Source organism: Flavobacterium sp., from assembly GCF_013823965.1.
Taxonomy (GTDB): Bacteria; Bacteroidota; Bacteroidia; order Flavobacteriales; family Flavobacteriaceae; genus Flavobacterium.
Window position 1 is genome coordinate 1 of record NZ_PNNA01000055.1, and the last position, 57,671, is coordinate 57,671.

A 57,671-nucleotide genomic window follows, 5' to 3' on the forward strand; every position below is an offset into this window, starting at 1 on the left:
CTTGGATTTATTTGCAAAGTCAAGTAAGCCATTTTGGCAACAACTTCTAAAACTTTACTGTTATAAACTGCTTTTGCAGCGTTTTTTCCCCAAGTAAATGGCCCGTGATTTCCTATGAGAATCATTTCGACTTCTTCGTAAGAAAGATTTTTTTCTTTGAAGCATTCCAAAATTTGAATTCCAGTATTGTGTTCGTAATTTCCTTCGATAAGTGCGTCACTCATTGGAGCAGCACAAGGAATATCAGCTGTTAAATGATCTGCATGAGTGGTTCCAAAAATTGGAATATCCAATTGAGATTGAGCCCAAGACACGGAATAAGTGGCGTGAGTGTGTGCCACTCCACCAATTTTTGGCCAGTTTTTATACAAAAAAGCATGGGTTTTCGTGTCTGATGAAGGACGCATGGTTCCTTCAATGATATTGTTGTCGAAATCCAGGATAACAATATCTTCTGGTTTCAAATCTTCGTAAGGAACACCGCTTGGTTTTATGGCAAAAACACCTTTTTCCCTGTCAACAGCGCTGACGTTTCCAAAAGTGTACACGACTAAATCCAAGGCATTTAATTGCATGTTCGCTTCGTAGCATTCTTGTTTTAAATCTTTGTATATGGAACTCATAATGTTCTTTTTATTGTTTTTGCAAAAGGCTTAATTGGTCATACGCTTTCATCAATCTCTCATATTCGGCAACCTTGTCTTTTTCGGGAAAATATTCACTTTCGAAATCACTTCCCATTTTTTTACTGGCTTCAATCACGTTTGGATAAATTCCGGCTGCAACGGCTGCATAAACTGCCGCACCAAGTGCCGGAGCCTGGTCTGAAGAGGCAACTTTAATGGGTTTATTCAAAACATTGGCCAAAGTTTGCATAATAAATGGCGACTTTCTAGCCACACCGCCAATTCCGATTACGCTGTTTATTTTTACGCCTTCTTCTTCAAAACGATCCACAATTTTCTTGGAACCAAAACAGATTGCATTGATTAATGCTTTAAAAATATGTGGTGCTTTTGTTCCCAAAGACAAATTAGAAATCGCGCTTTTCAATCCTTGGTCGGCATCTGGGGTTCTTCTTCCATTGATCCAATCCAAAGCCGTTGGAATACTTTCAGACAGCGGAATTTGCTCTGCTTGTTCGGTTATTTTTTTGATGAAATTAGCGTTGATTTCTGCTGTTAATTTTTCTTTTTGGTCATCGGATAAAATAGCCGACTTTAAAACCAAATTATCCAAAGGCCAAGAAAGTGTATCTTTAAACCAAGCCAACAAATCGCCAAAAGCAGACTGACCCGCCTCTAAACCAATATAACCCGGAATTACCGAACCATCTACTTGTCCGCAAATTCCCCGAACGGTATTTGTGCCTATAACTTCTTTTGAAGACACGATGATGTCACAGGTGGAAGTTCCCATAACCCTCACTAAAGTATGTTCGTCAATTTTGGCGCCAACTGCACCGGAATGCGCGTCAAAAGTTCCCACTGCAATCACGGTATCGGTGGTAAGTCCCAGTCTGGTAGCCCATTCTTGGCTTAAATTTCCGGCCACAATATCGGATGTGAATGTTTCGTTATACAATTTTCCGCGAAGTTGGGCCAAATACGGATCCAGTTTTTCTAAAAATGCTGAAGGTGGCAATCCGTTCCAGTCATCGTGCCACATCGCTTTATGACCAGCTGCACAACGACTTCTTTTGAACGATTTTAAATCTTTGTTGTCGATAAGCAAATACGTCATCAAATCACAATGTTCCATCCAAGTGTAAGTGGCGTTTTTAACGGATTCATCCTCACGAGCCACGTGCAATATTTTGGCCCAAAACCATTCTGATGAATAAATTCCGCCTTCATATTTAGTGAAATTTTCTCCGCCCCAATTCGCTGCAAGTTCGTTTATTTCATTGGCTTCTTTTATGGCAGTGTGATCTTTCCAAAGAACCATCATTGCATTTGGATTATTTTCAAAACCCTTTGTCAAGGCAAGTGGCGTCCCATCTTCGGTAACGGGCACGGGCGATGAACCGGTTGTGTCGATGCAAATCCCTTTTATTTGTATTGGAGCCACATTACTGCTGGCAACAACTGTTTTTATGGTTGTTTCCAATCCTTCAATATGATCCAACGGATGCTGGCGAAACTTATTTATGGAGGCATCACAAAACTCATTGTTTTTCCATCTTTTGTAATGGCAGACATCTGAAGCCAGCTCATGTCCATTTTCGGTGTCTATCAAAACGGCACGAACAGAGTCTGATCCGTAGTCTAATCCTATAACATAATTTTTCATTCCAAAATCATTTTAATATAATTACAAATATAGTATATTTATTTTATAAGTGTACATAAAACACTTAATTTAATTTGCTCAAGTCATTTTTGTCAAAATCCCAATAACTCGGAAGGATTTTGATTCAAAATGAGTATTTTTTTGAATTACAAACTGTTTGCAAATTCGCATTAGCAGATTCCTAGAGTTTTACATTTATCTTGCGTAAATGTCACTTTTGAAACCAACTTCTCTTTTATTCAAATTCAAATTTTGGTTTTCCCGTTTCGTCAAATTTAACGGCCATGACTCTTGCGTGTCTGTTGGGGTCATACAGGGGATCTCCAATTATTTCTTCATAATCCCTGGCGTGATAAATGCTCAATGGCGTAATGCCGTCCTCTGCAACCGTGAAACTGTTGTGTCCTGGTCCAAATATTTCCCTTTTATAGTCAGTTTCCAATACGGGAAATCTGGATTTTTTCCAAGAGTTTCTGTCCAGCAAATCGGAGTTTTGATCCGCCTCCATCATACCCATACAATAACATGCTCCCGTGGCACTTGCAGAAAACGTGATATAGATTTTTTCGTTATTTTTTAGGACTGCGGGTCCTTCATTTACCCAGAAATCAATTCTTTCCCAATCATAATCCGGAGTGGTAAGCATGAATTGAGCCGTTTTTAGCTTGATTGGAGATTCCATTTCGGCCAAATACAAATTGGAAGCCGCAAATTGACCTCCTGTTTTTTCGGCCCAACAGAAATATCTTTTTCCATTATTTTCAAAAACGGTACCGTCTAGGGAAAAATCGATAAATGTTTTGAAATCACCATCTGCCGCTTGCATTTGGCCGAGTTCAATCCATTCGTCTTTCAATGGATTTTGTCCTTTGCATTCCAGTACATAGGGTCTTAATTTCCAGATGTCGTCGGCTTCGCTGGCGGCAAAATAAACATACCATATTCCGTCCAAATAATGTATTTCAGGAGCCCAAACATGCTGGCTCATTGGCCCTGAATCGTGTTTTTTCCAAACATTGAATGTTTCGGCTTCTTGTAGTTCATTTAGTGATTTGGCTCTTCTTAGTTCAATCGAATCGTAGGAAGGCACGGAACCCGTAAAATAATAATACCCATCGGTGTGCTTGTAAACAAACGGGTCGGCTCGTTGTTCGACAATAAGAGAATTTTTTCTAGTTATGTCCATTTTTATATATTCAATTTCTTTTTAATCGTTTCATAATATTCGTCGGTTATTTTGTAACGAAACATCATCCCTCCCATAATTACGTGGAATACGCCCGGAATAATTGTCAACATCAGGGCAAGTCCAACCAAGGCAGTTTCATTTTGAACTCCGTCCGGATTGTATTCAAAAAAGTCCAACAAATAACCCACTGCGGCTCCAGCTACACCCATTCCTGCTTTTTGTGCAAATGAAATGCCTCCAAAAGAGAGTCCAGAAACACGTTTACCGGTTTCGGCATGACCGTAATCCACGGCTTCCGAGATGGCAGACCAAAATACGGGTGCATGCAAATCGACAACAAAGGACAGTATGAAATAAATCACGTAGGCCAAAACCATGTCGCCGGGTTTAACGGCAAAATACATCACTAAACTTATGGCACCTACTGCAAGTTGTGTCCATTTGAACAGTTTTACTTTACAGTAATGTTTGGTAATGTAGGTCGAAACAGGCATCGCCAATATTGCTGCAGTTACACCCGTTGCCATAAAGGTAGATTGCACACTGGCATCGCCTCCAAGGAAATATTTGGCATAGAAAATCGCTACCGATCCGCGAATGACATAACCTACCGTGCCAAAGAAACAAACACCGAATAAAAGTGTCCATTGACCATTTTGGAAAAGCAATTTCAATTGCTCTGATACCGGTTTTTTATCCACTTCGTGTTCCACTCGCTCTTTGGTTGTAAAAAAGCAGAATAAAAACAACAGCGTTCCCAGAAGTGCCATGATACCCATCGCCAACTGGTATCCTCTGGCCAAATCATTTTTACCCAAATTCTCGGCCAAAATTGGTACCACGATAGAAACCAGAAACGCAGCTATTTTCGCAAAGAAAAGTCGATATCCGTTTGCTGTTAGACGTTCCTTTGAGTCGCTTGTCAATACGCCAATTAATGAAATATAAGGGATTGTAACCGATGTAAACATCAGGTTTACAAAAATATAGGTAACATAAGCATAAATCAATTTACCTGTATAATCGAATTCGGGTGTTGTAAATGTCAAGAAAACAGAGAGCCCAAAAGGCACCGACAAGAAAAGGAAATAAGGTCTGTAACGTCCCCACTTTGTGGTAAATTTGTCGGTTATCAGTCCCATTAATGGATCGGCAATGGCATCTATAAATCGTACCAAAAGAAATAATAATGCCATATCTTTTGGTTTTAAACCAAAAATGTCTGTGTAAAAAAACGTGATGATAAGAAACATCGAAGAGATTACGACATTCACTGCTGCATCGCCTGATCCATACCCGATTTTTTCGAGGATGCTTAATTTTTGATTGTTGGATTTCATAAACTATTTGTAAATTTTAAAAAGGTGGACAGGTTGGTGACAATCACTTCTGCCATTAAATGGGTTTGATTATTTTATTTTCTTGAATCCAAACTATCTATTAATACTTTAAAAAAAAAGTATTGGTTTGAATGGTATTTTTAATTCTTTTAAAAGTACATGATTAATTTTAAGGCTAATCCATTGGTTGAACAGTGGGCCAAGAATCTATCCATGTAATTTCTTTGACGATTAGTTTTGGCAATGCTTTATCGCTGGCATCATAGCCGTGCATGAATGTATAATCTTTGCCATCAAAAGTAAACACGCTATTGTGCCCAACTCCATACCAGTTTTTGTTTCCTTCAATCACCAATGAGCCACCGCCTTCATTAAGTTCTACACCGTTTTTATCAACATAAGGTCCAGTTACGGATTTAGAGCGTCCTACCATTAATTTATAAGTACTTTTTTCACCTCGACAGCAATAATCCCAAGAGTTAAATTGATAATAATAATCTCCTTTTCTAAAGATAAAAGGCCCTTCTATGGCTCCGTTACCTGCCTCTGCTTCTTCTGTATCACCTTTTCTGTCTCGACTTGCAATGGCTGTCCATTCCTCCGGTTTTGCCACTTCTTTTAGGTTAACATTCAACTTTACCATTTTTAATCCACTCCAAAATGAGCCAAATGCCAAGTATGGTGTTCCCTTTTCATCAAAAATTAAATTGGGGTCAATGGCATTCCATAAATCCCTGTTGGGTACTGATTGAATGACAATGCCTTGGTCTGCCCATTTGTAATTTGCATCTGTCGGATTTAGGGTAGCGTTGGTAACCAATCCAATGGCAGAAGTATTTTTGCCAAAAGCTGAAACGGAATAATATAAATAGTAAATTCCGTTGTGAAAAGTAATATCTGGAGCCCAAATATGTCCGTTGAAACCTGGCGCAACAGTTGAAGCCCATTCTGGTGCTTTTGCAAAAACAGGAGCAGCCTGAGTCCAGTTTTTTAAATCTTTGGACGTAAAACTTGTAATTCCGGGTCCAGTACAAAATAGATAATAGGTATCTCCTTGTTTGGCAACTACAGGATCGTGTGTTATTGGTCTTTTTTGAGCCAAAGAAAAACAAGTAATCAATAGTGTCAGAAAAAAGAAAGTGGATTGTATGTATCTAGAAATATTCATATTGTTGTTTTTATTTTTGAATTCCTTCAGTTGTCATAATTACTCTTTTCATTGTGCCGTCTTCGTTGTAATGCAGTCTATCCACACAAACCGATCTTCTGAAACTGCCTCCATTGGGTTGAATGCTTCCATTGTGATAAATAAAATAGGGTACTCCCTTGAATTCAATTATGGATTGATGATTGGTGTTTGAGTTTCCTGCAATTTCATTCAAAATGCCTTTGAATTCCCATGGTCCATTGATGGATTTGCTCATGGCATAGGCAATTTTTTCCGGAAATTGGTACGCATACGATAGGTAATACCAATTCTTGTGTTTGTGAATCCAAGGAGCTTCAGTAAAATTAGGCAAGTCAATAGTTTGAATTGGACCATCAAGCTCCACCATATTTTCTTTTAGTTTGGCGTAATGGCAAACGGTGTTACCCCAAAATAAATAGGCTTGTCCATCATCATCAATCATTACGGTTGGGTCGATATCATCCCAATCGATTTTGGTTTCCTTGGTCATGTCATTGGTTATGATTGCTTTTCCAAGTGCATCTTTAAATGGTCCTATTGGACTGTCGGAAACGGCAACACCAATGGCTTTTCCGTCAATGGTTCCGTGCGAAACGGTAAGATACCAATAAAATTTTCCGTTACGCTCAATGACTTGAGCTGCCCAAGCATCGGATTTTGCCCAACTGAAATCCGTCACTTTAAGCGGTACGGGATGTTCTTGCCAATTTACCATGTCCGAGGACGAATAGACCAGCCACTCATTCATTTTATAAAAATTGAAATCGTTTGGCGCTTCATCGTGACCTGCGTAGAGATAAACTTTGTCTTTATAAACCAAAGCCGCTGGATCACCCGTGTATTTGTCTTTAATTATAGGATTGTTGATTTGCAGGGTTTGACTTGCATTTCCAACATTGGCGGAAGCCGAAATTTCATCTGGCTTCATGGTTTTGCAAGAAGAAACAAATACAAAAAGTGACGCGAATATGAGTATGTTTTTCATTTTATTTAAATTCTTTATAGTTCCTTTTGAACATTTATTTTATCCAAATGCTCCTCCTATAGACAAACAGGAAGAGCATTTTTTTTCTAACTAATCAAATATTAAAAAGAATTTATTAATTTATTTTTTTTGCCCAAACTGGTTGACCGCTCGAGGTGAATCCAGAATAGGTTATAGTAACTTTTCTAGGCGAAGCTTCCCAATCCCAAGAATCACTTACTTTACATTTGTTGCCATTTACGGTAAGGGTTTGATTGGTACTGTCATAAGACCAGGTTCCTGTAACGCCACCGCTTACTTTTTTATCAGCCGTCAAGTATATGGTAACCGATTTTTGAATGGTTTTGTACTGATAATTCATCGTGATTTGTTCCCATGAACCTATGAACGAAGCTTCGGTAATAGTTGTTTTTGGCACTGCTGCATAACGTTCGGGAGAGACTACCGGCCATCCATCTTCTGTCCATTGAATGGCGCGAACGTGTCCCATCATTAAAGCATTGGAAGCATTAATTCCCGGTACGTTTTCTGGTAAACGGGCTTGTGAAGCATAAAACCATTCTTTGGTATCTGGATTTTGAAATACGGAACAATGGGAAAATCCAACCCATCCCGTGTGACTATTAAACGAATAAGGATGCGTAAGCATTGGCCAAGCATCGGCTCCATTGGTGATATTGGCTCCATTGATGCCTAGATATGGTCCTGTGATGCTTTTAGAACGGGCAACACGAGTGTTGTAAGCTACCGATAATTCGTCATAAGCCAAGAAAAGATAGTAATACTGGGTATCTGGATTGTAAATAATCTCTGGGCCTTCAGAAGCTTGCCAACGACTGGTGGCGCTTCGAGATGCAATGCGCGTTCCGTAATCGCTCAACGTTTTTAATTGGTCTGGTTTTCCCGTGGCAGGATTCAATTTCAAGGCTGCAATTCCTGAGTGCCAAGAACCATAAATTAAATAATGTTCTCCTTCTGGCGTAACGGTAAAAGTAGGGTCGATAGCATTGAATTTAAAATAAGCATTTTCCCAATTTCTGGTTCCCGTAAAAGAATACGGTTTTAATCCATCCGGTTCTGAACAAACCACCATTCCCTTGTCTACCCATACATTGGTGGCCAAATCATCAGATTCTGCCAATCCAATAAAAGCTCTTTCTGACCAAGAATAAGTAAAATCTGTACCCGTAATTGGTTCATCTACCACAATGCAATAATACATTCGGTATTTGCTGCCCACTTTTTTGATATATGGCGCCCAATAACCGTATCTAGGGTTTGCAATTGCTGGCAAAGCTGGAACCATACGGGCTCTTTTATTGTTCAAGGAATCTTTTACCCATGCTGGAGCCGTAGTCATTGATGCTCCCATATATTCCCAATTCACAAGATCTTTAGACCTTCTGTAATGAAAATGTCCGTGTCCATCGTGTGCGTTTCCATAAGAAGCATCGGTTTGGTACATATAATAATAATCGCCACATTTTTCAACGGATGGATCGTGTACGTTAGCCAAATTCCATTGCGAATTAGAACCCCAAGCAGCGATGGATGTATAATTATCCAGATAGGTTGGCCCCGCAAATGTCGGAGTTGGCGTTGGAGTTGGCGTTGGAGTTGGCGTCGGCGTTGGTGTAGGAGAAGGATCTTCACCGGAACAACTACTAATGGTAACCGATACCAGAAAAGTTGTCGCCATCAAAACCACAGCTGAAAAGAATGTTGCTTTTTTCATTTTTATCTATTTACTTGGCTTCTAGAACCACTACAGAAAATGCAGGAATAGTTATTTCTAATTTTCCTTTTTTAATTTCAAATCCTTTGAATACGGCAGGTTGAATTTTTGTTGGATTATCAAATGTATTGTGGTCTTGCAATGTTTTTGAAGCGATTATGGTTCCGGAAACATTTTTAATACCCAGTTCTTTTATGTCAATTTCGATCTTGTTTTCTTTTTTGGAGTCAATATTTACTAATGAAATATGAGTTAAACCTTTAGCATCTTTTGAAGCCGAAATATTTATGGCAGGTAAATTTTTGCCATTGAGTGTATATGAAGGTGACTCAAATGAAAGGGGTATTAATGTGGCATCTTGATGCACGTTATACATTTTCATTACGTGATAAGTTGGTGTCAACAACATTTTTGTTTTATCGGTAAGAATTACCGCTTGTAATACATTGACGCATTGGGCCAAATTGGCCATACGAACTCTATCTGCATGATTGTTGAAAATATTTAAGGTAGTTCCTGCCAAGACAGCATCTCTCATCGTGTTTTGTTGGTATAAAAAGCCAGGATTACTGCCTTTTTCAACTTCGTACCAACCGCCCCATTCATCTACTACCAAGGCTACTTTTTTATTTGGATCATACTTGTCCATAATGGCGGAATGTTTTGTGACCAATTCCTCCATTTTTAATGCTTCTGTCATGGTCCTGAAATAAATGTCTTCGGTAAAATCGACACCATCTCCTTTTTTGTTCCAATCAATTACGGAATAATGATGCAAAGCCACACCACCCAGCATATTTCCCGGGATATTTTTCATCAAGGTTTCCGTCCAGTTATAATCACCGCTATTTGCTCCAGAAGCCACACGCATCAAACCTCCGGTGTTGGTCCAATCAGACATAAAGGTAGCGTATTTTCGGTATTCGCCAGCATAGTAATCGGCTGTCATGTTACCGCCACAACCCCAAGCTTCGTTTCCAACGCCCCAAATTTTTACTTTCCATGGTTCTTTTCTACCATTTTTAATACGTAAATCACTCATTGGACTTTTTCCTTCAAAATTTACGTATTGCACCCAGTCTGCCAATTCTTGTACTGTTCCGCTGCCTATGTTTCCGGCCAAATAAGGTTCTGTACCCAATACTTCACACAGGTTTAAGAAATCGTGCGTTCCAAAACTATTGTCTTCGGTAACGCCTCCCCACCATTGGTTTACAATTGTTGGTCGCTCTTCTTTTGGACCAATACCATCTTTCCAATGATATGTGTCCGCAAAACAACCACCCGGCCATCTCAAATTTGGAATTTTCAATTCTTTAAGCGCTCCAATAATATCGTTGCGTACCCCATTTGTGTTAGGTATTTTTGAAGTGTCACCCACAAAAAAACCACCATAAATGGAGCGGCCTAAATGCTCGGCAAAATGTCCGTAGATGTTTTTATTTATTATTGTTGCACTTTGGTCTTTTTTTACGGCAACTACCGTAGTCGCTTTTTGCGAAAAAACACTTTGGCCACAAAATATATAAACTGATAGTATTAATAATGCTTTTTTCATGTTGTGTTTAAGTTATAGCATCATAAGGTAAGCTTTTATCGCTTACCAAATGATACTAACAATTCTAATTAATTCTATTACTAATTCAACCAAATTTTATATTAATAACCACTATTTTGAATTGTGCCTGGATTGTTGTCCATTTCTAATTGTGGGATTGGGAAGAATTCTCTTCCTGCTGTATAAGAGTTAAATTCAACATCTCTTGATTTTAACCATGCCAATTTTGCAGGATCTTGCAACCATCCCCATCTGCGAATATCATCAAAACGGTGTCCTTCCAATGGGAATTCCAAAAATCTTTCGTGTCCAATTTGTTCTCTCATTTGAGCTTGTGTCAAACCTGGTTTTGCTGTGGCTAAATTAGGCAAACCAACTCTGTCTCTTACTTTTTGAATGTAAGTGTAAGCGCCCGGTGTATCTCCTGTTTCGTTTAAACATTCTGCATACATCAACAATACATCAGCATAACGCAACAAACGCTCGTTTATTCCTGAACGCCAGTCAAATTCATTAGCATAAGCTCCGTCAGAATTTTGGTATTTTCTGCAAAATAAATCATTCAAATCTCCTGCGTTACCTGCATAAAATGTGGCGAAATCTTTTCCGTAAAGTTGCATTCCTCCGGGTTTGTTATAAAACATCGTGGCATCTAAACGTGGATCTACTGTATTTGCCACCGTTTTTTCTTCTTGGAATTCATTGAACAAAGCCCAAGTAGGTTGCACGTCTGTCCATCCAAAAGCTCTTGGTCCATAAGTGATGGCTCTTGCTGATGTTTTTCCCCAACCTGAAGCGGGAGCTCCACCCCAACCTAAGTCAACACCACCGGCACTTCTGCTGAATTGCACTTCGAATAATGATTCCGAATTGTTTTCGTTCGTGTCTGTAAAGTTGTCACGATAATTAGACACCAAAGAGTAAACTCCCAAATCGATTACTTGTTTGAATGTAATTTTTGCATTTGGAAAATCTCTGGTAAACAAATATGCTTTTCCTAAATATCCTAGAGCTGCTCCTTTTGTGGCGCGTCCTTTATCATTAATGTCAGTGTGGGAAACAGGAAGCAATTCAGCTGCAGCTTTGAAATCTGCAATAACTTGAGCCCAACCTTCGGCTTCTGTTTTTTGTGGATAGAAAGCGGCGATTTGTGTAGGCAACGGTACGTTTTTAAACATGTTTACTGCATGAAACAAATACAATCCTCTTAAAAAGCGAGCTTCTCCCAAGATTCTGTTTTTTAGTGCGGCATCAGTAAATGTAATGTCCGGCACGTTTTCAAGTACTTGATTGGCACGGTAAATACCTTGATAATAGGTTTCGTATGCCCAACCATAAATGGCGGCATCGGATACATTTGAATTAAAACGACCCACATTGTACATAGCGCCCCAAGGACTATTACTACGTGTATCATCTCCTTTTAAGTCCAACAATAACGGAGTGCTTCGCATATAAGTCCCGTCAGTAAGTAAACTTCCATAGACTGCGTTTACACCTTCTATGGCGTCTTGTTCAGTTTTCCAAAAGGAATCCACAGCATCATTGTTTGGGTCAACTTGAACTAAATCTTCGTCGTTAACACAACTTGTTGTTATGATAGCCAGTGAAAAGAAACCAGCTAAATAATTATATATTTTATATTTCATCTTGATTCGATTTTTATGGTTTGCTAATTTTAAAAATTTACTTCAAGTCCTAAAGAAACAGTTCTAGGATTTGGAAATGAGCCTCCATCATATCCTCTGGAGAATAATCCGTCGTTGCTGTTGAAATCTGGATCTGTACCGATGTATTTGGTAATAGTCCAAAGGTTTTGTCCATTAACAAACACTTTTGCTTTTTGGATAACACTATTTGTTGGCACTGGAATTTCATATCCAATTTCCAGAGTTTGCAATTTTAAGTAGTTACCGCTTTCAATAAAACGATTAGAGTCTCTTCCGTTGCCATTAGGGTCACCAATGATTGGACGAGGCACGTCAGTATTAGTGTTGGTAGGTGTCCAGTAATTTAGCATATCAGTATGGTGATTACCGTATTGACCTGACATTAAGTTGCGATAGATGCTGTTGAACACTTTGTTTCCTCCGGCACCTTGCCAAAACATTGAGAAATCCCAGTTTTTGTATGAAGCGCTAAAGTTGAGACCATAATTGTATTTAGGTATGGTGTTTCCTTGATAGGTTCTGTCCAAATCGCTAATCATGCCGTCACCGTTGATGTCTTTGAATCTAATATCTCCCACTCCTGCATTGGTTTGGGTTGGAGCTGCAGCAATTTCGGCAGCATTTTGAAAAATTCCGTCTGTTACATAAGCATAAATTTCACCCATCGATCTTCCTACTTCTGTTTTTGAAGCTGCACCGTAGATTGGATTTCCGTTAAGACCAATTTGTTTTACTTCGTTTTTCAAAGTACCTAAATTAGCAGAAATGCTGTACTTGAATTCGTTTTTATTGTTGTTGTAGGTTGTAGAAAATTCAAATCCAGTGTTTTTCATTGCTCCTGCATTTGTTCTGATACTTGCAGGGAAAGCACCTGTAGAAAATGGTAATGGAACATCAACTAATAAATTAGTGGAATTTTTTATAAAATACTCCGCTGTAAATTGCAAGTCATTGTCAAACAATCCCAATTCAACTGCGACATCGCTTGTTTTTACATCCTCCCATTTCACATTTGGGTCTAAAGAAGCAACTACGGTTGTACCTGGAGCCAAGGCATTGTTGAAATCGTATCCGGCAAAACTGTTGATGGTTGTGGCGAAGAAATATGGTGCAATTGTATTGTTCCCTAATTTACCATAACTAGCTCTCAATTTTACATTGCTTACCCATCCTGGCAAATGAATGAATTTTTCGTTGCTCAATTTCCAGGCACCCGAGAATGAGTAGTTGTTTGCAGCATTGTTTATTTCGCTAAAACGAGATGTTTTGTCTTGTCTAAAATTAGCTTGCAACAAATAACGATCATCGTATGAATAATTGATACGGCTTATGTATGATTTACCAGTTATGGTCGAATTGCCTTCTCCTGTACTGGTGTCATCAGCATATTGCAACATACTAATTTCACCATAATCATAGCCCACGCCTCTTGACCAGTGATTGTAAGAATCGCTGCGCTCTTGAACCAAACCAGCCAAAACATCAAATTTATGTTTGTCGATATCCAATGAGTAAGTCAAAATGTTGTTGAAGATGGTTTTGTCTATGCTTCCAGTTGACACGTCTAAAGAGGCTTCTTCTTTGGTTGTAATATAATACCATCCCAGATCACTTTGAGGAACGTATTTTCTGTTTTCATAATCCAAACGGTCAAAGCTGGCATCGATTTTATATTTCAAACCTTTTACAATTTCGATTTCTCCCCAGATATCGCCAATAAAACGATTTCTTTGTCCGTTGTTTTCGATTAAATTGTTGAATCCAATAACGTTAAGAGATATGGCTCTTTGTGTCAAGTTAGTTGTACCACCGTAACCTCCTAATCTATTGGCATCATAAACCGGCATTGTAGGTACTGCACCAATTAAAGCCCCAATGGCAGTTTCTCCCACATAACTATTGAAGTTTTCTTTGTCAGATTGTGTATATCCTAATTTTGCACCGTATTTGAAAATTCCTTTTTTACCATTCAAATTCATGTTCATGGACAATCTTTCATAATCCTGAGGAGATTTGATATAACTAGTGTTATTGAAATAGTCCAAATTCATGTTGTAGGCCATGGTTTCGGCACCGCCATTAAAGGACAAGGAATGATTTTTGACAATTCCAGTTTCATACGCCTCATCTTGCCAATTAGTATCTACATTAGTAATGTAACTGCTGCTTGTTGGGTCATTACCCGGAGCAATTGTTAAACCGGCATTTTTTTCGGCAGCACTCGTAATGGTTTGATACCCCACTCTATCAGTTACATCCCATTTTTTAGCCACGTTTTGAAAACCAACAAGCGATTTGTATTTTACGTCAAGTTTGCCTAATTTTCCTTTTTTGGTAGTAATAATTACAACCCCGTTGGCACCACGAACACCATAAATGGCTGCGGATGAAGCATCTTTCAATACTTGCATAGACTCAACGTCACCTGGTGCAAAATCAAATGGATCTTCTACAATCATTCCGTCAATTACAAAAAGAGGAGCGCCACCACCAAAAGAGTTGTTTCCCCTGATTTTGATGTTTACAAAACCTCCTGGTTCTCCAGAAGACTGTACTGTAACACCAGCTGCTTGGCCTTGAATCATTTTGGCAATATCATAGGATATTGCTTTTTTGGCTGATTCCATGTTTACGACACTTACAGCTCCTGAAAGGTCTGATTTCTTTTGTGTTCCGTATCCAATTACAACTACTTCGTCTAGTTTATTAACATCTTCCTTTAAACTTACTTTAATATTATTTTGGTTGGCCACAGTAACTTGTTGATTGGCAAAACCTATGTAAGAGAAAACTAAAACAGCATCAGGAGAGGCTTGGATTGAAAATTTTCCTTCAAAGTCTGTATTTGCCGTTTTTGAAGTTCCTTTGACTACAATGTTTACCCCTGGCAATGGTAATGCATCTGTTGCAGAAACAACTACTCCCGTGATAATTTTTTCGTTCTGGGCTGATACGCTAAATGTAGCCATTAGCATAACTACTAAAGCCAATAGCCATTCTCTTTTTGGCAATAAAAAATTGCTGTAAAGAAATAATCGATGGTTTGTTCTCATTCTTGTTTTGTTTTGGTTAATTAATAAGTGTGTATTTTACATTTGTAAATATAATTAAAAATAAAGCACAATTAAAAATTAATTTGATAAAAAACCCAATAAAAAAAAACGCATAAACCCAAAAACCATTCAAAAAATGTGTTTTAAGCACTTGTATTTGGTAAAAAAACGTTTTCGTAAATTACAAGCTTCTGATTTACAATGTTTTAAAAAATTAATAAACAAAATACACACTAAAATGTTAAAATTACACTTATTTTATTTTATGAAAGAATAATATTATAAAAATTTAAAGTCCAATGACTAAAACCTAATTAAAATATCAAAAATGTCTGACAGATTAAATTAAATATTGAAGGTTGCCTGCTTCTCTTTTGACAAAAAAAGAGGAGATTTTCATTTTTGGCTCTATGAATCTAACAATGGAAAAAGAGTGAGGATTAAAAAAAAAGTATTTGTCAAAATAAAATCAAGGGGAAAATGTGGAACAAATAAAAAGATTACTACTCCCAATTTCGAAATTTAACTACTTGAATTGTAACAAAATCGTCTTTTCGGGGTACAATAATAACCAAATGTGAAGCATTATAATAATGAGTGTAAATACTACATTAATAAATTATGAAACTCTTGTGGAAGTTCCTATATTTACACCAAATAAATTAATTTAGAATGTTAAATAGTTATAGTACTGCAGATAAAGTTTTATTGGCTGTAGATTGCATAATTTTTGGTTTTGACAACGAAGGTTTAAAAATACTTTTAATAAAAAGGGATTTTGAGCCTGAAAAAGGCAAATTATCATTGATTGGAGGATTCCTTAAAAAAGAAGAAGTACTGAATAGTGCTGCCATCAGAATATTAAATAGCTATACTGGTCTTCAGGATATATATATGGAACAACTTTACGCTTTCAGTGAAGTGGATCGTGACCCGGTTGAAAGAACCATATCTGTTGCGTATTATGCCTTGATTAATATTGAAAACCACAACGAAGATTTAATCCAGAATTACCAAGCTAAATGGTATAGCGTTTCCAGTGTGCCTAAATTAATTTTTGACCACGACAAAATGGTTGTACATGCCATCAGAAGATTGCGATACAGAACTTCCATAAAACCAATTGGATTTGAACTTTTGCCCGAAAAATTCACAATGTTGCAATTACAAAAATTATACGAATCAATTTTAAGCAAAGAATTGGACAAGAGAAATTTTATCAGCAAGATTAATTCTTTGGATATTCTTATAAAATTAGACGAGAAAGACATGATGTCTTCCAGAAAAGGTTCCTATCTTTATAGGTTTGATAAAGATAAATATGAAGAAAAATTATTGAATAATTTTGTGTTGAATTTGTAACAGCCTATTCACCATTCAACATTTATTACACAAGAAGTAATTCAATTTAACTCTTGAATTCTTGTACAAGCTGCTGATGATATTTATGTGTTTCCTGCATCAACCAAGTATTTGAAACACGAATCAATCCCTGCATTCGATTTATTTTTTCCATTCAGACTTCATTAAATAGGCAATATAAAGTCCAAGTCGATTGTATTCAAATAATTACAAAAAAACTATAAGTAATTTGTGCACTTTTCCATAAAGGTGCCTTTTGCCTCTCTATTTTGGGACGGGATAACCATAAAAAAAGGAAGCCTCATAAAATTTGAGACTTCCTTTTTTAATAAATCATGATTTCAGAATCCAATAGAATACCAACTCCTTAACTGTAAAATTTATTTAAAGCAGTTTGACTTGGCACAAAATTCAATGTTGATTAATCGCACGTTTACCAGAACTTGGCGTACAAAGCAAAAATGATCAACAAGGTGATTACAATCATTACTGTGGTTTGAGGTTTGATTTTAAACATTTCAGTGTCCAATTCGAATGCTTTTGGATTCACTTTTGGTCCAGCAAAACTGACTCCAATCATCAACAACATCGTAAAGAAAAATGACAATCCCATACAAATATGGAATGGTATTTCGAATCCACCTTTTCCGTTAGGCCAAGCCGTGTACAATAAAGTTTCGTTTCCTAATATTGCTGGCGCAAATTCATTAAAGAAAACCGACAATACAAAACCGGCAATCACACCAACAATTGCAGCTGTTCCAGTAGTTCTTTTCCAGAACATCCCAAGGATAAACATGGCAAATACACCTGGACTAATAAAACCAGTATATTTTTGGATATAAGTAAATCCTCCTACACCACCAATTCCAAGTAAATCATTCCAAGTAAACAGAACGGCAAGAAGCATCGCTGCAAAAACGGCATATCTTCCGATGTTTACCTGAGCTCTGTCGGTAGCTCCTTTTTGAATGTATTTTTTGTGTACGTCAAGCGTATAAATTGTCGAAATACTGTTTACTTTTCCCGCCAAGGAAGCTACAATGGCTGCGGTCAATGCCGCCACGGACAATCCTTTTAAACCTGTTGGCAAGAAAGTCAATACAGCTGAATAAGCTCCGTCTTTTCCTCCTACCAATTGCGGTAAATGTCCATTTTCGTATAAAACAAAAGCTGCAATACCTGGCAACATTACGATAACAGGCATTAATAATTTCAAGAATCCTGCAAACAAAATACCGGTTCTGGCCGTTTGCAAATCAGCACCCAAAGCTCTTTGGGTAATGTATTGGTTACAACCCCAATAGTTCAAATTGATGATCCAAATACCTGCCAAATAAGACAACATTCCAGGGAAAGTAAGGTATTTGTTAATCTCCAATTGCGACGAATCTGCTGTAGGTCTTGGAATAATCATTTTGAAATGTTCCGGTGCTTTTTCCATCAATACTTTGAAACCGGCGATGGCATCCTGGCCAACACCAAAATATTGTCCAACAGTTGTCAAAGCGATATAAGTGGTAACCAAACCTCCAATAATTAAAACCGCAACCTGGATAACGTCTGTATAAGCCACCACTTTCATTCCTCCAAGAGAAATTAGCAACGCAAAAACAGCCAAACCAATCATAATAACGTGAAGGTATTCACCACCAGCTAAACCGTTAATGGCAACAGCTCCCAAATATAAAATAGAAGTCAAGTTCACGAAAACATATAAAAACAACCAAAAAACAGCCATAATCAAAGCCGTAGATTCATTGTATCTTGTTTTCAAAAACTGTGGCATCGTGTAAATCTTGTTTTTCAAATAAACAGGAATAAACCAAATGGCAATAATAATCAAAGTAATGGCAGCAACCCATTCGTAAGCCGCTACGGCAACTCCCAAAAAGAATCCTTCACCACTCATTCCTATAAATTGCTCAGCCGAAATATTGGAAGCAATCAATGAAGCGCCAATAGCCCACCAAGTTAGGGTTCCCTCGGCCAAAAAATAGGCTTTAGCGTCGTGTTCGTTTTTTTCTCGTTTTCGATAAATAATATATCCATACACGGATACCACTATAAAATAGATGATAAATACTGCATAATCTGCAAAAGCAAGGTTCTGGCCCATAGGTAATTTGGTTATTTAGGAATTAATATAAAATGAATAATTATGTTTTGTTTTTATCGATTATTTAAGCCTCTATTAGTTACACAAAAAAATGAAGTGAAACTATGCAATTTCATTATAGGACTCGACATTAAATGTGATATGTGTTTTTATTTTTTATTTTTTTTATGAATTATGAAAGCCAAATGTAAAATAAAAATATTTATTTACATCATTTACAAATGTGTTTTTTACATTTATTATTTTGTTGCAAGTTAAATCGTAAAAAAAGAATCCAAAAACATGTCCATTTATGGCTGGTTTACATAAAATATACTTATTCCTTATTTAGGCTTGATAACAAAACCATAAGTATATTCTTTGTCTTTCAGCAAATAAGATTCGTGCGGCAGCGCTCCCCAACTGTTGTCGCCACCAACGCCTCTTTGGGCTAAATCTACGCAAACCACTACTTCATTGCGCGGCGTAATATCATTGGTATGTCGGTATTTTTTGGTCAAACCTGGATCAAAATCTTCAGGATAATTATTTAAAACGCTTACTCCCAAGGGCTGTAATCCTTCAATTTCAATTCCATTGCCCTGCTTATTTGTAAGCGACAACCAGCGAACATCTGTCTTATAACCGTTTTCTTGTGGTCGCGAATAAGGAACGTATTGACTCTCTACCTTACTATGATAAATTCCTTTCAGTGAAGAGGTATTCCTATCTTGATAATTTTCCCACGGACCTCTTCCGTAATAACTGAAATTGTCCAAATCTTTTTTCAGGCTGAACAGCATCCCTAAGCGAGGCATTTCAGACAAAGCAATTTCTCCTGCTTTGAATGAATTCAACAAAGTCAAACTTCCATCAGAACCTAAGGTATAACTAATCGTATAGGTCGAAGCGACATCTTTCAGGTAAAGATTAGCCACTACGGTTGTCTTTCCTGATTCCTCTTTCACGGCAATAGATATTAGAGAAGTATTATATCTTCCCACGGTTCTCCAAACATTACTTATCAAGTGCATGTTGTTTCCAAAATCATTATCAGTTGGTGCTCGCCAAAAATTAGGAACCGGCATCAAATTAAAATAACTTTCGCCCTTGGCTTTATATTGTTGCATCAAACCAGTTCTTTTACTGATTGACACTTCAACGCCAGCTGCCGTGAGTGTTATAAAATCTTTCGTTTCACCAACTATAGGTTTTGCACCAGAATCGCTAGATTTTACAAAATAGTTACTTTCTCCAATAGAAAATTGTTCTCTGGCAACTTCAAAATTTTGAGGCAAAACTTCGTTACCCTCTTTGGTATAAGCAAAAATATTCAGTAAATATTCTACACCATTTTCAGTAGACAATTTTGGCAATTCAAGCTGAACTTGTTTTTTGGATTGTGGAGCAAGGCTCAAATTAATAGTGCCAGATTTAACAACCAATCCATTTTTTAAAACTTCGTATTTGAAAAGATATTTATCCAAATTGGTATAGCCAAATCCATTTTCTACCTGAATGAGTCCTTTTCTTAAATCAACAGCTGAAAATAAAATATCCTGATACACTTTTTTTACTTCAAAAGCCCCTGGATGAGGCGTGCGATCGGGCCAAACCAATCCATTATGACAGAAATTTTCATCATTGGTATAATTTTGACTTCCCATATCGCCTCCGTAAGACCAATATTTTCGGCCTACTTCATCGGTCATTTCAAATCCTTGATCTACCCAATCCCAGATGAACCCACCTTGCATATTGGGACTGCTGCGAATAATATCCCAATATTCTTGAAAATTACCATTGCTGTTTCCCATCGCGTGTGAGTATTCACACATAATAAACGGACGTTTTACATCCTTGCGTTTGGCATAATCCTTCATATAATTAATACCGGGATACATCGGGCAAACCACATCGGTATTTTCTGTTTCACCTGCTTGCTCAAATTGAACCAAACGCGAATTATCCCTCTTTTTTATCCATTTATAAGCCTCTTGAAAAACGGGGCCATTGCCACATTCATTTCCCAAAGACCATAAAATAACTGAAGGTTGGTTTTTGTCACGCTCCACCAAGCTATAAATTCGATCCAAATGAGCCGCTTCCCATTCCGGAAGATAAGCAGGATGTTTCGTTTTGTCGAACCCACCTTGTAATTCTGCTCCCATTCCGTGGGATTCTATATTGGCTTCATCCACAAGGAACAAGCCATATTTGTTGCACAGTTTTACCCACATCAAATTGTTTGGATAATGACTACAGCGTACGGCATTGATGTTCAGCTGCTTCATTGTTTTGATGTCTTTCAACATCGTTTCCACATCTTGGTAATGGCCAGTTTTAGGATTGTGTTCGTGAATATTGACACCGTGAACCATAATTCGGATTCCGTTAACCAACAATTGTCCGTTTTTCAATTCTACTTTTCTAAAACCAATTGGAGTAGAAACCGTTTCAATGAACTTTCCGTTTTCATCTTTTAGTTTGAGCAATAAAATATATAAATAAGGTGTTTCATTACTCCATAATTTAGGTGCGGCAACATTTTGTTTAAACGCAACCGATTGGTCAGCATTGGCTCCTAAACTGATTTTTAAAGTTTTCGTAAAAATTTCTTTGCCGGTAGCATCCACTAATTTAGCTTCTATCGTTTGGTTGTTTTTCGAAACCGTGTTCAGGTTTTTGAGTTTAACATCAACCGACAAACTTCCGTTTTTATAGAAAGCATCAAGATCAGGACGTGCAAAAAAATCGGCAATACGCACATTTTCGGTGCTATAAAGATAAACAGCTCTGTCAATACCTGACAATCGCCAAAAATCCTGATCTTCCAAGTAAGAACCATCGCTCCAACGATACACCTCAACGGCAACCCTGTTTTTACCAGCTTTTACATACTTGGTAATATCAAATTCTGTTGGACTTTTTGTATTTTCACTATAGCCCACTTTTTCTCCGTTAATCCAAATGTACATCGCCGAAGTTCCTGCTTCAAAATGGAGATAAACGCGACGCCCATTCCAATTCTGAGGTAATTCGAAAGTACGTAAATAGGAACCCACAGGATTATCGGCGTGGTCAATAAATGGCGGATTTTTAACAAAAGGATACGTTATGTTCGTGTAAATAGGAATTCCATAGCCTTGCAGCTCCCAGTTGGAAGGCACCGAAATTTCTTTCCAATTGGTGGTATTAAAATCTGTTTTAAAAAAATCTTTTGGTCTTTCATCGGGGGTAGGTGACCAATTAAATTTCCAATTTCCATCCAAAGTCAAAAACCAAGGCGACCGAGTATAATCATCTGCAATGGCAGACGCATCGTCGGCATAAGGTAAAAATGCTGCTCTAGCAGATTCTCTATTAATTTGAAATATTGCCGGATTTTCCCAATCGTTAGTTTTTGATTTTTCTTGGGCTTTAATAATCCCCATAGAAAATACAGAAAAAAAACTAGCTAAAATAACTACTATCTTCATTTACAGCTTGTTTTTGTAATGAACATCCGATTGCGCCCTCAAGACTTCCGCACTTTTTTCGGGCGTGATGTCTCTTTGGGATTCGCCCATCATTTCGTAACCCACCATAAATTTTTTCACGGTAGCCGAACGCAACAACGGCGGATAAAAATGCATGTGAAAATGCCATTCCGGATGCGATTCCCCATCGGTTGGCGATTGATGGATTCCTGAAGAATATGGGAACGAAGTTTCAAAAACATTGTCATATTTTGTCGTCAATTGTTTTAATGTCAACGCAAAATCACTCACCTCGGCTTCCGTGAAATCGGTAATTTTGTTCACGTTTCTTTTGCTGACAATCATTGTTTCGAATGGCCAAATCGCCCAAAAAGGTACCAAGGCCACAAAATGCTCGTTTTCGACAACAATACGTTCTTGCAATTTTAATTCTTGCTGCACGTAATCTTGCAAAAGCGTTCTATTGTGCTTGTCATAATAAGCTTTCAGGTTGGTTTGAGTTTTCTCCACTTCTGTTGGCAATGACGATTGCGCCCAAATTTGCCCGTGTGGATGCGGATTGCTGCATCCCATCACACTTCCTTTATTTTCGAAAATTTGCACGTGATTGATGTAATTCACGTTGCCTAAATCCGTGTATTCTTTTTGCCAAGTATGCACGATGTTTTCAATTCCGGCAACTTCCATTTGTGGCAAAGTCAAATCGTGTCTTGGCGAAAAGCAAACCACTCTTGAAATTCCTCTTTCGGGTTTTGCCTTGAAAAAAGTGTCTTTTATATCCTCTTCAAAAGCAATTTCTTCCTGTTTCAAAGCGGCAAAATCATTTTCGAAAACAAAAGCGTTTTCATAAGGTGGATTTTTTTCTCCATTGGCACGAACATTTCCTGGACACAAATAACAAGTCGGGTCATATTCCGGCAAAGCATTGGAAGCCACGGTCTCGTTTTGTCCTTGCCACGGACGTTTGGCACGATGGGGTGAAACCAAAACCCATTCGTTGATTAACGGATTGTAACGTCTGTGCGGATCTTCGTTGATATCAAAATTTTTCATTTTTTAAGCGGTATAAAGTGATGTTCCATTTGATATTTTAACATCATAAATTTTTAATTCTATTCCAAAAGTTTCCTTGTAAAGAGCAGAAAGTGATTTTTTGATTCGGTCTTCATTCCCTTTTTTGATTAGGTTGATGGTGCAACCACCAAAACCGCCTCCCATCATTCGAGAACCAACCACGGCTTCGTCCTTTTTGAGCGTATCCACAATCATATCCAATTCGGCGCAACTTACTTCGTAATCCTGCGACAAACCTTCATGTGTTTCGAACATCAATTTACCCAAAGTAGCAATATCACCATTATCCAAAGCTTCGCAGGCCAATATCACGCGTTTGATTTCTTTCACCGCAAAAAGGCTTCGCTTGAACACTTCCTTGCTCATTTTGTCTTTCAAACTCATCACTTGGTTTTCGGTGCAATCCCTAAAACTGGTAATTTTTGGATAATTTTTCATGATCGTGGCGATTCCTTCCTCGCATTGCTGTCTTCTTTCGTTATAAGCCGAAGTCATCAAGGAATGTTTCACGTTCGAATCGAACAAAATCAAGGAATATCCGCTGAAATTGGCATTATGGTATTCATATTCCAATGTTCGGCAATCAATTTTAATCACTTTGTCTTCTTTTCCCATCACGCTCGAAAACTGGTCCATGATACCACAATTGATGCCCACCCAATGTTCGGCACTTTGTCCCATCAAGGCTATATCGACCGGTTTAATATTCAAGTCGAAAAGTTCCTTGATGCCAAACAAAAATCCACACTCCAAGGCCGCCGATGAAGACAAACCGGAACCTACGGGAATATTGCTGCTAAAAACACAATTGAAACCTTCGAATGCAAATCCTTTTAGTTTCAATTGGTTGATAACGCCACGAAGATAATTGGTCCAAACATTGTCCGTGAGCTGGATTTCGGCATTCAAATCGATTTCAAATGCATCATCAAGGTCAATGGCAATAATTTTTGAAGTATTGGTATGGTTCTTTTCGAATGCAAAACAAATAATTTTGTCGATTGCGGCCGGCAAAACATAACCATCGTTGTAATCGACATGTTCGCCAATAATGTTTATTCTTCCAGGAGAAAGCACTATTTTTTGAGGTTTAGAGCCAAAAGATTCCTGAAAAAAGCCCGTCGTTTTATGTATTAAAATATCATTCATCATTTTGAAATTATGTTGTTCCATTACTTATTTGGATGTTGCGGTCATTGTATTGTTTTACAATTAATTTTTAAACGCATCCAAAGCCGGCGAAGGTTTTCCATCGGATTGCCAAGCATTCAATTGGTAACCACTCCAACTTTTTTCACCTTGCGGTTCCCAATAAATGACACCAAGACCTTTGTTGTTTGGCACCGCTTTTACCGCTTTAATAACCGCCACAAGCATGTCTTTGGTGTTTTGTACCAAAGTGTAATCGCCGCCAACTTCCACTACCATCACTTCCTTGTTGTATCTTGAAGCCATATCTTTTAGATTGTTTTCCAAATCACCAATCGTGGTTATGTAATCGCTTTTTATCCAATACGGATAATAAGAAAGTCCAATCACGTCATATTTGACATTGTTTGCTTTGGCATTGTCAAAAAACCACCTGAACTTGGCATTATTGTTTCCTTCATCAACATGCACGATGACTTTTATGGCAGGAGTTACGGCCTTTGTAGCTTGATATCCTTTATTTAATAGTTGTGCCAATTGGGTCCAATTCGAAGTGCTTCCCTCCGGCCACAACATTCCACCAGGAATTTCGTTGCCCACTTGCACCCATTCTGGAGTTACTCCGGCCAATTTTAATGCGGTCAAAACATCATAAGTATGTTTGTAAACGTCATTTAACAACTCTGGAAAAGTATGATTTGCCCAAGCAGCCGGTTTGGCTTGTTTTCCGGGATCAGCCCAAGTATCACTGTAGTGAAAGTCAATCATGATACGCATTCCCATTTTTTGGGCACGAACAGCCATCTCCACCGTTTCGGCTGGGCTGCAATGTCCACTTGCCTTGTCATTTGATGGATTTACCCAAACTCGAAGACGAATGGTATTCATTCCCCTGTCTTTTAGCAGTTGCAAACAATCTTTTTGGGTTCCGTCAGCATCGTAAAATTTATATCCCGTAGCTTCCATTTGCGGCAACCAACCCACGTCAGCTCCTTTTGAAAAGACAAAATTTGTTGGTATTGATGGCGCTTTCTCAGGGATTTGCGCTTTGGTACACGAAGAAAAAATCAATGACAAAAAAAGTGTCAATGGCAAGATGAATAATTTTTTTGTTTTTTTCATGGGATAAAATAAACTAGTTTATTATTTCCAAAAATATAAAAAAAGGGAATATTAGCATACCAGTACCTACCAGTTTTTTGTATCTTGCCAAAAATTTGATACTCATGAAAGTAATCACCATTGAAAACAATATTGGAATTCCAAAATACAAACAGATAATTTTATCCATTGAGAAGGCCATTGAGCATGAAAAATTAAAAAAAGACGAACGATTACCTTCCATCAATAAAATTTGTTTGGAATTTTCTTTGTCCCGGGACACTGTTTTGCAAGCCTATGAAGAGTTGAAAAAAAGAGGAATAATCTATGCTATTCTTGGAAAAGGATACTATATAAAAAGTACGGAAGTCCGAATAAAACAACGCATATTTTTACTTTTTGAAGAGCTGAATATTTTCAAGGAAGACCTCTATAATTCTTTTATGGAAAACATTGGAAAAGGCGTCCAAGTGGATATTTTCTTTCATCATTTTAATCTCCAAGTGTTTCAAAAACTAATCAATGACAGCAATGGCAATTATACCAAATATATTATTATGCCCGCCAATTTAGTTGGAGCGGCGTCAATTATAAAAACCCTACCAGTAAATGAAGTTTATATTTTAGATCAAACAAATCCTGAACTGAAAACCTTTCCAGCAGTTTATCAAAATCATAAAAAAGACATCTCCGAGAACTTATTTAAAGGAAAATCTAAATTAAGCAAATACAAAAAATTAATAATGATTTTTCCTGGATTCAGGGAACCATTGGGCATGAAAGTTGGATTTGAAAATTTCTGCAAAGAATTCTCGTTCGACCACGAAGTCATCACTGAGTTCAAAAACAGGGAAATACAAAAAGGGGAAGTCTATGTTATTCCCAATGATCGGGATTTAGTCCAAGTGATTGAACAAGCGAAGTACCAAAACCTAAAACTAGGCAGTGATTTTGGCATCATTTCTTATAACGAAACCCCATTAAAAAAAGTGGTAGAAAACGGAATTACCACGATTTCAACTGATTTTAAAGCAATGGGAGAAATTCTGGCCCAAATGATTTTAGGTGGAAAAAAAGAACAAATAGAAAATAAATGCGCCTTAATTATGCGCAATTCTTTGTAAAATGCTGCCCTATTCATTTCTATCATAACAAATTAAAAATAAAAGTATTTGTTTTGAAAAAAATCTCTACATTTGTAAATGTATTTTTTACACTTATTATTTGTCTTTTTTTTCAAATCACAAATAAACTAGCGTTTAGAAAACAAATATCTAATTTAAACGCGTAGTCATAAAAAATCACATAATTTACCCAAACTTAAATCCGTTGATAAATAACAATACTAACATATATTACAATTTAATAGCATAATTAATTTTTACACTTTAAACATGAATAAAAAAATTGACAATTTAGCCGCAGACAACATCAGGGCTTTGGCCATTTCGATGGTAGAAAAAGCAAATTCTGGACATCCTGGAGGCGCCATGGGAGGTGCTGATTTTATGCACATTCTTTATACGGAATATTTAAACTTTGACCCAACAGAAATGGATTGGCCTTTCAGGGATCGTTTCTTTATGGATGCCGGTCACTTGTCTGCCTTGATGTACGCCCAATACAATTTGTTGGGAAATTACAAAAAAGAAGATTTACAAAATTTCAGGCAATGGGGTTCCATCACTCCGGGACACCCTGAAGTCGATGTTCTTAGAGGAATTGAAAATACTTCTGGACCATTGGGACAAGGACACGCCATGGGAGTTGGAGCAGCCATTGCCGCCAAGTTTTTGGATGCTAGATTCACTGGTCTTTTCACCCATAAAATATACGGTTTCATAACCGATGGAGGTGTTCAAGAGGAAATCTCGCAAGGAGTTGGTAGAATTGCAGGACATTTGGGCTTGAACAATTTTATCATGTTTTATGATTCCAATGATGTACAACTTTCGTCCATGACAGACGAGGTTACTTCTGAAAACACGGCAGCGAAATATGAAGCTTGGGGATGGAAAGTCATCACTATTGATGGACACGACCACGAAAAAATCCGAAAAGCATTAGATGATGCCAATGCAGAAACAGAAAAACCTACCTTGATTATCGGAAAAACCATTATGGGCAAAGGTTGTGTTTTGGCCAATGGCGAAATGTATGAAGGCGAATGTGAATTGCACGGAAAACCAATTGGCGACACCAAAGCTGATTTCAACAAAACCTTGATAAATTTGGGTGCCAATCCAGAAAGTTCTTTTGATATTTTCGAAGAAGTTCAAGCACATTATGCAACAGTATTGACTCACAAAACAGAAGCTGCTGCAAAGAAAAAAAATCATATCGCCACTTGGAAAAAAGAAAATCCAGCTTTAGCCCAAAAAATGGATTCCTTCTTGTCTGGCGTACTTCCTGACTTGGATTTAAGCCAAGTGGTTCAAAAAGCTAATGTCGCCACAAGAGAAGCTTCTTCGGCAGTTTTGGGTTATTTGGCAGAAAATCTGGAAAACGTAATCGTTTCTTCGGCAGATTTATCAAACAGTGACAAAACGGATGGTTTCTTGAAAAAATCTTCCGTTTTGCAAAAAAATGATTTCAGCGGAGCCTTCTTGCAAGCCGGCGTTGCCGAATTGACAATGACGGCCATCGCAAACGGAATCGCCCTTCACGGAGGTGTAGTTCCAGTAGTGGCCACTTTCTTCGTTTTTTCAGATTATATGAAACCAGCAATTCGTTTGGCTGCCATTCAAGAATTGCCTGTAAAATATGTATTGACTCACGATTCATTTAGAGTGGGCGAAGACGGACCAACCCACCAACCGATTGAGCAAGAAGCCCAAATGCGTTTGATGGAAAAAATCAAAAACCACAAAGGACATCAAAGTTTATTGGCACTTCGTCCTGCCGATGCCATCGAAACTTCAGTAGCTTGGGATATGGCGTTGAAAAACACCACTACTCCAACTGCCTTGATTCTTTCGAGACAAAACATCAAGGACATTCCTGCAACCGGAACTTCAAGATACCAAGACGCAACAGCCGCCAAAAAAGGTGGTTATTTAGTAAAATCGACTCCAAATGCCGACATTACTTTATTTGCAAATGGTTCCGAAGTTTCGACACTTTTGGATGCTGCCGTGATTTTGGAAAAAGAAAACAACCTAAAAGTAAACGTGGCTTCCATCATCTCTGAAGGATTGTTCAAACAACAATCAAAAGAGTACCAAGAAAGCATTATTCCTAAAGGGAAATTGGTTTTCGGTCTAACTGCCGGACTTCCAGTAAACTTGGAAGGATTGATTGGCGATAGCGGAAAAGTGATTGGTTTGGATCATTTTGGTTATTCGGCGCCGGCAAGTGTTTTGGATCAAAAATTTGGATTTACAAGCGAAAATGTTTGTGAAGAAATCCTGAAATATAGTAAAAAAAGTAAATAAACATTAAATAAATAAAACATGAAATTTTTTATTGACACAGCTAATTTAAAAGACATAAAAGAAGCCAATGACCTAGGAATCCTGGACGGCGTAACCACCAATCCATCGCTTATGGCAAAGGAAGGAATCACGGGTGCGGAAAATATTATAGCACATTACGTAAAAATATGTGATTTGGTAGACGGTGACGTAAGTGCCGAAGTAATTTCGACAGACTTGGCAGGAATGATTGCCGAAGGGGAAAAATTAGCCGCTTTGCATCCGCAAATCGTGGTAAAAATTCCAATGATCAAAGAAGGAATAAAAGCCATAAAATACTTTTCGGATAAAGGAATAAGAACCAATTGTACTTTGGTATTTTCGGCAGGTCAAGCGCTTTTGGCCGCAAAAGCCGGAGCTACTTATGTTTCGCCTTTCATCGGAAGACTAGATGATATTTCCACGGATGGAATGGCTTTGATTGAAGAAATCAGATTGATTTATGACAATTATGGTTACGAAACACAGATTTTGGCTGCTTCAGTGCGTCACGTGATGCACATCATAAATTGTGCAAAAATAGGCGCCGATGTCATCACAGGTCCTTTGAGCGCTATAGAAGGTTTATTGAAACATCCTCTTACAGATATAGGATTGGCTACATTTTTAGCTGATTATCAAAAAGGAAACAGCTAAAACTTTTCTTAAATCACTTTTAAAATCGCTTTCAAAATAAAACTTGGAAGCGATTTTTTTGTTATAAACATAAAACCCTAAAACCTTTTGATTAAAGTTTTAGGGTTTCTTGCTTTCCAAAACCTGATGGCTTTGCTTTATTTTTTTATTTTATTTATTTCTAGTTCTCTAATATAATTTACTAATTTCCAACGTTGATCATCCGTCAACAACTCTTCATAGGATGCCATTGGAGCTTTTCCGTTTGTTATCTTCCAAAAAATATTGCCATCAGTTTGGTTTATGACTTTTAGCGCCAGAAAATTGGCGGGTTTTTTCACTAAGCTCAGTCCAGCTTGACCATTTCCTTTACCTTTTAAACCGTGACATAAAACACACATTTGATTGTAAATTTCCTTTCCTTCAGCAGTTGCACGTGCATTACCAACAAATGGATTTTTTACGCTGTCTGAATGCGCTGGGGCTATCCAATTATTATTTTCTTGGGCAGTGATTTGGTGACTGGCAAAAAACATTAAAACCATAACAACTATTAATGAACTATTCTTTTTCATAAGACTAATATTTAAGTTTAGCTTAGTAAAGTTACTATAGTTTTTTTGAAATAATTATGATTTTTATCACAAATTTGATGGAAATTCAAATTAATTCAACAATTTCGTGTAAAAACGAAAAGACATGGTTTGCTCCTACTTTCAAAGTAGGGTTAAATTGTTGCCATTATTGACAAACTCGTTGAATTCGCTGCCAAGCCTTTTTAATAGTCACAACCATCAAATCTTTTTTTAACAATTTCCGAAGTCCCTTTTTGCCTTCATTATTTAAAAAAATAAATAATTTACATCTCCTCATGGGTATTATGATGTTTTGTTGTTCCAGAATGTGAAGCAAAAACAAAAAAGAGGACTTCCAGTTTTGGTTGTCCTCTTTTTATGGTTTGATAAAAATCAATACTATTGAAAACCAGTATCTGTTTTCAAGAAATTTCAATTACAAAATATAATCCGTATTGATGAAATTTGATTCTTTGCTATTCAACAATTCCTGCAAAATGGCATTGTTGTACTCATTGTCTTTTGAAGCTACAAATGTTCTAATGGAGAAAGAACGAAGCGCATCAAAAATACTCAAAGTTCCCACGGCCGAATCTTTTCGCCCCGTGAAAGGATACAAATCCGGCCCTCTTTGACAAGAGCTATTCAAATTCACCCGGCAAACCAGGTTGACCAAAGTATCTATTAACGGAGCAATAGTTTTAATGTCTTTCCCGAATAAACTTACTTGTTGTCCATAGTTAGACTCGGCCATATCATTCAAAGGTTCTTGAATATCCTTGAAAGTCAAAATGGGCACAACAGGACCAAATTGCTCTTCGTGATACACCCTCATTTCTTTATTTATTGGAAACAAAACCGCCGGAAATATATAGTTGTCCGAATGTTCTCCTCCTTTTGCGTTAATCACTTTGGCTCCTTTGCTGGTCGCATCGTCAATCAATTCCTGAATGTAAGCAGGCTTTTCTTTCTCTGGCAATGGCGTGAGCACGACCGATTTGTCCCAAGGATTTCCAAAAACAAGCGCATCAACTTTAGCAGCAAATCGTTTGTTGAATTCAGCAGCCACTGATTCATGCACGTATAAGATTTTCAAAGCCGTGCAACGCTGTCCGTTAAAGGACAAAGTTCCCGCGATGCATTCTTGGATGGCCAAATCTAAATCGGCATCCGGTAATATGATGGCTGGATTTTTGGCTTCCAAACCTAAAATTAAGCGCAATCTGTTTTTATTTGGATGTTGGTCTTGCAAAGCAATCGCTGATTTACTGTTGCCAATCAAGGCCAAAATGTCAACTTTTCCTGATTTCATAATTGGTGAAGCCACTTCACGACCTCTTCCGTAAATTACGTTGATAACTCCTTTTGGAAAACTGCTTCTAAAAGCTTCCAATAAAGGGGAAATTAATAAAACACCGTGTTTTGCCGGTTTAAAAATCACGGTATTTCCCATAATCAATGCTGGAATAAGCAAGGAAAAAGTTTCATTCAATGGATAATTGTAAGGCCCAAGGCACAAAACAACCCCAAGTGGTCCACGACGTATCATTGCATTGACGCCTTGACTTTTGGTAAAATGGGCACTGTTTCTATCCAATTGTTTGTAATGCTCAATGGTATCATAAATATATTCTACCGTTCTATCGAATTCTTTTTCAGAATCGCCCAATGATTTTCCGATTTCCCACATCAAAAATTTAACCACTTCGTTTCGGGTCGTTTTCATTTGTGTAACGAAATTCTCCATACACTTGATGCGATCCACCACCTTCATGGTGGGCCACAACCCTTGTCCATTATTATAGGCTGCTGAAGCAGCTTCCAAGGCTTTCAATGCGTCGGTTTCTCCCATAAAAGGAATTGATCCCAATAAAGTAGGCTCATAATTTTCTGTGGAGGAAATAGTGGAATAAACCGGTGTTGTTTCACCTGTCCATTTTTTTAATTCGCCATCAACCAAATAAGTATCTTGAATAAGTAATGAGCTAATTTGAAATTCTTGAGGTATTGTATTCATTATAATTGTATTATGTTTTAATTTAAAACGTGATTAAAAAAGAAGCTTTGCCTCTTCTAAATTTAAGGGGAAACAATCTCTCCTTCCCATTGCAAAAATCCTCCCAACAAATTGTAGGTGTTCTCAAAACCCAATTCATTCATGACTTCACATGCTTTTGCACTTCTGGCTCCAGAGCGACAATACACATAATAATTTTTTGATTTGTCCAAGGCTTCCAACTTCTCGATAAAAGCTTGTCCTTCGTATATGTCAATGTTTATGGAATTAGGAATTATTCCTTCATTGCACTCGGCTTCGGTTCTTACATCCAGTAATACTGAATTTTCGTCGGCTTCAAATTGAGAAACCCAATCTTCTTGTGTTAAATTCATGGTATTGTTTTTGGTAAAAATACAATGTTTTTAAGAAACAATAATCAACAGATTTGTTAATTGGATAATATTTTAAAGAAATCGTTTTCGTGTAACCGTAAAACAGGCTAAATTATTAATTATTCAAATAAATCGTAAAAAATACCTTTAAACAACAACAACAATACCTTTATATTATTTTATATTCAGATTTTATGCTAATTCACATACCCTGCCATTCCTTCAAATCAGGCTGCTTTTATATGATTTTCGCAAAAATTGAATTCAAATTACTGCTTTTACAACACCAAAACAAACTTCATTTTGGCCAAAAAACACAACCTCAAAATTATTTTTAACAAAACATTAACGCAACATTTGTACATACAAATAAAAAACATACTACATTTGTACCAACAAATAACACATATACAAATATGAAAATTGAAGAAGTGTTAAAATCAACTGTGCCGATGGATATTTCCAAAAAAATTATCCTGAATATTTTGTACACACAAAATGTTCTCACGGAAAGTTTTAATGAAATATTGAAACCTCATGAAATATCGGGTGAACAATATAATGTGCTTCGCATACTAAGAGGTCAAAAGGGAAATCCTGCAAATATGTGCGTAATTCAAGAACGTATGTTGGCCAAAACCAGCAACACCACAAGATTAGTGGACAAATTGTTGTTGAAAGAACTGGTAACTCGAGAAGTTTGCCCTGAAAACAGACGCAAAATAGAGGTTTCCATTACTCAAAAAGGGCTAGACGTCTTGAAAGAGCTAGATCCAAAAGTAGCTGAACACGAGGAGTCGTTTTCAAACAATTTAAATGCCGACGAAATAATATTATTAAATCAATTGTTGGAAAAATACAGAAATCAATAAATTAAACATCAAACATAACATGAGTACTTTTTTAGAAAATCAAAATTGGAGATATGCAACAAAGAAATTTGATGCTAGCAAAAAAATCTCGACGGAGGATTTAAACACCTTGAAAGAAGCCATCAGATTGAGTTCTTCTTCTTATGGATTGCAACCTTATAAAGTTATTATAGTCGAAAATCCTGAATTAAGAGCAAAAATCCAACCAGCGGCTTGGGGACAATCACAAATTGTTGACGCTTCACATCTTATCGTTTTTGCCAACAGAACAACAATTAACGACACCGAAATAGATTCTTTTTTTGACAAAATTAGCAAAACGAGAGAAATCCCTTTAGAAGCGTTATCAGGTTACCAAGGCTTCATGAAAGGTAAAATCAACGAATTATCAGAAGATGCCCAAAATATTTGGAATTCAAAACAAACATATTTGGCACTTGGAAACTTGCTAAATGCCGCAGCAGAATTGAAAATCGACGTGACTCCCATGGAAGGTTTTGTTCCTGCCCAAGTAAATGAAATACTGGGACTAAACGAATTGGGATTAAATGCAAGTTTAATAGCAACCGTGGGATACAGACACGAAGAAGACGCCACCCAATACCAGAAAAAAGTTAGAAAATCAAACGAAGAATTATTTATAACACTTTAATTATTAATTATTTACAAACAAATTTAACACATGAAAAATTTAAAATCAATCGCATTAGCATTAGTAGTAGTTTTGACTACAGCAACAGTATCGGCCCAAACAAAAAAAATTGACGCAGCCGCAAGCACCATCGAATGGGTAGGGAAAAAAGTAACGGGTCAACACAATGGAACAGTAAATTTCAAAGACGGAGCATTAGTTTTTAAAGGAGCTAAACTAAAAGGAGGAAGTTTTACTGTAAACATGACTTCATTGACAGCCACTGACCTTTCAGGAGAATACCAAGGAAAATTAAACGGTCACTTAAAAGCGGACGACTTCTTTGGAACTGATAAATTCCCGACAGCTACTTTAGTTTTCAAAAAAATCGGAGCTAAATCAGCCAACGTTTACACTGTAACTGCTGATTTAACTATCAAAGGAATCACTAAACCAGTTACTTTTGACATTACAGTAAACGGAAACACTGCTACTACGGCTTTCAACGTGGACCGTACTAAATATGATATCAAATACAACTCTAAATCATTCTTCGAAAGCATTGGAGACAAAGCTATCTATGACGAATTTGAATTGAAAGTAGCTTTGAAATTCTAATTTCAACAAAAATAAATTTTTACAAACCCTGACAAGAAGTTGTTGGGGTTTTGTTTTTTTAACAAAATCATAAAAAAAAGTGTTTTTCATTTATTCTATTTGAATAATCAAATAGGATTTATATATTTGTGGAATGAAAACGATTTTAAAAAATACTTGGTGGTGGAACAATTTACGTCAATCGTCGTGAACAAAGCACCTGTAGTATAAACTATAAATATAAAAGGCTTGTCATCACGACAAGCCTTTTTTTTATTCCCAGCTCGAAAAGAAATTAAAAATATGAAGACATTTAAATTACAAACCAATTACAAGCAAATTCTTGCCGACACGATTACTCCGGTAAGCGTGTATTTTAAAATTCGCGACAAATATCCAAACAGCCTCCTTTTGGAAAGTAGCGACTACCACGGCAACGACAACAGTTTTTCCTACATCTGTTGCAACCCGATTGCTTCCATAAAAATCGAAAACGAAACCATCTATAAAACCTTTCCCGACGAAAGCACGGAAATCATTCCAATAGAAGACACAACTGACATCCCTCAAATAATCCAAGAATTCTCAGGGCAGTTCCAATCCGAGAAAAATGATTTCAAATTCATCAACAACGGATTATTTGGTTACATTTCTTATGATGCCGTTCGTTATTTCGAAAAAGTAAGCATAGCCAAAAAAGACGAAGAAACCACCATTCCTGATATCTATTATGCGGTTTACCAAAACATCATTGCCATCAACCATTTCAAAAACGAAGCCTATATTTTCTGCCACAGCGTAGATGGAAAAAACAACATTTCGGAAATCGAACAATTGTTGCAATCCCGAAACATAGCTTCTTATAAATTTTCTAAAGACGGAGAAGGAAAATCCAACCTGACCGACGAAGAATTCAAACACAATGTGGCCTTGGCAAAAAAACATTGTCATAGAGGCGATGTGTTTCAATTAGTATTGTCTCGAAGATTTTCTCAAAAATTTAAAGGTGACGAATTCAATGTTTACAGGGCTTTGAGAAGCATCAACCCCTCTCCTTACCTATTCTTTTTTGATTATGGCGATTTCAAGATATTTGGTTCTTCACCCGAAGCCCAAATTATCGTCAAAAACCGCAAAGCCGAAATTCATCCCATCGCTGGAACGTTCAGACGAACTGGCGACGACGAAAAAGATGCCGTTTTGGCCAAGAACTTATCCGAAGACAAAAAAGAAAACAGCGAACACGTGATGTTGGTCGACTTGGCTCGAAATGACTTGAGTCGTCACGGACACGCTGTGCAAGTGGAAAAATACCGGGAAGTACAATTTTTCTCCCACGTCATTCATTTGGTTTCCAAAGTGACGGGGCATTTACACGAAAAAGCAACAACAATGCAAGTCGTTGCCGACACTTTTCCGGCTGGAACTCTAAGCGGAGCGCCGAAACACAGGGCAATGCAATTAATCGAAGATTACGAAAAAACAAATCGCAATTTCTACGGAGGTGCCATTGGTTTTATGGATTTTGAAGGCAACTTCAATCACGCCATCATGATCCGAACATTTCTGAGCAAAAACCATCAATTACATTCTCAAGCCGGAGCCGGAATTGTTGCCGATTCAAGCGAAGAAAGCGAAATGCAGGAAGTGTACAATAAATTATTGGCGCTGAATAAAGCGTTGGACTTGGCAGAAACAATTTAAAAAAAGTAATCAGTTGTCATCTCGAGCGCAGTCGAGAGACAGTTTTTAGTGTTCAGTTTCAACTGCTAAAAATTTTAAATAATAATTAAAAACCCTATTTACCCCAATAGGTTCTCCCCTCCTTTGGAGGGGTTGGGGGAGGAAAAATGAAAAAAATACTAGTCATAGACAATTACGACAGCTTCACGTACAACTTGGTGCATTATCTGGAAGATTTGGATTGCGAAGTTACCGTTTACCGAAACGATGAATTTGATATTGACGAAATCTCAAGTTTCGACAAAATATTGCTTTCTCCGGGACCAGGAATTCCGGATGAAGCAGGTTTATTGAAAGCAGTGATTGCAAAATATGCCCCAACCAAAAGCATTCTTGGCGTTTGCTTGGGTCAGCAAGCCATCGGGGAAGTTTTTGGAGGAACACTTTCCAATTTGGACAAAGTGTATCACGGCGTTTCCTCAATGGTAAGAACATCCGTTGACGACGAACTTCTATTTGAAGGTTTAGGAAACGAATTCGAAGTGGGACGCTACCATTCTTGGGTTGTGGACGTCAATTTACCCGATGTTTTGGAAGCCACTTCATTCGATGAAAACGGACAAGTGATGTCGTTGCGCCACAAAACATTTGATGTTCGAGGCGTACAATTTCATCCTGAAAGCGTGTTGACGCCAAACGGAAAGAAGATTTTGGAAAACTGGCTTAAAAATTAGTACTCAGTGTTCAGTTTTTAGTAATCAGTACACACAATCAAAAAGTTTAGTGAACTCTGTGCCTTCTCAGTGCCCTTTGTGGTTAAAAAAAATGAAAATAATCAAAATCCATCTTATCTCTTGTCTTTTTATTTTTAGCTTCCTTTCTTGCAATCAAAAGAAGGAGCAAAAAGTAGAAGCAAAAACCTTTGCCCAGACCGAAATTAAATTGGACTTATTGGAATTGCAGGCAAAAAACAAACTGGGGAAAGACACTGTTGTATCAATCACAAATGATCCTGTTTATCATAAAGCAAAGAAATACAATGCCGTAAACGCATCGCTTTTGATCAAAAATGAAATTGATTTAACCAAAATTGACCCAAAAAACACCAAAATCGTATTCGAATGTATCGATGGTTATAAACCGGAAATGCCATTGGAATTGTTTTTAAAAGCAAATCCTTATCTCGCATTCGAAGATGTTGAGGCTCCAAAAGGCAAAAAATGGGAACCAATTATCAAGGATGGAAATGAAATGAATGCCGAACCATTTTATATCGTTTTTCCTTCGGTTTCAGAGAAAGACAGTCGATATAAATGGCCTTATAATTTGGTAAAAATCTATCTGGATCCGCTGGACAAATCAACATTGGAATTGTTTCCGCTAAAAAACAGAAAATTAGAATCGGGATATGTTTTATTCAAAAACCATTGCCTAACCTGCCATTCCATCAACGGAATTGGTGGAACTATGGGACCGGAATTAAATTATCCGAAAAGTGTCACCGAGTATTGGAAAGAAAAAGAACTGGTCGATTATATCGTGAATCCAGCTTCTTTTAGAAACAAGGTAAAAATGCCGACACTAGGAATCACGAAACAACAATCCCAACAAATTGTGGATTATTTAAAATACATGTCTGAAAATAAAAAGAAAATATAAATGAAAACCATTTTAAACAGGCTTATCAACCACGAAATGCTTTCGAAAGAAGAAGCCAAAAATGTATTGGTCAATATCTCCAACGGAAGTTACAATCCTAGCCAAATCGCTTCTTTTCTTACCGTTTACATGATGAGAAGCATCAGCATTGATGAACTTTCGGGTTTTCGCGAAGCTTTGTTGGAATTGTGCATCCAGGTAGATTTAGCTGCCTACAACACCATCGATTTATGCGGAACGGGAGGCGACGGAAAAGACACATTCAACATATCCACATTGGCCTCATTTGTTTCGGCAGGAGCGGGAATCAAAGTGGCAAAACACGGTAATTATGGTGTTTCCTCCATTTCGGGTTCGAGCAATGTAATGGAAAAAATGGGCGTAAAATTCAGCAACGACAATGATTTTTTAGAAAAATGTATCGATCAGGCCGGCATATGTGTTTTGCACGCGCCTTTGTTCCATCCGGCAATGAAAAATGTGGGACCCATTCGAAAAGAATTGGGAGCAAGAACCTTTTTTAACATGTTGGGACCAATGATCAATCCATCGTTTCCCAAAAACCAATTGGTAGGCGTTTACAACCTGGAACTGGCCAGAATGTATGCTTATTTGTATCAAAATACCGACATCAATTTTACCATTCTACATGCATTGGACGGTTATGATGAAATATCTTTGACGGGACCAACCAAAACCATCACGGGCCAAATGGAAGCTGTGCTGAAACCGGAAGATTTTGGAGTCAAACAATTGTTGCAAAGCGAAATCGAAGGCGGAAAAACCATCGAAGAATCGGCAGAAATGTTTATCAATATCATTTCCGGCAAAGGAACCGAAGCCCAAAATAACGTGGTTTGTGCCAATGCCGCAATGGCAATTGCAACAGTAAACGGAAGTTCGCCTTTGGAAAGTTTCGAGTTGGCAAAAGAAAGTTTGCTTTCAGGTAAAGCATTGGTAGCTTTAAATAAATTACAAGAATTAAGTAAATAAAAATGAACATACTCGATAAAATCATAGTTGACAAAAAAAGGGAAGTCATTCTCAAGAAATCCATCATTCCCGTTTCACAATTGGAAGCATCTGTTTTATTTGATAAAAAGACGATTTCTTTAAGCGACAATTTAAGAAACAGCAACTCCGGAATCATCGCCGAACACAAACGCCGTTCGCCTTCCAAAGCCGAAATCAATTATGGTTTCACGGTCGAAGAAGTGGTAAAAGGATACGAAAGTGCCGGTGCTTGTGGCATCTCGGTGTTGACCGACGGAAAATATTTTGGCGGTTCATTGGACGATTTACTGTTGGCCAGAGCTTCGGTAAACATTCCATTATTGCGAAAAGAATTCATTGTGGACGAATACCAAATATTGGAAGCCAAAGCACACGGAGCCGATTTAATTCTGTTGATTGCGGCCGTTTTAACTCGTGAAGAAATCAAATCATTGTCTGAGTTTGCCAAAGATTTGGGATTGGAAATATTGTTGGAAGTCCACAATCTGGAAGAATTGCAAAAGTCGATAATGCCCACTTTGGACATGATTGGCGTGAACAACAGAAACCTGAAAACTTTTGAAGTGAGCTTGGATTTCAGCAAAGAATTGGCAAACCAAATTCCAAACGATTTTGTGAAAGTTTCCGAAAGTGGCATTTCCTCCATCGAAGCCATCAACGAATTAAAACCATACGGTTACAAAGGATTTTTAATCGGAGAAAACTTCATGAAAACCGACAATGCCGGTCAAGCGGCAACCGAATTTATTTCAAAATTAAAATAACATACCAAACCCGACAGGCTTCAAAAACCTGTCGGGTTTAAAATAGAATCTTTATGAAACTCAAAATCTGCGGAATGAAATATCCCGAAAACATACTCGAAGTAGGTGCGCTCCTACCCGATTATATGGGCTTTATATTTTGGGAAAAATCGGCACGCTATTTTGATGGAGTTATTCCTGAATTGCCAAAATCAATCAAAAAAGTGGGCGTTTTTGTCAATGCCACTTTGGAGGAAATTCTGAAAAAAATAGAAAAACACGATTTGCAAGCCGTTCAACTTCACGGAGAAGAATCGGTGGAATTTTGCGAAACTTTGAAAAAAAAGATCCCAAAAGAGATGGAAGTCATCAAAGTTTTTTCAATTTTGGATACCTTTGACTTTCAGGTTCTAAAACCTTTCGAATCCGTCTGCGATTATTTCCTTTTTGACACCAAAGGAAAATTGCCCGGAGGAAACGGAACCACTTTCGATTGGAAAGTTTTGGAAAAATATCCATCATCCAAACCCTTCTTTTTGAGTGGAGGAATTGGCATCGAGGAAATGGAGGCCGTCAATGAAATTTTGAAAACCAATTTACCCGTTTATGCCATCGATGTAAACAGTAAATTTGAAAGAGAACCCGGATTAAAAAACATAAAATTATTAAAGATAATGGTAGAAAGTTTTTAGTTGTAATATAATCAACAACCTAAAACCCAGAACCCAAAACCTAAAAAAATGTCATACAACGTTAACGAAAAAGGCTATTACGGAGAATTTGGAGGTGCTTACATCCCCGAAATGTTATATCCAAATGTAGAAGAATTACGCCAACAATACCTGAAAATTACAGCAGAACCCGAATTCCAGAAAGAATTTGATGCGCTTTTAAAAGATTATGTAGGAAGACCTACTCCGCTTTATTTTGCTGAACGATTATCGGCAAAATACAATACAAAAATCTACCTCAAAAGAGAAGATTTGTGTCATACCGGCGCGCATAAAGTCAATAACACGATTGGCCAAATTTTACTTGCCAAACGATTGGGCAAAACCAGAATTATTGCCGAAACCGGTGCGGGTCAACACGGAGTTGCCACTGCCACGGTTTGTGCCTTGATGGGATTGGAATGCATCGTTTATATGGGCGAAATTGACATTGAGCGTCAAGCGCCAAATGTTGCCCGAATGAAAATGTTGGGTGCCGAAGTTCGTCCCGCAATTTCCGGTTCACGTACGCTCAAAGATGCCACAAACGAAGCCATTCGCGATTGGATTAACAATCCAGTTGACACCTATTACATCATTGGTTCCGTAGTTGGGCCGCATCCTTATCCTGATATGGTGGCACGTTTCCAAAGCGTGATTTCAAAGGAGATCAAGGAACAATTATTGAACAAAGAAGGCCAAGAAAACCCCGATTACGTTATCGCTTGCGTGGGTGGCGGAAGCAATGCTGCCGGTGCTTATTACCATTTTTTGGATGATGAAAACGTAAATATCATCGCTGTTGAAGCCGCAGGTTTAGGCGTTGATTCTGGCGAAAGTGCCGCAACTTCAATTTTGGGAAAAGTTGGAGTAATTCACGGAAGCAAAACCCTGTTGATGCAATCGCTTGACGGTCAAATCACGGAACCGTATTCCATTTCTGCCGGATTGGATTATCCCGGTGTTGGTCCGATGCATGCGAATTTATTTGCTACCGGAAGAGCCGAATTCATTTCGATTACGGATGATCAGGCGATGCAATTTGGCTTGCAACTGTCACAAATGGAAGGCATCATTCCCGCCATTGAAAGTGCGCATGCTTTTGCCGTTTTAGACCAAAAACAGTTTAAACCTACGGATATTGTCGTAATCAATTTGTCAGGTCGTGGCGACAAAGATTTGAATACTTATATAGATTATTTTAAACTATAATAAAGACGCTAAAAATGAAAACTTTGATAAAATTATTCACTTACGGTACTTTGCAACACAATGATATTCAGGAAAATCTTTTTGGACGCGTTCTTAAAGGAACACCTGAAACACTGATTGGATATGCATTAAAAGAAATTCGAATCGAAGAAGAATTTGGAATAGTGCGCTACCCCATCATTGTCGAAACGCATCAACCGGAAGACACCATCAACGGAATTGTATACGAAATAACAACCAAAGAACTTCATCAAGCGGATCTCTACGAAGGATTGCATTACAAACGCGTTGAAGTACACTTGCAATCAAACCAAAAAGCTTGGGCTTACAGTGCTGCAACATAAACTAAAAAGAAACAACTGAACCCGACATTTCAAGAAATTGCCTGGGTTTAAAAACAAATACAATGAACAGAATAAATCAAAAGTTACAAGAAGACAAAAAAATACTTTCCATCTATTTTTCGGCTGGATATCCCAATTTGAATGACACGGTACAAATCATCCAAGATTTGGAAAAAAGCGGTATCGACATGATCGAAATCGGGTTGCCGTTCAGCGATCCATTGGCTGATGGACCAACGATTCAAGCCAGTTCGACCCAAGCTTTGCACAACGGAATGACCACGCAAGTTTTGTTTGACCAACTGAAAGACATTCGTAAAACGGTATCGATTCCATTAGTGATTATGGGTTATTTCAACCCAATGTTGCAATACGGCGTGGAAGCTTTTTGCCAAAAATGTGCCGAAATTGGTATCGATGGCTTGATTATTCCCGACCTTCCCGTGGATGTGTATGCGGACGAATACAAAGCTACTTTCGACAAATACGGACTCAAAAACATCTTCCTGATTACGCCACAAACTTCGGACGAACGCATTCGTTTTATCGACAGCGTTTCGGATGGATTTATTTATATGGTGAGTTCTGCGAGTGTTACGGGTTCACAATCCGGTTTTGGAAATACACAGGAAACTTATTTCAAACGCATCGCCGACATGCAACTGAAAAATCCTCAAATTGTAGGTTTCGGAATCAGCAATCAGGAAACTTTCAACCAAGCCACACAATTTGCCAAAGGAGCGATTATTGGTAGTGCTTTTATCACGCACTTGAAAGAAAACGGAAGCGGAAAAATTGAAAGTTTTGTAAAGGCGATTCGATAAGTAGTTTTTCTTAAAAATTATTAAACCGCAAATTCGCAAATTATTAAGCATAGAATGCTTTGTATAATTTGCGAATTTGTGTTTTTTTTTAAGAATACTTTTATATATTTGATATAGATATAAAGCAAAGAAAACCAAACAACCATAATAATTAATGAATATAGAAATTCCCAAATTTCACGAAACTTTTAATCCAATACTTGAAATCTTAAGTAATGGAGAAACCATTCACACAAGAGAATTGCAAAAAATGGTTATAGAAAGATATTTTTCTAATTTATCTGAAGAGCAATTAACTGAAAAAACTAAATCTGGAGAGAATTTAATAAATAACAGAATTGCTTGGGGTAAATCTTATTTGAAGAAAGGTGGTTATATTTCTTATCCAGAAAGAGGAAATGTAAAAATTACAGAAAAGGGATTAAAACAGAAATCTGAATTGTCTTTAAAAAATGTCGTTGAAGATTCTGGTATTGAAAACTTTTATTCAGAGGAGAATCTAAAAAACAATAATAGAAAAATAGAAATTAAAGAAATAGTAAACTCTTCCCCACAGGATTTAATTGACAAAGGTTTTTCACAAATTGAAAGTGAAGTAAAAAATGATTTACTAGAAAAATTAAAAACCATAGATCCATATTATTTTGAGAAAGTAATTTTGATTTTACTTAAAAAAATGGGTTACGGAGAATTCATTGAAACTTCTAAATCTGGTGATGGTGGAATTGACGGAATAATAAATGAAGACAAATTAGGTTTGGATAAAATATATATTCAAGCAAAAAGATTTAGTGAAAATAAAGTAAGAGAAAAAGACATTAGAAATTTTATTGGTGCAATGAGTGGAGATACAAACAAAGGAGTTTTTGTAACAACATCACTGTTTGATAATGGCGCAATTGAAAAAGCAAAAAATGCTCATCACAAAATTATTCTTCTTGATGGTAATAAACTAGTTGATTTAATGCACGAGTTTAACGTTGGAATTCAAATAAAAGCAACATACGAAGTCAAACAACTTGATGAAGATTTTTTCGAGGAACAATAAACCCACTGGTGCTCGTCTGCGACGAGTACCTACTTTAAATTAGTAGTCAAATCGTAGCGTTTGCAACGCGGATTATCATAAATAGCCTCAACGAAGCAAAATATACCCACTTTATAGCCATTCAACTTAACTGAAGAAATTCTATTATCTCTCTGACTTCCAGTAAAACAACACCCTTTTAAATCTCTTAAAATCCGTAACTTAGTACATCGCTAAACGTCATGATTATGAGAGCTTTACTTTTTATTATCCTGCTCTTGACACTGCAATCCTGTGCCACAAAAAAGTACGTCAAGACGCGACTGCTACCCGAAGGAATAAAATCGGCTACGGAAGAAACTTATGTGGTGATGGACAACCAAAAAAAACTTTTGCAGAAAAAACAGATGGTCTTTACCCAGAACGGCCGCATCAAATACTCCAAAACAGTTGATGCTTCGGGCAATCTATTGCAGGAAACCAAAAAGAAATTGTGGTTTGTGGTGGAAAGGTATCCAAATAAAGAGCCGTATTACTGCAAAACCCGCTGGAAACCCAACCAGCGCGAACGCATCAGTTGCTACACCCAAAAACAACACAAACAAAACGAAACCATTTATCATTACAATCCGGATGGAACCATCAACAAAATAGTGGATAATTTCACCACTTTCAACACCGAGTATTTTTATTACACGAACAATGAACTCTCCAAAATTGTCACCAAGGACAAAAACGGCAAACTTGTTGACGAAGTTGCAATAAACTGTGAGGCCAAAGATGAAAAAGGCAGTTGTCTAAAACAAACTAGAGTTTCGACAAAAACAAACCATAAAGAAGAGATTCTTTTTTCTCCAAATTATGATTGATTCCCAGCTCGCACATTATCAAGATAAGGATAATTTGGTTGCTGCTGTGTCATTTCGACCAACGGGAGAAATCACATAAGTTGCTCTCGTAATGTGATTTCTCCTTCGTCGAAATGACAAAAAGGGATCTATTATAATCCATTTATAATCAATAACTCTCCGCCACAACCTCGGCATCAAACTCCATAGTATCTTCTAATTCCGAAGCTTTTTCGGGTTTGGAAGCTTTAAGCGCATTGAATTTTTCCATTTGTTCCAATTCATCTTCTTCACCAGAGAAATAAGGAAAAACATCCATAATTGGTGATTCGGAAATGGCAGGAATGGTGTAATCGCCCATCGTGCCTTTCATCACTTGAATCGTGTTGTCAAAAGCTTCTTTGACATCGTTGGCCTGCAATAAAACGTACATGTTCGTCTTGCGTTCCTTGCCGCTTTCTTCGTCATACGCCATCAAGGAAACCTTGGATTTAAACCAACGATCGGCATTTTCGAATGGGTGAATTTCGGCATAATTCGCCACTTTTATGTTCGTGATCTTGAATTCTTCACTAATGTAAGCCTTCATTTCTTCGTTTATTCTGGACTCGGCTTCGGTATAGGACAAAGCATCTACCAAATAAGGTTCGGTAGTAACTTTTTGGTTTCCAATTTCATCCGTTTTTCTGTATTTTACTTTGCATTCGTACCACATTGCGCTCATAATTTCTCGTTTTTTTAAGGACGCCAAATATAGAAGAAAGATTTTAGAATTTAGACTTCGGATTTTAGATTATAAAACTATATATTGACGACTTTTGATTAAAAAAAGTAAAACAAATCACTTCCTATTTATTCAAGTAAAATCTAAAATCTAAAATCCGAAATCTAAAATCACTTTTCCTTATCTTTGCAGCTTCAAAAAATAATTTATGGGAACTGTTTTAGAAAATGAATCAGCGGTTGGAACTCAAGGCGTAACCGAACAAGGCATCGCCAAACCAAAATGGTTGAGAGTAAAACTTCCAATTGGCCAAAAATATACGGAACTTCGAGGTTTGGTTGATAATTACAAATTGAACACCATTTGTACCTCGGGAAGTTGCCCAAATATGGGCGAATGCTGGGGAGAAGGAACGGCAACTTTCATGATCTTGGGAAATATCTGTACGCGTTCTTGCGGATTTTGCGGCGTAAAAACCGGAAGACCCGAAACCGTGGACTGGGATGAACCGGAAAAAGTGGCACGTTCCATCAAATTGATGAGCATCAAACACGCCGTAATCACCAGCGTGGACAGGGATGATTTGAAAGATGGAGGTTCCATTATCTGGATGGAAACCGTGAGAGCCATTCGCAGAATGAACCCAAACACGACTTTGGAAACTCTGATTCCAGATTTTCAAGGCATCGAAAGAAACATAGACCGAATCGTGGAAGCCAATCCAGAAGTGGTTTCGCATAACGTGGAAACCGTTCGAAGATTGACTCGCGAAGTGCGCATTCAAGCCAAATACGACCGAAGTTTGGAAGTGTTGAGATATTTGAAAGAACAAGGAATCAACAGAACCAAATCGGGAATTATGTTGGGTCTGGGCGAATTGGAAGAAGAAGTTTTCCAAACGATGCGTGACCTGAAAAATGCCAATGTAGATATTGTAACCATAGGCCAATACTTGCAACCCAGCAAAAAACATTTGCCCGTAAAAGAATTTATTACGCCGGAACAATTCGCCAAATACGAAAAATTTGGTTTGGAATTAGGCTTCCGCCACGTGGAAAGCGGCCCATTGGTGCGTTCTTCTTACAAAGCGCAAAAACATATTCTTTAAAAATTGTTTCAAGTTTAACGTTTAAAGTTGCTCAACTTGAAACTTTAAACCTGAAACTTTAAACGAAAAAAAATTGAAAACAAGAATTGCCATAAACGGTTTCGGAAGAATTGGACGAAATTTATTTCGCCTGCTTTTGAACCATCCCACCATTGAAGTCGTGGCCATCAACGACATCGCCGACACCAAGACGATGGCGCATTTGATTAAATACGACAGCATTCACGGTGTTTTGCCTTTCGAAGTTTCCCACGATGAAAAAGGAATCTTCGTTGACGGCAAACAATTCCTGTTTTTTCACGAAAAAAGCATTTCCAACCTGGATTGGAAATCAATAAACATTGACGTGGTGGTGGAATCGACCGGAAAATACAAATCTTTCGACGAAATCAACGCCCATATATTGGCTGGAGCCAAAAAAGTGATTCTCTCCGCTCCTGCCGAAGTAGATTCCATAAAAACGGTGGTTCTCGGTGTCAACGAACACATTCTGGACGGAACCGAAACCATCATTTCAAATGCCAGTTGTACCACCAACAACGCTGCCCCGATGATGAAAGTCATCAACGAACTTTGCGGCATCGAGCAGGCCTACATCACGACCATTCACTCGTTTACCACGGACCAAAGCTTGCACGACCAACCGCACAAGGATTTGCGTCGCGCTCGTGGAGCGAGTCAATCCATAGTTCCAACAACAACGGGTGCTGCCAAGGCATTGACGAAAATTTTTCCGGAATTTGAAGGTAAAATTGGGGGTTGCGGGATTCGCGTTCCCGTTCCCGATGGTTCATTAACGGACATTACTTTCAACGTAAAACGTGCCGTGACAATAGAAGAAATCAACGCAGCATTCCAACTTGCTTCGCAAACTTATTTGAAAGGAATTTTGGATTATACGGAAGACCCAATTGTTTCCGTGGACATCCTTGGCAACAGGAATTCCTGCTTGTTTGACGCCCAACTCACGTCCGTAATTGATAAAATGGTAAAAGTTGTGGGCTGGTACGATAACGAGATTGGCTACTCTTCTCGAATTATTGATTTAATTATTTTGACTACTTAATAAATAATTTATTATCTTTATTTCCTGCCACAGATTATCATATACATTAAATGAGATTCTTAACACTATTTTTTTTTCTCTTTAGTTCGCTTTCTTTTTCTCAAAAGAATAATTTGGTTGAGAAAATAGACAGTGTTGCTTATTACAGCAAACTTGCCAATTCCAGCGCAAGTGAGAATAAATATAGAAATGCGCTTTATTACACCCAGAAAGCCATCAATTTTTCGAAAGCAAACCATCAAAAAGAAGCCCAAGCAAACCAAACTTACAGCTTGGGAAAACTGTATTATGACGTCAAAAAATATGATGATGCCATAAAAGCGTTTCTTAAAAGCGTATCATTGTCGAAAACCTTGAAACCCTCATCCATTCAAGCAACCACTTATTACTATCTTGGTTTGTGTTACATCAAAAAAGAGGATTTTTCGAACGCAAAAATTAGTTTTGACAAAGCACAATCATGCTATGACACCTTGGAAATAACTACTACTGCCGATTTATTAAATCTTCAAAGGGGAATTATTTACAAATCCAAAGGCGATTCAGATACGGCATTTACCATTTTCAGTACAATCATAGCAAGACCTGACAACCCAGCTCTTTTAGACACAAAAGCAGAGGCTTTATATCAAATAGGAACCATCGAAATGGCTCGCAACAGAAATAATTTGGCATTAAATTATTTCAACAAAGCCTTGGATTTGAATGCAAAAAATAAAAATCTGGAACAGAAATCGGATATTTTGCTGGCTTTGAGCGCTGTTCATGAAAAAATGTTAGATAAAAACAATGCCTATACTTATTTGAAACAACACTCCAATCTAAAAGAAAGCATATCACTCATAGACAACGAAAAACTGGGTGTTGATGATTACGAAAAATTCAAGGAATCCGAACGGCTAAAAGAGATTGCTGAAATAAATAAAGAGAACATTCAGAAGGAAAAAACCAGTAAATTTTCTAAATTGATTAGTATTCTTGCGATTGCCTTGATTTCAATATTGTCCTTATTGAGTTTGTCTTTGTACAAAAACAATATCATCAGAACCCAATCCAATTTATTATTGGAAGAAAAAAACAGGGAATTGATCCTGGCCAAAGAAAAAGCGGAAAAAGCCTCAAATGCCCGAACCGAATTTCTTTCGACGGTGAGTCACGAATTAAGAACTCCTTTGAATGCCATCAACGGAATTGCCCATTTGCTATTGGAAGACAGGCCGAAGAAATCACAAATGAACTATCTCGAGTCGCTGCAATTCTCGGGCAATTACCTAACCAATTTTATCAATGACATTCTGGAAATCAATAAAATAGACTCCAGCAAAGTCCAAATCGAGAACATCAATTTTAATCTCAAGCTGTTACTGGAGAACATTCAAAATTCCTTGAAGGAATTGGCATCGGCAAACAACAATAATTTCAATCTAGAAATTGATTCGGATATTCCTGATTATTTAATTGGTGACCCTACAAAACTGTCACAAATATTAATGAATTTAATCAACAATGCCTTGAAATTTACCCACAATGGAGAGGTTAACGTGATAACAAAACTCATTGCATCGGAAGACAAAAAAGCATTCGTATACTTTGAAGTAAAAGATAGCGGAATAGGAATTCCGGAAGACAAATTAGAAACTGTATTTGACAGTTTTTCCCAAGGTTCTGTTGGAATCAACAGAAAATATGGCGGAACCGGTTTAGGATTGACCATCGTAAAGAAATTGGTCGTAATTTTAGGCGGGGAAATAAAACTCGAAAGTGTCGTGGACAAAGGATCTTCTTTTTCATTTAAATTGCCCTTTAAAGTTTCCAAAAAACCTGTAAAAGTTTCCAAAAAATTAAAACCAAACAATGATTGCAATTTAAAAGACAAAAAAATATTGGTCGTTGAGGACAACAAAATCAATCAAATGGTTTCCAAAAAAATGTTGGAAAACAAAGGTGTAGTTTGCAAAATAGTGGACAATGGAGAAGACGCGATAGAAATAGCCAAAAACAATACGTATGACATGATTTTAATGGACGTTCATTTGCCCGGAATAAACGGAACAATTGCCACAAAAAAAATCAGGGAATTTGACACTACAACGCCAGTTATAGCACTTACGGCAATTTCACTAAATGAAAACAGGAAAATGCTTTTATCCTTCGGAATGAATGATGTCATCACGAAACCGTTCGTCCCTGAAAATTTTTATGCGATTATTTCTAAACATATTTAGAAAATTCTAATATTCCAAAATCAATTCCTTGATTAGAATTCTCACCTTGGGTTCCGCACTTTTTGCCGCTTCCAAAACTTCGTCGTGAGAAATGGTTTCAATGCTGTCTTCATCGCCCATATCCGTAATTACCGATAACCCAAAAGTCTCCAATTCCATGTGACGCGCCACGATTACCTCGGGAACTGTTGACATTCCCACGCAATCAGCGCCAATGTTTTTCACCATTTTATATTCGGCAAGGGTTTCAAATGTTGGTCCTTGAAGTCCTAGATAAATACCATCTTGCACTTTAATATTAAGATTTCCAGCTAATTCTTTGGCTTTCAAAATCATGTTTTTCGAATAAGGCTCGCTCATGTTCACGAATCTTGGTCCAAAACGTTCATCATTTTTTCCTCGCAAAGGGTGTTCCGGCATCATGTTAACGTGGCCTTTAATCAGCACGATATCGCCTACTTTGTAATTCGAATTTACACCACCGGAAGCATTGGAAACAATTAATTTTTCGACACCCAAATATTTCATTACTCTTACTGGAAATGTAACTTCCTTCATGGAATAACCTTCATAAAAATGAAAACGACCTTGCATGGCAACCACTTTTTTGGCTCCAATGGTTCCAAAAACCAAGGCACCTTTGTGACCTTGAACTGTCGAAACAGGAAAATTTGGAATTTCAGTGTAAGGCAAGGTGAATTCAATTTGAATATCATCCGTAAAACTACCCAATCCTGAACCTAGAATCACGCCATATTCTGGAGTGAAATTGGTTTTTGCTTTTATAAAACTAACGGTTTCTTGTACTTGTTCCCACATAATTTGTAATGATTTTATCAAAATTATCTCCGGCTCCGGCTGAAAGAAAAGCACTTCGTATGGGCAAATAGAAAAGCTGCTCTTTTGGAATACTGCCTTTCAGTCTCACGAAATCTTTTTCGGTGGTGATAATTTTCTTGTTTTGTGATTTATTTTCTATCTCTTTAATGTCGCTTTCCGTAAAATGATGATGGTCCGGAAAAACTAATTTTTCATCATTCTCGCTTTGCAAATATGCAAAAAACGGATTGGGTTTTGCGATTCCGGCCAAAAGTAATTTATCAACAATCTTGATTTCGCTCACTTTCATCGTTTTGTCTTCTGAATATACCAATTCATCATAATCGATAAACGAAAAAAACAATTCTTGATGGGGCAAAAGTTTTAATTTAGCCTTGATTTTATTTTGTTCAACAAGCGAAAGAGTGGCTGGACACTTGGTGACAACAATTATGTTCGCTCTTTTGGCACCGTTTTTACTTTCACGCAAATTTCCCGTTGGCAACATAAAATCATCAGCATACAAATCACCGTAAGAAGTAAGTAAAATATAAAGACCCGCCTTTACTTTTCGGTGCTGAAAAGCATCGTCCAGCAAGATTACTTCTGGTTTTTCCGTTTGGGAAAGCAATTGTTCAATCCCGTTTTTCCTGTTGGCATCAACCGCGACTTGAATGTTGTTGAATTTTGTGTAAAACTGGAAAGGTTCGTCCCCAAGGATTTCAGCATTCGAAGTGGAATCAGCCAAAACAAAACCTTCAGACTGTCTTTTATAACCGCGACTTAAAGTGGCTATCTTGTATTTTGGCGAAAGCAAGCGAATTAAATATTCGATTTGGGGTGTTTTTCCCGTACCGCCAACACTGAGGTTTCCGACAGCAATAATGGGAACATCAAAAGAATACGATTTCAGCATTCCTTTATCAAAAAGAAAATTCCGAATACTTGTAATCAAACCATACAAAACGGCAAAAGGAAAGAGTATTTTTCGAACTAAATTCATTCTACGAAAGTATACTATTTTATCATTATAAAAAAGTTGGCGTATTAATTCCTTAACTTTGTTTACTCGAAAAAAGCAAAAATGAAGATTAAAGAAATAATTTCCGTACTCGAAGAAATGGCGCCTCTCGCCTATGCCGAAGATTTTGACAATGTGGGTTTATTAGTTGGAAACAAAGACTCGGAAGCCACGGGAGTTTTGGTTTGTCACGACGCTTTGGAAAACGTGATTGACGAAGCGATTGCCAAAAATTGCAATTTGGTCGTTTGTTTTCATCCCATCTTGTTTTCAGGATTGAAAAAAATCACGGGCAAAAACTACGTGGAACGCTCCATCATCAAAGCCATAAAAAACGACATTGCGATTTATGCCGTTCACACCGCCTTGGACAATCATCAAGACGGCGTGAACAAAATATTTTGTGATGCTTTGGGATTGACCAATACCAAAATCCTGATTCCGAAAACCAATTTTATTCGAAAATTAGTTACGTACACGATTCCAGAAAATGCCGAAAAACTGCGAAATGCCTTGTTTGATGCTGGTGCAGGCAACATTGGCAACTATGAAAATTGTAGTTTCAATTCGAAAGGCATTGGCACTTATATGGGCAACGAACACAGCAATCCCGAAATTGGAGAGCGTTTTGAATTTGTGGAAGGCGACGAAATAAAAATCGAATTGATTTTCGAAAAACATTTGGAAAACAAAATCCTGAAAGCGCTTTTCAAAAATCACGTTTACGAAGAAGTGGCTTATGAAATTTATGATTTGCAGAACAAAAATCAAAACATAGGCTTGGGAATGATTGGCGAATTGAATGTTCCTATGGAGGAAAAAGAATTCCTGAATTTCGTCAAGGAAAAAATGCAGGCCGACGGCATTCGACACAGCTCGTTTTTAGGCAAGTCCATAAAAAAAGTGGCCGTGTTGGGAGGCTCGGGAAGTTTTGCCATCAAAAATGCCATTCAGGCCGGAGCAGATGCTTTTTTGACGGCTGACTTGAAGTATCATCAATTTTATGAAGCCGAAAATCAGTTAATTTTGGCCGATATTGGTCATTTTGAAAGCGAACGTTATACAAAAAATTATATTGTTGATTTTCTTAGGAAAAAAATCCTTAATTTTGCAATCGTTTTATCAGAAGAAAATACAAATCCAGTTAAGTACTTATAGACAATAGAATATGGCGACTACAAAAGAATTGAGTGTTGAAGACAAATTAAGAGCAATTTACGATTTACAATTAATCGACTCTAGAATTGATGAAATCAGAAACGTGAGAGGTGAACTTCCTCTTGAAGTAGAAGATTTAGAAGATGAAGTTGCAGGATTAAGCACGCGTTCAGAAAAATTGAAAAGTGAACTTGAAACTATTGAAGAGCAAATCAAAATAAGAAAAAATTCTATCGATGAGCACAAAGAAGCCATCAAAAGATACACCAAACAACAAGAAACGGTTCGCAACAACAGAGAATTCAACTCCTTGACCAAAGAAGTTGAGTTTCAAGAATTGGAAATTCAATTGGCCGAGAAGCAAATCAAGGAAATGAAAGCTTCTATCGAACACAAGAAAGAAATCATTTCACAATCAAAAGAGCGATTAGAGACTAAATCGAATCACTTAAAACATAAAAAATCAGAATTAGACGCCATTATGGCTGAAACTGCCAAAGAAGAAGCGTTCTTGTCTGAAAAATCCAATGAATTCAGGGCAACTATTGAAGACCGATTAATGGCTGCTTATGATAGAATTCGTTCCAGCGTTCGCAACGGATTGGCTGTTGTTTCTATCGAAAGAGGAGCATCTGCAGGATCATTCTTTACGATTCCACCACAAACACAAGTGGAGATTGCTGCCAGAAAAAAAATCATCACTGATGAACACTCCGGAAGAATCTTGGTGGACAGTGTATTGGCCGAAGAAGAGAAAGAAAAAATGGAACAGCTTTTTGCCAAGTTCTAAAAATACTTGAGTCCCGATAAACATCGGGACTTTTTTTATATTACATTTAGTCCGCTATGCGGACTTTTATTTTTTAATGACGTGGCAAACCAATTTATTCCATGAAAAAAACATTTTATTTTTTGTTGACCAAATCGATAGGATTTTATATCAACCTACTGAGTTTTGTATTTCCCAAAAAAGCAATTCAAATCGCCCACGCCTATTTTAGCGAACCCAGAAAAGGGAAATTAAACAAAGGAAAACTTCCAAAAACATTCCAAGATGCCGATTTAGAAGCCATCCAGTATAATGAGGACACGATTCAAACCTACATTTGGAAAGGAAACGACACCATTATTATGCTAATTCACGGTTGGGAAAGCAATTCTTCCAGATGGAAAAAAATGTTGCCTTATCTGAAAAAATCAGGCAGTACCATTATCGCCATCGATGGTCCAGCCCAAGGATTGTCCAGCGGCAAAGAATTTACGGTTACCAAATATGCCGAATTCATGGATATCGTATCCAAAAAATACCAACCACACTATATTATTGGTCATTCTCTGGGAGGAAAAGCGAGTTTGTATTACCAATACAAATACCAAAATCCCGGCATTCAAAAAATGGTAACGTTAGGAGCTCCAAGTGATTTTAAGATCATTTTGAACAATTTCATTAGACTGTTAAGTTTAAATAATAAAGTAGAAAAAGCATTGAAAAGCAAATATACCGTCTTGTTAAATCATGATCTCGATTTGTTTACAGCACAAGAATTCGCTTCCAAAATTGAGGTAAAAGGTTTTTTGGCACACGATATTGACGACACCGTAGTATTATTCAAAGAAGGCAAAAAAATAGCCGATTCATGGAAAAATGTACAATTTATGGAAACAAAAGGATTGGGACACAAACTACACGATGCTGATTTGTACCAAAAAGTGTATCAGTTTTTATTTGAAACGGAATAACTGGATTAGAAATCTCCAAAATTAATTGTTTACTTTTGCATTATGGAAGAAAATCTAAAACGTCTCAATAAATTCATCGGGGAAACAGGCTTTTGCTCTCGCCGTGAAGCCGACAAAATCATTGAAGAAGGTCGCGTCACCATCAATGGTGTCGTCCCAGAATTAGGAACCAAAGTGGGGCCAGACGACGAAGTGCGCATTGACGGGAAATTAATTCGGGAGAAAAGAGAAAAACCAATTTATCTGGCTTTCAACAAACCTGTAGGCATCGAATGTACCACCAACTTGGAAGTGCGCAACAACATCGTGGATTACATCAATTATCCCACACGTATTTTCCCTATTGGCCGATTGGACAAAGCTAGTGAAGGCTTGATTTTTATGACCAACGACGGCGATATCGTCAACAAGATTCTTCGTGCGAGAAACAACCACGAAAAAGAATATACCGTGACAGTCAACAAACTCATCACCGACCGTTTTATCGAAAGAATGAGCAATGGCGTACCTATTTTAGACACGGTTACCCGAAAATGCAAGGTGGAAAAAATCAGTTCGACCACTTTTAAAATTATCTTGACCCAAGGATTAAACCGTCAAATTCGTAGAATGTGCGAATATCTGGGCTATGAAGTGACGGCTTTGAAACGCATTCGCATCATCAACATTTCATTGGATGTTCCCGTGGGAAGATTTCGTGATTTGACCGATGCCGAAATCAAGGAATTGAACCAATTGATTGAACCTTCAAGCAAAACCGAAGAAGCGAGTTTACCCAAAACGGAAGCACCAAAACGCAGAACGGAATTTATTAAAAGAGACGATCCGAGATTCAAAAAACGAGGGAATTATTAGACAAACGATATCAAAAAGCAAAAACCCAAGACTTTCATCTTGGGTTTTTGCTTTTATATTTGTGAAATATTATTTTCTACTTCTGATTTTACGAGCTAAAAGCGTGTTTTTCAACAACATCGCTATGGTCATCGGCCCTACTCCACCCGGAACCGGAGTGATGAAAGAAGATTTCTTGCTCACGCCGTCAAAATCAACGTCGCCTTTGATTACATAACCTTTAGCATTCGAGGCATCTTCCACACGAGTGATTCCAACGTCAATAATTACCACGCCATCTTTAACCATGTCGGCTTTTAAAAATTCAGGAACTCCCAAAGCCGTAATAATGATGTCGGCATTTTTGGTGTATTCTTCCAAGTTTTTAGTGCGGCTGTGTGTCAAGGTTACCGTTGAATCTCCAGGATATCCTTTGCGACTCATCAAGATACTCATTGGTCTTCCCACGATGTGGCTGCGCCCAATAACCACGGTATGTTTACCTGAAGTTTCCACTTTGTAACGCTCCAACAATTCCATGATTCCAAATGGTGTCGCCGGCAAAAATGTTTCCATTTCCAAAGCCATTTTACCAAAATTCGCAGGATGAAAACCATCCACGTCTTTATCAGGATCGATGGCCATCAGGATTTTTTCCTCGTCGATGTGTTTTGGCAAAGGCAATTGAACAATATAACCGTCCAAATCATCATCTTCATTCAATTCCTTGATTTTTTCCAACAATTCACTTTCAGTAATTGTTTCCGGCAAAGCAACTAAAGTGGATTCAAAACCAATTTGTTGACATGAGCGTACTTTACTTCCTACGTAAGTCAAACTGGCTCCGTTTGTACCAACAATAACTGCTGCCAAATGAGGTACTTTTTGCCCGTCTGCCTTCATTCTTTGAACTTCGGCAGCAATCTCGCTTTTAATGTCTTCCGATGTCTTTTTTCCGTCTAATATTTGCATAAAAACTGTCTATGTTTTTGGTTTATTGTTTGTTGTTTATGGCTTGACTAAAATTACACTCATAAACATTTTTTGGTATCACAAATCTGAACAATTTTCCAGCATTACAAAACTGAACACTGAACACTTTTTTTATCTCATTCCGGGCATTCCGCCTTTCATGTTCCCCATCATCTTCATCATGTTTTTTCCACCCGGACCTTGCATCATCTTCATCATTTTGCTCATTTGATCGAACTGTTTCATCAACTGGTTGACTTGCTCAATTTTTGTTCCGGAACCTTTTGCGATTCTGGCTTTTCTTTTCACGTCTATGATAGCCGGTTTTGTTCTTTCTTTTGGCGTCATCGAATGAATAATGGCTTCGATATGTTTGAAAGCGTCGTCTTCAATTTCAACATCTTTCATTGCTTTTGTAGCTCCCGGAATCATTCCAACCAAGTCTTTCATGTTACCCATTTTCTTCACTTGTTGAATTTGGGAAAGGAAATCATCAAAACCGAATTCGTTTTTGGCGATTTTCTTTTGGATTTTTCGGGCTTCTTCTTCGTCAAATTGCTCTTGTGCTCTTTCTACCAAAGACACAACGTCTCCCATTCCTAGGATACGTTCCGCCATACGATCTGGATAAAACACGTCGATGGCTTCCATTTTCTCGCCAGTTCCCACAAATTTAATCGGTTTATTAACCACCGATTTAATGGAAATTGCAGCTCCACCACGAGTATCACCGTCTAATTTAGTCAAGATGACACCGTCAAAATTCAATCGGTCGTTGAAGGCTTTTGCAGTATTCACGGCATCTTGTCCTGTCATCGAATCGACAACAAACAAGGTTTCCTGAGGTTTGATGGCTTGATGAACATTCGAAATTTCAGTCATCATCGCTTCATCAACGGCCAAACGACCTGCGGTATCTATAATCACGACATTCAAATCTTGGTGTTTTGCAAAACTGATGGCGTTTTGAGCAATAATCACCGGATTTGTGTTGTCTGGTTCTGAATAAACATCCACTCCTATCGACTCTCCAACTACGTGCAATTGCTTTATGGCCGCGGGACGATAGATATCACAAGCAACCAAAAGCGGCTTTTTCCCTTTTTTGGTTTTAAGATAATTGGCCAATTTTCCAGAAAAAGTGGTTTTTCCAGAACCTTGCAATCCCGACATCAAAATAACGGTTGGATTTCCAGAAAGATTCACTCCCGCAACATCGCCTCCCATCAATTCGGTTAGCTCGTCTTTGACCAACTTTACCAATAATTGTCCCGGTTGCAACGTGGTCAACACGTTTTGTCCTATTGCTTTTTCTTTTACTTTGGTGGTAAAATCTTTGGCAATTTTAAAGTTGACGTCGGCATCCAATAAAGCACGACGCACTTCCTTTAGGGTTTCGGCTACGTTAACTTCGGTTATTTTTCCGTGACCTTTAAGTATGTGAAAGGCTTTGTCTAATTTATCGCTTAAATTATCGAACATAATGGTAATTATCTTTTATTGAGGTGCAAA

Annotated in this window: 48 protein-coding genes; 25 read left to right on the plus strand and 23 right to left on the minus strand. The window is 37.6% G+C overall.

The genetic code is table 11. The features are described 5' to 3' along the window. The 10 genes from araD to C0430_RS06110 form a co-directional block, all read right to left on the minus strand. On the minus strand, positions 1-623 hold a 623-nt coding region (gene araD, locus C0430_RS06065), incomplete at its 3' end, for an L-ribulose-5-phosphate 4-epimerase AraD (protein ID WP_290866641.1). A gap of 10 nt (positions 624-633) precedes the next feature. Continuing rightward, positions 634-2,292 (minus strand): ribulokinase, encoded by a 1,659-nt coding sequence (locus C0430_RS06070; RefSeq protein WP_290866644.1) that lies wholly within the window; start codon positions 2,290-2,292, stop codon positions 634-636. Between the two features lie 235 nt (positions 2,293-2,527). Continuing rightward, positions 2,528-3,478 carry a family 43 glycosylhydrolase gene (locus C0430_RS06075; protein WP_290866647.1) on the minus strand — a complete coding sequence of 317 codons (951 nt, stop codon included), beginning with the start codon at positions 3,476-3,478 and terminating at the stop codon, positions 2,528-2,530. Between the two features lie 2 nt (positions 3,479-3,480). After that, positions 3,481-4,821 carry an MFS transporter gene (locus C0430_RS06080; protein ID WP_290866650.1) on the minus strand — a complete coding sequence of 447 codons (1,341 nt, stop codon included), beginning with the start codon at positions 4,819-4,821 and terminating at the stop codon, positions 3,481-3,483. A 175-nt stretch (positions 4,822-4,996) separates the two neighbouring features. Further along, positions 4,997-5,989 carry an arabinan endo-1,5-alpha-L-arabinosidase gene (locus C0430_RS06085; RefSeq protein WP_290866654.1) on the minus strand — a complete coding sequence of 331 codons (993 nt, stop codon included), beginning with the start codon at positions 5,987-5,989 and terminating at the stop codon, positions 4,997-4,999. A 10-nt stretch (positions 5,990-5,999) separates the two neighbouring features. Next, positions 6,000-6,995: a glycoside hydrolase family 43 protein gene (locus C0430_RS06090; protein WP_290866657.1), complete on the minus strand. Its 996-nt coding sequence runs from the start codon at positions 6,993-6,995 to the stop codon at positions 6,000-6,002. 115 nt (positions 6,996-7,110) lie between these two features. Beyond that, the gene (locus C0430_RS06095) at positions 7,111-8,730 is read right to left on the minus strand and encodes an arabinan endo-1,5-alpha-L-arabinosidase (protein ID WP_290866660.1); all 1,620 of its coding nucleotides are present in this window, start codon (positions 8,728-8,730) and stop codon (positions 7,111-7,113) included. A 10-nt stretch (positions 8,731-8,740) separates the two neighbouring features. After that, entirely contained in the window at positions 8,741-10,288 is a 1,548-nt protein-coding gene (locus C0430_RS06100; RefSeq protein ID WP_290866663.1) for an alpha-L-arabinofuranosidase C-terminal domain-containing protein, read from the minus strand. Between the two features lie 101 nt (positions 10,289-10,389). Beyond that, positions 10,390-11,937 carry a RagB/SusD family nutrient uptake outer membrane protein gene (locus tag C0430_RS06105; RefSeq protein WP_290866666.1) on the minus strand — a complete coding sequence of 516 codons (1,548 nt, stop codon included), beginning with the start codon at positions 11,935-11,937 and terminating at the stop codon, positions 10,390-10,392. Positions 11,938-11,966: 29 nt separating this feature from the next. Then, positions 11,967-15,011 carry a TonB-dependent receptor gene (locus C0430_RS06110; protein WP_290866669.1) on the minus strand — a complete coding sequence of 1,015 codons (3,045 nt, stop codon included), beginning with the start codon at positions 15,009-15,011 and terminating at the stop codon, positions 11,967-11,969. A 672-nt stretch (positions 15,012-15,683) separates the two neighbouring features. Between C0430_RS06110 and C0430_RS06115 the strand changes: the two genes are divergently transcribed. After that, positions 15,684-16,373, plus strand: a complete 690-nt coding sequence (locus C0430_RS06115; protein WP_290866672.1) for an NUDIX domain-containing protein — start codon at positions 15,684-15,686, stop codon at positions 16,371-16,373. A gap of 433 nt (positions 16,374-16,806) precedes the next feature. On the opposite strand, the gene C0430_RS06120 is transcribed toward C0430_RS06115, so the two are convergent. From C0430_RS06120 to C0430_RS06140, 5 genes are all read right to left on the minus strand, one after another. Continuing rightward, positions 16,807-18,492, minus strand: a complete 1,686-nt coding sequence (locus tag C0430_RS06120; protein WP_290866675.1) for a sodium/sugar symporter — start codon at positions 18,490-18,492, stop codon at positions 16,807-16,809. Between the two features lie 323 nt (positions 18,493-18,815). Next, complete coding sequence (locus C0430_RS06125) at positions 18,816-21,950, minus strand: glycoside hydrolase family 2 TIM barrel-domain containing protein (RefSeq protein WP_290866678.1); 3,135 nt, start codon at positions 21,948-21,950, stop codon at positions 18,816-18,818. Beyond that, on the minus strand, positions 21,951-23,003 hold the full coding sequence (locus C0430_RS06130; RefSeq protein WP_290866681.1) for a UDP-glucose--hexose-1-phosphate uridylyltransferase: 1,053 nt from the start codon (positions 23,001-23,003) through the stop codon (positions 21,951-21,953). A gap of 3 nt (positions 23,004-23,006) precedes the next feature. Continuing rightward, positions 23,007-24,173 carry a galactokinase gene (gene galK / locus C0430_RS06135; protein ID WP_290866942.1) on the minus strand — a complete coding sequence of 389 codons (1,167 nt, stop codon included), beginning with the start codon at positions 24,171-24,173 and terminating at the stop codon, positions 23,007-23,009. A 63-nt stretch (positions 24,174-24,236) separates the two neighbouring features. After that, the gene (locus C0430_RS06140; RefSeq protein WP_290866685.1) at positions 24,237-25,295 is read right to left on the minus strand and encodes an arabinogalactan endo-1,4-beta-galactosidase; all 1,059 of its coding nucleotides are present in this window, start codon (positions 25,293-25,295) and stop codon (positions 24,237-24,239) included. A gap of 104 nt (positions 25,296-25,399) precedes the next feature. On the opposite strand from C0430_RS06140, the gene C0430_RS06145 reads away from it, so the two are divergent. The 3 genes from C0430_RS06145 (at position 25,400) to fsa (ending at position 29,383) form a co-directional block, all read left to right on the plus strand. Then, entirely contained in the window at positions 25,400-26,398 is a 999-nt protein-coding gene (locus C0430_RS06145; RefSeq protein WP_290866688.1) for a GntR family transcriptional regulator, read from the plus strand. Positions 26,399-26,668: 270 nt separating this feature from the next. Beyond that, the gene (locus C0430_RS06150) at positions 26,669-28,708 is read left to right on the plus strand and encodes a transketolase (protein ID WP_290866692.1); all 2,040 of its coding nucleotides are present in this window, start codon (positions 26,669-26,671) and stop codon (positions 28,706-28,708) included. Positions 28,709-28,726: 18 nt separating this feature from the next. After that, positions 28,727-29,383: a fructose-6-phosphate aldolase gene (fsa, locus tag C0430_RS06155; RefSeq protein WP_290866695.1), complete on the plus strand. Its 657-nt coding sequence runs from the start codon at positions 28,727-28,729 to the stop codon at positions 29,381-29,383. 137 nt (positions 29,384-29,520) lie between these two features. Here the strand turns inward: fsa and C0430_RS06160 are convergent, their stop codons facing one another. The 3 genes from C0430_RS06160 to C0430_RS06170 form a co-directional block, all read right to left on the minus strand. Further along, positions 29,521-29,937: a cytochrome c gene (locus tag C0430_RS06160; protein ID WP_290866698.1), complete on the minus strand. Its 417-nt coding sequence runs from the start codon at positions 29,935-29,937 to the stop codon at positions 29,521-29,523. A 436-nt stretch (positions 29,938-30,373) separates the two neighbouring features. After that, positions 30,374-31,954: an NADP-dependent glyceraldehyde-3-phosphate dehydrogenase gene (locus C0430_RS06165; protein WP_290866700.1), complete on the minus strand. Its 1,581-nt coding sequence runs from the start codon at positions 31,952-31,954 to the stop codon at positions 30,374-30,376. A 62-nt stretch (positions 31,955-32,016) separates the two neighbouring features. After that, a complete protein-coding gene (locus C0430_RS06170; RefSeq protein ID WP_290866702.1) occupies positions 32,017-32,328 on the minus strand; it encodes a rhodanese-like domain-containing protein in 312 nt (103 codons plus the stop codon). Positions 32,329-32,744: 416 nt separating this feature from the next. On the opposite strand from C0430_RS06170, the gene C0430_RS06175 reads away from it, so the two are divergent. From C0430_RS06175 to C0430_RS06240, 14 genes are all read left to right on the plus strand, one after another. Then, positions 32,745-33,200 (plus strand): MarR family transcriptional regulator, encoded by a 456-nt coding sequence (locus C0430_RS06175; RefSeq protein WP_290866705.1) that lies wholly within the window; start codon positions 32,745-32,747, stop codon positions 33,198-33,200. A gap of 19 nt (positions 33,201-33,219) precedes the next feature. After that, on the plus strand, positions 33,220-33,852 hold the full coding sequence (locus tag C0430_RS06180) for an NAD(P)H-dependent oxidoreductase (RefSeq protein ID WP_290866708.1): 633 nt from the start codon (positions 33,220-33,222) through the stop codon (positions 33,850-33,852). Between the two features lie 30 nt (positions 33,853-33,882). Further along, a complete protein-coding gene (locus tag C0430_RS06185; RefSeq protein ID WP_290866711.1) occupies positions 33,883-34,449 on the plus strand; it encodes a YceI family protein in 567 nt (188 codons plus the stop codon). Between the two features lie 282 nt (positions 34,450-34,731). Continuing rightward, positions 34,732-36,132 (plus strand): anthranilate synthase component I family protein, encoded by a 1,401-nt coding sequence (locus C0430_RS06190; RefSeq protein WP_290866714.1) that lies wholly within the window; start codon positions 34,732-34,734, stop codon positions 36,130-36,132. Between the two features lie 146 nt (positions 36,133-36,278). Next, a complete protein-coding gene (locus tag C0430_RS06195; RefSeq protein WP_290866716.1) occupies positions 36,279-36,845 on the plus strand; it encodes an aminodeoxychorismate/anthranilate synthase component II in 567 nt (188 codons plus the stop codon). A 91-nt stretch (positions 36,846-36,936) separates the two neighbouring features. Then, positions 36,937-37,770, plus strand: a complete 834-nt coding sequence (locus C0430_RS06200) for a c-type cytochrome (RefSeq protein ID WP_290866719.1) — start codon at positions 36,937-36,939, stop codon at positions 37,768-37,770. Next, positions 37,771-38,763 carry an anthranilate phosphoribosyltransferase gene (trpD, locus tag C0430_RS06205; protein WP_290866722.1) on the plus strand — a complete coding sequence of 331 codons (993 nt, stop codon included), beginning with the start codon at positions 37,771-37,773 and terminating at the stop codon, positions 38,761-38,763. A 2-nt stretch (positions 38,764-38,765) separates the two neighbouring features. Continuing rightward, positions 38,766-39,548 (plus strand): indole-3-glycerol phosphate synthase TrpC, encoded by a 783-nt coding sequence (gene trpC, locus C0430_RS06210; RefSeq protein ID WP_290866725.1) that lies wholly within the window; start codon positions 38,766-38,768, stop codon positions 39,546-39,548. Positions 39,549-39,601: 53 nt separating this feature from the next. Further along, positions 39,602-40,219, plus strand: a complete 618-nt coding sequence (locus C0430_RS06215; protein WP_290866728.1) for a phosphoribosylanthranilate isomerase — start codon at positions 39,602-39,604, stop codon at positions 40,217-40,219. Between the two features lie 48 nt (positions 40,220-40,267). Then, complete coding sequence (gene trpB, locus C0430_RS06220; RefSeq protein WP_290866731.1) at positions 40,268-41,449, plus strand: tryptophan synthase subunit beta; 1,182 nt, start codon at positions 40,268-40,270, stop codon at positions 41,447-41,449. Positions 41,450-41,463: 14 nt separating this feature from the next. Next, positions 41,464-41,793, plus strand: coding sequence for a gamma-glutamylcyclotransferase family protein (locus C0430_RS06225; RefSeq protein WP_290866734.1), 330 nt, complete (start codon positions 41,464-41,466; stop codon positions 41,791-41,793). Positions 41,794-41,855: 62 nt separating this feature from the next. Then, positions 41,856-42,617, plus strand: a complete 762-nt coding sequence (trpA, locus tag C0430_RS06230) for a tryptophan synthase subunit alpha (protein WP_290866738.1) — start codon at positions 41,856-41,858, stop codon at positions 42,615-42,617. Positions 42,618-42,771: 154 nt separating this feature from the next. Then, positions 42,772-43,665 carry a restriction endonuclease gene (locus C0430_RS06235; protein ID WP_290866741.1) on the plus strand — a complete coding sequence of 298 codons (894 nt, stop codon included), beginning with the start codon at positions 42,772-42,774 and terminating at the stop codon, positions 43,663-43,665. Positions 43,666-43,892: 227 nt separating this feature from the next. After that, entirely contained in the window at positions 43,893-44,513 is a 621-nt protein-coding gene (locus tag C0430_RS06240; protein WP_290866743.1) for a hypothetical protein, read from the plus strand. Positions 44,514-44,661: 148 nt separating this feature from the next. On the opposite strand, the gene C0430_RS06245 is transcribed toward C0430_RS06240, so the two are convergent. After that, on the minus strand, positions 44,662-45,216 hold the full coding sequence (locus C0430_RS06245; protein WP_290866747.1) for a DUF4494 domain-containing protein: 555 nt from the start codon (positions 45,214-45,216) through the stop codon (positions 44,662-44,664). 208 nt (positions 45,217-45,424) lie between these two features. Here C0430_RS06245 and lipA point away from each other — a divergent pair, with 208 nt between their 5' ends. The 3 genes from lipA to C0430_RS06260 all read left to right on the plus strand — a co-directional run bounded on the left by lipA (position 45,425) and on the right by C0430_RS06260 (position 49,615). After that, a complete protein-coding gene (lipA, locus tag C0430_RS06250) occupies positions 45,425-46,324 on the plus strand; it encodes a lipoyl synthase (RefSeq protein WP_290866750.1) in 900 nt (299 codons plus the stop codon). Positions 46,325-46,397: 73 nt separating this feature from the next. Next, positions 46,398-47,390 (plus strand): type I glyceraldehyde-3-phosphate dehydrogenase, encoded by a 993-nt coding sequence (gap, locus tag C0430_RS06255; RefSeq protein ID WP_290866753.1) that lies wholly within the window; start codon positions 46,398-46,400, stop codon positions 47,388-47,390. A gap of 113 nt (positions 47,391-47,503) precedes the next feature. After that, on the plus strand, positions 47,504-49,615 hold the full coding sequence (locus C0430_RS06260) for an ATP-binding protein (protein ID WP_366559309.1): 2,112 nt from the start codon (positions 47,504-47,506) through the stop codon (positions 49,613-49,615). Between the two features lie 6 nt (positions 49,616-49,621). Here the strand turns inward: C0430_RS06260 and C0430_RS06265 are convergent, their stop codons facing one another. Further along, entirely contained in the window at positions 49,622-50,434 is an 813-nt protein-coding gene (locus C0430_RS06265; RefSeq protein WP_290866759.1) for a purine-nucleoside phosphorylase, read from the minus strand. Then, positions 50,406-51,437 carry a tetraacyldisaccharide 4'-kinase gene (lpxK, locus tag C0430_RS06270; RefSeq protein ID WP_290866762.1) on the minus strand — a complete coding sequence of 344 codons (1,032 nt, stop codon included), beginning with the start codon at positions 51,435-51,437 and terminating at the stop codon, positions 50,406-50,408. The genes C0430_RS06265 and lpxK overlap by 29 nt, the downstream gene beginning before the upstream one ends. An 81-nt stretch (positions 51,438-51,518) precedes the next feature. Here lpxK and C0430_RS06275 point away from each other — a divergent pair, with 81 nt between their 5' ends. The 4 genes from C0430_RS06275 to rluF all read left to right on the plus strand — a co-directional run bounded on the left by C0430_RS06275 (position 51,519) and on the right by rluF (position 55,208). Further along, positions 51,519-52,613, plus strand: a complete 1,095-nt coding sequence (locus C0430_RS06275; protein ID WP_290866765.1) for a Nif3-like dinuclear metal center hexameric protein — start codon at positions 51,519-51,521, stop codon at positions 52,611-52,613. Between the two features lie 10 nt (positions 52,614-52,623). Continuing rightward, the gene (locus tag C0430_RS06280; RefSeq protein ID WP_290866768.1) at positions 52,624-53,403 is read left to right on the plus strand and encodes a C4-type zinc ribbon domain-containing protein; all 780 of its coding nucleotides are present in this window, start codon (positions 52,624-52,626) and stop codon (positions 53,401-53,403) included. 101 nt (positions 53,404-53,504) lie between these two features. After that, entirely contained in the window at positions 53,505-54,353 is an 849-nt protein-coding gene (locus tag C0430_RS06285) for an alpha/beta hydrolase (RefSeq protein ID WP_290866771.1), read from the plus strand. 42 nt (positions 54,354-54,395) lie between these two features. Further along, positions 54,396-55,208: a 23S rRNA pseudouridine(2604) synthase RluF gene (gene rluF / locus C0430_RS06290; RefSeq protein WP_290866774.1), complete on the plus strand. Its 813-nt coding sequence runs from the start codon at positions 54,396-54,398 to the stop codon at positions 55,206-55,208. 69 nt (positions 55,209-55,277) lie between these two features. Here rluF and C0430_RS06295 read toward each other — a convergent pair whose 3' ends face one another. Together C0430_RS06295 and ffh are read right to left on the minus strand one after the other, a co-directional pair. Then, positions 55,278-56,159: a bifunctional 5,10-methylenetetrahydrofolate dehydrogenase/5,10-methenyltetrahydrofolate cyclohydrolase gene (locus tag C0430_RS06295; protein WP_290866777.1), complete on the minus strand. Its 882-nt coding sequence runs from the start codon at positions 56,157-56,159 to the stop codon at positions 55,278-55,280. Positions 56,160-56,291: 132 nt separating this feature from the next. Further along, positions 56,292-57,641, minus strand: a complete 1,350-nt coding sequence (gene ffh, locus C0430_RS06300) for a signal recognition particle protein (RefSeq protein WP_290866780.1) — start codon at positions 57,639-57,641, stop codon at positions 56,292-56,294. Positions 57,642-57,671: the final 30 nt, after the last annotated feature.

Coding starts and splice junctions, on each gene's coding strand:
- C0430_RS06200 (WP_290866719.1), top strand. CDS start 36,937: ATGAAAATAATCAAAATCCATCTTATCTCTTGTCTTTTTATTTTTAGC.
- galK (WP_290866942.1), bottom strand. CDS start 24,173: ATGAATGATATTTTAATACATAAAACGACGGGCTTTTTTCAGGAATCT.
- C0430_RS06240 (WP_290866743.1), top strand. CDS start 43,893: ATGAGAGCTTTACTTTTTATTATCCTGCTCTTGACACTGCAATCCTGT.
- C0430_RS06165 (WP_290866700.1), bottom strand. CDS start 31,954: ATGAATACAATACCTCAAGAATTTCAAATTAGCTCATTACTTATTCAA.
- C0430_RS06235 (WP_290866741.1), top strand. CDS start 42,772: ATGAATATAGAAATTCCCAAATTTCACGAAACTTTTAATCCAATACTT.
- C0430_RS06145 (WP_290866688.1), top strand. CDS start 25,400: ATGAAAGTAATCACCATTGAAAACAATATTGGAATTCCAAAATACAAA.
- rluF (WP_290866774.1), top strand. CDS start 54,396: ATGGAAGAAAATCTAAAACGTCTCAATAAATTCATCGGGGAAACAGGC.
- C0430_RS06275 (WP_290866765.1), top strand. CDS start 51,519: ATGAAGATTAAAGAAATAATTTCCGTACTCGAAGAAATGGCGCCTCTC.
- C0430_RS06150 (WP_290866692.1), top strand. CDS start 26,669: ATGAATAAAAAAATTGACAATTTAGCCGCAGACAACATCAGGGCTTTG.
- C0430_RS06295 (WP_290866777.1), bottom strand. CDS start 56,159: ATGCAAATATTAGACGGAAAAAAGACATCGGAAGACATTAAAAGCGAG.
- C0430_RS06115 (WP_290866672.1), top strand. CDS start 15,684: ATGTTAAATAGTTATAGTACTGCAGATAAAGTTTTATTGGCTGTAGAT.
- C0430_RS06160 (WP_290866698.1), bottom strand. CDS start 29,937: ATGAAAAAGAATAGTTCATTAATAGTTGTTATGGTTTTAATGTTTTTT.
- C0430_RS06215 (WP_290866728.1), top strand. CDS start 39,602: ATGAAACTCAAAATCTGCGGAATGAAATATCCCGAAAACATACTCGAA.
- ffh (WP_290866780.1), bottom strand. CDS start 57,641: ATGTTCGATAATTTAAGCGATAAATTAGACAAAGCCTTTCACATACTT.
- C0430_RS06110 (WP_290866669.1), bottom strand. CDS start 15,011: ATGAGAACAAACCATCGATTATTTCTTTACAGCAATTTTTTATTGCCA.
- trpA (WP_290866738.1), top strand. CDS start 41,856: ATGAACAGAATAAATCAAAAGTTACAAGAAGACAAAAAAATACTTTCC.
- C0430_RS06130 (WP_290866681.1), bottom strand. CDS start 23,003: ATGAAAAATTTTGATATCAACGAAGATCCGCACAGACGTTACAATCCG.
- C0430_RS06245 (WP_290866747.1), bottom strand. CDS start 45,216: ATGAGCGCAATGTGGTACGAATGCAAAGTAAAATACAGAAAAACGGAT.
- C0430_RS06085 (WP_290866654.1), bottom strand. CDS start 5,989: ATGAATATTTCTAGATACATACAATCCACTTTCTTTTTTCTGACACTA.
- C0430_RS06285 (WP_290866771.1), top strand. CDS start 53,505: ATGAAAAAAACATTTTATTTTTTGTTGACCAAATCGATAGGATTTTAT.
- C0430_RS06125 (WP_290866678.1), bottom strand. CDS start 21,950: ATGAAGATAGTAGTTATTTTAGCTAGTTTTTTTTCTGTATTTTCTATG.
- C0430_RS06080 (WP_290866650.1), bottom strand. CDS start 4,821: ATGAAATCCAACAATCAAAAATTAAGCATCCTCGAAAAAATCGGGTAT.
- C0430_RS06185 (WP_290866711.1), top strand. CDS start 33,883: ATGAAAAATTTAAAATCAATCGCATTAGCATTAGTAGTAGTTTTGACT.
- C0430_RS06075 (WP_290866647.1), bottom strand. CDS start 3,478: ATGGACATAACTAGAAAAAATTCTCTTATTGTCGAACAACGAGCCGAC.
- trpD (WP_290866722.1), top strand. CDS start 37,771: ATGAAAACCATTTTAAACAGGCTTATCAACCACGAAATGCTTTCGAAA.
- fsa (WP_290866695.1), top strand. CDS start 28,727: ATGAAATTTTTTATTGACACAGCTAATTTAAAAGACATAAAAGAAGCC.
- C0430_RS06140 (WP_290866685.1), bottom strand. CDS start 25,295: ATGAAAAAAACAAAAAAATTATTCATCTTGCCATTGACACTTTTTTTG.
- C0430_RS06070 (WP_290866644.1), bottom strand. CDS start 2,292: ATGAAAAATTATGTTATAGGATTAGACTACGGATCAGACTCTGTTCGT.
- C0430_RS06120 (WP_290866675.1), bottom strand. CDS start 18,492: ATGGGCCAGAACCTTGCTTTTGCAGATTATGCAGTATTTATCATCTAT.
- lpxK (WP_290866762.1), bottom strand. CDS start 51,437: ATGAATTTAGTTCGAAAAATACTCTTTCCTTTTGCCGTTTTGTATGGT.
- C0430_RS06280 (WP_290866768.1), top strand. CDS start 52,624: ATGGCGACTACAAAAGAATTGAGTGTTGAAGACAAATTAAGAGCAATT.
- C0430_RS06190 (WP_290866714.1), top strand. CDS start 34,732: ATGAAGACATTTAAATTACAAACCAATTACAAGCAAATTCTTGCCGAC.
- trpC (WP_290866725.1), top strand. CDS start 38,766: ATGAACATACTCGATAAAATCATAGTTGACAAAAAAAGGGAAGTCATT.
- C0430_RS06100 (WP_290866663.1), bottom strand. CDS start 10,288: ATGAAAAAAGCATTATTAATACTATCAGTTTATATATTTTGTGGCCAA.
- C0430_RS06095 (WP_290866660.1), bottom strand. CDS start 8,730: ATGAAAAAAGCAACATTCTTTTCAGCTGTGGTTTTGATGGCGACAACT.
- C0430_RS06180 (WP_290866708.1), top strand. CDS start 33,220: ATGAGTACTTTTTTAGAAAATCAAAATTGGAGATATGCAACAAAGAAA.
- lipA (WP_290866750.1), top strand. CDS start 45,425: ATGGGAACTGTTTTAGAAAATGAATCAGCGGTTGGAACTCAAGGCGTA.
- C0430_RS06225 (WP_290866734.1), top strand. CDS start 41,464: ATGAAAACTTTGATAAAATTATTCACTTACGGTACTTTGCAACACAAT.
- trpB (WP_290866731.1), top strand. CDS start 40,268: ATGTCATACAACGTTAACGAAAAAGGCTATTACGGAGAATTTGGAGGT.
- C0430_RS06175 (WP_290866705.1), top strand. CDS start 32,745: ATGAAAATTGAAGAAGTGTTAAAATCAACTGTGCCGATGGATATTTCC.
- C0430_RS06265 (WP_290866759.1), bottom strand. CDS start 50,434: ATGTGGGAACAAGTACAAGAAACCGTTAGTTTTATAAAAGCAAAAACC.
- C0430_RS06105 (WP_290866666.1), bottom strand. CDS start 11,937: ATGAAATATAAAATATATAATTATTTAGCTGGTTTCTTTTCACTGGCT.
- C0430_RS06195 (WP_290866716.1), top strand. CDS start 36,279: ATGAAAAAAATACTAGTCATAGACAATTACGACAGCTTCACGTACAAC.
- C0430_RS06170 (WP_290866702.1), bottom strand. CDS start 32,328: ATGAATTTAACACAAGAAGATTGGGTTTCTCAATTTGAAGCCGACGAA.
- C0430_RS06090 (WP_290866657.1), bottom strand. CDS start 6,995: ATGAAAAACATACTCATATTCGCGTCACTTTTTGTATTTGTTTCTTCT.